The following is a 57,671-nucleotide window of genomic DNA, read 5'->3' as shown; positions in this document are numbered from 1 at the left end:
TCGTTGTAGGAGATGTCCTCGAAGCCGATTTCCGCCTGGGCGGAACGCAGCGCCTCCTTCACGTGCTTTCCATCGACCATGGGAAGCGTGAAGGAAATGTCGGTGCGGCCGGAGCCGGAAGTCGAGAAGTTCTGGACGATCATATCGATGTTGGCGTGGGCGCCGGCAATGACACGGAAGATCTGGGCGGCCTTGCCCGGGATGTCGGGCACGCCGACAATCGTGACCTTGGCTTCGGAGCGGTCGTGGGCGACACCGGAAATGATGGGCTGTTCCAAGGGTTCTCCCTCTTGAATCTTGATCTGGTCATCGGGGCTGGGCAGGACCCAGGTTCCCTCATTGGTGCTGAATGAGGATCGCACATGAAGCGGAACCCCAAAACGACGCGCATATTCAACGCAACGCAGGTGTAGGATCTTGGCGCCGGAAGCCGCCATCTCCAGCATTTCCTCGCTGGAAATGGTATCGATCTTGCGGGCCGCCGGAACCACGCGGGGATCGGCGGTGTAGATGCCATCGACATCGGTGTAGATCTCGCAGACATCGGCGCCCAGGGCGGCGGCCAGCGCCACTGCGGTGGTGTCCGAACCGCCGCGACCCATGGTCGTGATGTCGTTGGATTCCTTGCTCATCCCCTGGAAGCCGGCGACGATGGCAACGTAGCCGCGGTCGATGGCGCGGCGCACGCGCTGCGGGGAAACCTCAATGATGCGGGCCTTGCCGTGGATGGCATCGGTCAACATTCCGGCCTGTGAGCCGGTGAATGAAGCGGCTTTGGCGCCCAGCCCGTCGATGGCCATGGCCAGCAGGGCCATGGAGATGCGTTCGCCGGCAGACAGAAGCATGTCCATCTCGCGGGCGGGAGCATCTTCGGTCAACTGTCCAGCAAGGTCGAGCAACTCGTCGGTGGTGTCGCCCATGGCGGAAACCACTACGACGACGTCGTGGCCGGCGGACTTGGTGTCAATAATCCGACGGGCAACACGTTTGATGCCTTCGGCATCTGAAACGGAAGATCCGCCGAATTTCTGGACAATCAGGCTCATGCGTCAGCACACTCCATGGGACGGGAACAGGTGGGACTTCGATGGGCGCAGCAGCTATTGGCGCCGAACCCATATTAGCCATTGTGATGCACAGGAAGCCCAATGCGTGACCGTTCTAGGTCATAAAGAACGGTTTGGCTGGTCTATTTGCTCGGTTGGGTGTCGTCGAGGTCACCTTGGATGGGCGCGGGGCCAGCACTGACACTGGGAGAATACTATTTGGTAACACGTTGGATAAAAGCGTGACACGGGTGAGTCGGCTACGTAGCGTGAAGACATTGGGTGGGGACTTCGAAACTACTTACGGTGGGGGAACTCATGAATACCGTCATATCGGACCCGGGCGGGACGCCGGGGCAGCAAAAAGAATCTGACACGGGGATCATCGCGCAGGGCCTTGCCCGCTCCTTTGGAACCGTGCAGGCCGTGCAGAGCATCGACTTCCGTGCCGCGCCGGGAGAGGTTACCGCGCTGATCGGACCCAACGGTTCGGGCAAGACCACCTTGTTGCTGATGCTGGCATCGCTTTTGCGGCCGGATGCCGGAACCATCAGGATCCAGGGCCTCGACCCGGCGGGTGACCCCCGGGCGGTGCGCGCCCTTTTGGGCTGGATGCCCGACACTCTGAGTGTTTGGGAGAGCCTGTCCAGCAGGGAGATCCTCACCACCGTCGCAGCGCTCTACGGCATCGGCAAAACGCAGGCAAGGATGCGGGCCGCCGAATTGTTGGAAGTGGTGAACCTCGGGCAACTGGCGGACACCCCGGCCCGAGTTCTCTCACGCGGACAGGCCCAGCGGCTCTCGCTGGCACGGGCGCTGATCAATGATCCGGCGGTGCTGCTACTTGACGAGCCCGCTGGTGGGCTGGACCCCGGTGCACGCGTTCAGCTACGCACGCTCCTGCGTCAGCTCGCCGACAGCGGAAAGACAGTGGTGATTAGCTCCCACGTCCTGGTGGAACTCGATGAAATGGCCGATGCAGCGGTGTTCCTGTCCAAGGGGAGGACCGTGCGCAGCCAGAGGCTCGCCGAGGTTTCGCCCCAGGGACGCGGATACACCATTTCGAGTCTCGACCTCGATGCCCTGCGACGCGGGCTGGAGGCAAACAGCCTCGACGCCTCATATGAACCGAACATGGAAAACACCGGCGGACTAGCCAAAGTAAAGCTCCCCGGGGAAATGCAGGCCGCAGCACTGCTGGGTTTGCTGGTCGGCGCCGGCGTCCCCATTACAGCCTTCGCACCGTCGTCGGGTCTTCTCGAGGAGACCTACCTGAGCCTTGAGGATGAAATGCCATGAGTACCTTCACCCCCACGCCCACGGCAGCCCCCGCACCTGTCTTGGGATATTTTGCCGGCATCGGCACCGTTTTCGGACTGGAAATCCGGCAGCGCCTCCGTAATCGTGGCTGGTACATCATGCTGGGCATTTGGTTTGTGGTGGTTGCCGCGGTCGTGGGCCTCGCCGCGTTGAGCGCCGCGGAGGGCGAATTCGGACCCGGGCAGGTGATGTTCGAGCTGGTGATCGCGTTTGTGTTGTTCTTTGGGATGCTCATCGCTCCGGCACTGAGTGCCAACTCGGTCACCGGGGACCGGGCCAACGGGACCCTGGCGGTCCTGCAGAACACACTGCTCACTCCGGGGCAGCTGCTTTGGGGTAAGTGGCTGGCCTCATGGGCGGCGTCACTGGGTTTCCTGGTCGTGACGATCCCGCTGATCGCGTGGGCCATGACGTATGGCGACGTTTACCTGCCGGCGGTCCCGGTGATGCTGGGTATGTTGGCACTGCAATTGGCCGTGGTCTGCGCACTCGGTGTCGGGGTTTCGGCACTGGCCAACCGCACCCTGTTCGCCGTCATGGTCACCTACCTGCTGGTGGCAATGCTGGGCATCGGCACCCTGATCGCCTACGGGCTGAGCATGCAGCTGGTGAGGACCGAAGTCCAGGTGTCCAACCAGGTTTGGCCCGAGGAGTACGTGTCCGAGAATTCGTATGTCGAGTGGGACGAGAACAATTACACCTGCGAGGCGCGGACCTACCCGCAGGAAACCTTCGCCACGGATCGAATCACCTGGCTTCTGGCGGCGAACCCCTTCGTCGTGGTGGCCGACGCCGTGCCGCGGGCGCCGGTGGCGGAAGATCCAGCGATGATCTCGGGGATCGGTCCCATGGGCGGGATCAGTACGGGCGTGCGCTATTCGCAGGCGGGTCCCGCCTACCAAGTGGCCTGCCTGAACGGGGTCAAGAACACCGAGCTGCCGCCGGCCCCCGACCCCCTGTGGCCGCTGGGACTCGGAATCCAGGCGTTGCTGGCCGGCGGTATCCTGGCCGCCGGCCGCAACCGGCTGAAGACCCCCGCCGGCAAGCTCGCCTCCGGCACCCGGATCGCCTAACCGAGGCGGCCCGGGGCCAGGCAGGCGGCCCGGCCCCGGGCCACCGCCTATGCTGGAGGAAAACCAGCAAGTTCAAAGAAGCACTCGAAGATTGGAAGCCCCTTGTCAGTCGATGAAGCGCCCGGCCTGGAAGCGGACGACGACGATACCGTGCCCGGCGGTGTCCAATCGGTGGACCGGGCTCTGGCGATTCTGGAAATCCTCGGGCGAGACGGAAGTTCCGGAGTTGGCGAGGTGGCCGAGGAGCTGCAGATCCACAAGTCGACGGCCTCCAGGCTGTTGGCATCTTTGCTGGCCCGCGGCATGGTCCTGCAAAACACCAACCGGGGAAAATACGAGTTGGGTTTCGGCATCCTGAAGCTGGCCAGCACCATTCCCGGCCGGCTTTCGCTGGTGGGCGCGGCCCGCCCGGTCCTCGAGTCGTTGGCCGAGGATTACAAGGAGACGGTCAACCTTGCGGTGTTGCGCGAGCAATACGCGGTGAACGTCGACCAGGCCATGGGCCCCTCGACCCTGGCTACCTACGACTGGCTGGGCAGCCTCACTCCTCTGCATGCGACTTCCAGCGGCAAGGTCCTGCTGGCGGCCCTCGGCGCCGATGAACGCGGCCGGATATTGAAGGCCACCAAGCTTCCCCAGCGCACCGCCAACACCATTCGCACCCGGGCGGCGCTCGAGAAAGATCTGTTGCAGGTTGTGAAGAACGGCTATGCCCAGGCCCGCGAGGAATTCGAGATGGGCATCAATTCCATTGCGGTGCCGGTGCGCAACCACCTCGGTGTGGTCGTCGGGGCCCTCAGCGTCTCGGGCCCGACGTTCCGCTTCGACCCCGAGAAGGATCAGGGCCTCATCGATGGACTCAAGAGGGCGGGGCTAGAGGTCAGCGCTTCGCTGGGATACACCTCCGGCTGAATCTCCGGCCCGGTTGCCACCCGTGCGACGTCGCGAGTGCGCCCGGCATGACCGCGTGATCTGACTTCGATGGCATTCGTGCCCGGCGTCCCCCGTGCATGGGCCCCGACGCACCTTCTGTGCTGCCCCGGATCCGGCAGGCGCCCGGATCGTTGCGGCCAACTTCCGGACCTGGCCGGGTCCGCCTGGACCATCCCGCAGGAATCGCAACGCGCTGCAATGGAGGCCAACGGTTTGGATTGCGCTAGGCGCAACAAGCGTCATTTAGCGCAATTCACACGTATTACGCCATTGCGTTAATCCCGGAGCAGGGGGCCCGAAGGCAGTCGTGGGGCCCCATTTGGCGCCCAAGGCAGTGATTCAAGGGGTAGGCCGCGTGAACGAAACCCTTGACTTTACAAAGTGAGATGCGCCACTGTTGTTGCTCAGGACGCAGTCTGTTGATCATTGCGAGACACTCTTCGTCATCTGGACCACCTGACAAACCACCGAACGGGGATGGACGCGCGATGCATGAAGCCTGCACCTTGAGCCATGCGGTCCCTGCCGACGGCCTTCGCCCGGATAGCGCATCCGCGAATGCCCTGTTCCCGTTGTTCGACTCGAAGTCGAGGATGCGGCCGGGAGTGCCCGACATCCGCCCTCGGCGCCGGATCTTTCCCTCGCGCAGCTTCCGCCCCGGATAGCGTCCGGCAAGGGGCACACCGCCTCGGCCCACGGCACCACCTGGCTCCACTGACGATTCGCATCCCCCAGGCAAAGGATTACCCCATGGCAGTGAACACCGACGAAACCCTGTCCGAAGAACCGGAGGGGCCGGATACCTACCTGGCCGAGGACCCTGACGCATTGCACCAGCCACCGGACGACACCGCGATCCTGCAGGAGCTGAAGGACAGCGAGTCGGAGCGGAAATCCACCCGGATGATCGCACGCCTGCCCGAGGGGCTGGACAAGGTCACTTTCGGCGTTGCCGGGGCCTTCGCCTTGGGGTTCGTGGTCTGGGGTCTGGCCAACACCGCTTCGCTCTCGGCGGCCTCCAACGTGGCGCTCTCCTGGGTCACCGAGAACACCGGGTGGTTCTTCGTCTCGCTGGCCTCGTTCTTCGTGGTCTTTGTCCTCTGGCTGGCCCTGGGCCGGTTCGGAAACATCCCGCTGGGGCGCGACGGGGAAAAGCCCGAGTTCCGCACCGTCTCCTGGATCTCCATGATGTTCAGCGCCGGCATGGGCATCGGACTCGTTTTCTACGGGGTGGCCGAACCCCTTTACCACTATGTTTCCCCGCCGCCGGGAACCGTCGACGGGAGCACTCCGGAGGCCATCCAGACGGCGATGGCGACGTCCATCTTCCACTGGAGCATCCACCCCTGGGCGATGTTTGCGGTGGTCGGCATCGCGATGGCCTACTCGACTTTCCGGCTGGGGCGCCGGCAGCTGATCTCCTCCGCCTTCACCTCGTTGTTCGGCCCGCGCGTCGAGGGACCCGCAGGCAAGATCGTGAACATCCTGGCGATCTTCGCCACGCTCTTCGGCACCGCCGCCTCGCTGGGGCTTGGAGCCATGCAAATCGCCAGCGGCATCGAATTCAACGGCTGGGTCGGCCATGTCGCCTCGCCGGTGCTGGTCGGCGTCATCGCGGTGCTGACTGCCTGCTTCGTGATCTCCGCCGTCTCGGGGATCTCCCGCGGAATCCAATGGCTTTCCAACATCAACATGGTCCTGGCCCTGCTGCTGGCGGTGCTTGTCTTCGTGCTGGGTCCGACCTTGCTGATCCTGAACCTGGTTCCCTCGGCCATCGGCGACTTCGTCCGCGACCTGCCCTCCATGGCCTCGCGCACCGAGTCCGCCGGCGATGAAGCGGTGCGCGAGTGGATGTCGGGCTGGACTATCTTCTACTGGGCCTGGTGGGTTTCCTGGGCCCCGTTTGTGGGCATGTTCATCGCCCGGATCAGCCGCGGACGTACCATCCGCCAGTTCGTCACCGGCGTGCTGCTGGTCCCGTCCCTGGTCTCCGTCATCTGGTTTTCGATCTTCGGCGGTGCCGCCTTCGACGTCCAGCTCAAGGCCGAGGCCTCCAACGGTGCGACCGGCTCGATGGTGGACATGGTCGACGGGGAACCCTCCATCGATTTCGAGGGCGCCATGTTCGACCTGATCCACCACCTGGGCGCATCTCCGGGCGTCACCCTGGCCATCGCCATCCTGGCCATGGTCCTGGTCGGCATCTTCTTTGTCACCGGGGCCGACTCCGCCTCGATCGTGATGGGCTCGCTGAGCACCAACGGGCGCCTGGAACCCTCCAAGCGCGTGATCGTGTTCTGGGGAGTCCTCACGGGTGCGGTTGCCGCCATCATGCTGCTGGCCGGCGGGGACGACCCCGGGGAGGCGCTGAACGGACTGAAGAACATCACGATCGTCTCCGCGCTTCCCTTCGCCGTCGTCATGTTCATCCTGTGCATCGCCCTGGTCAAGGACCTGCGCCGCGACCCGCTGGCACTGCGCAAGAAGCTGGCCGACTCGGTGGTCGAGAGGGCCATCCGCAGCGGAGTCGACGAACACGGCGGGGTGCCCTTCGAGCTGGTCACCAGGCACGACTGCACCGACGCCTGTGCCTCCGGGGACCAGTGTCCGGGCCGGGGCGCCGACTCGTGACACTCTTCGACGAGGCACACACCACCACCAACCCACCTCAATCCACCTTTCAGCGAGCCAAGGGAGCAAACACCGTGACCACCATGACCCACGAGCAGCCAGTGACCGTCGACGCCACGCACCCGCGCAGCGTCCGCTTCGTCCTCACCCTCTCCTGCCCCGACAAGCCCGGCATCGTGCGGGCCGTGACGGGATTCCTCGACGATGCCGGCTTTGACATCGCCGAGCACCAGCAATTCGACGACCATGTCGGAGGCAGGCTCTTCCTGCGCACCGCGCTGGCCGGAGGGGACCCGGAGGTCACCGCCGGGGAACTGGAAACGGCATTCGGGGAGCTGGCGGGGCAGTTCGACATGGACTTCGCATTCCACGACGGGCGCGCCCAGCGGGTGCTGGTCATGGTCTCGAAGTTCGGGCACTGCCTCAACGACCTGATCTACCGCTGGCGGACCGGCACGCTCGGTGCCGAACTGGTCGGCGTCGTCTCCAACCACGAGGACCTGCGTCCCATGGCCGAGGCCGCCGGGCTGCCCTTCACCCACATCCCGGTCACCGCCGACACCAAGCCCGCCGCCGAGGCCCGGCTCCAGGAGGTCATCGCCGACCACCGGGCGGACGTGGTGGTGCTCGCCCGCTACATGCAGGTCCTCTCCAACGAGCTGACCGCCGCGCTGCACGGACGGGCCATCAACATCCACCACTCCTTCCTGCCCGGTTTCAAGGGCGCCAAGCCCTACCACCAGGCATACGCCCGCGGCGTGAAGATGGTGGGGGCCACAGCGCACTACGTCACCGAGTCCCTCGACGAGGGCCCGATCATCGAACAGGAGGTGTTCCGGGTCGACCACGTTCCGGACGCAGACGCGCTGGCACGGATCGGGCGCGACGCCGAGGCGCAGGCCCTGGCCCGTGCCATCACCTGGCATTGCCAGCACCGCATCCTGCTCAACAACACCCGCACCGTCGTCTTCCGCTAAACACCCCCCGAAAAGGAGCATTTCCATGAACCAAGCACCCCGCGTCGTCATCATCGGGGCCGGCATCGTCGGCGCGAACCTTGCCGACGAGCTGGCGACCCGCGGCTGGGCAAACACCACCGTCATCGAGCAGGGGCCCCTGCACCTGGCCGGCGGCTCCACCTCGCACGCCCCGGGCCTGGTCTTCCAGACCAACGCCTCGAAGTCGATGACCGAGTTCGCCGGCTACACCGTCGAAAAGCTGCTTTCCCTGCAGAAGGACGGCACCTCCTGCTTCAACCAGGTCGGCGGGCTGGAAATCGCCACGACCCCCGAACGCCTGGAGGAGCTCAAGCGCCGCCACGGATTCGCCACCTCGTGGGGACTCGAGTCGCGATTGGTCGATGCCGCCGAATGCAAGCGGCTCTACCCGTTGCTGGACGAGGATGCCGTGCTGGGCGGCTTCCTGGTTCCCTCCGACGGACTGGCGTCCGCTGCGCGGGCCGTGCAGCTGCTCATCGAGAAGTCGACCGCCGCCGGGGTGCGGTTCCTCGGGGACACGACGGTGACCGGGATCGAGCAGGATGCCAGCAAGGTCACCGGGGTGCGGATCGGGGACGACACGGTCATCGAGGCGGACATAGTGGTCTCCTGCGCCGGGTTCTGGGGCCCCGCCATCGGGGACATGATCGGGATGCGCGTGCCGCTGCTGCCGCTGGCCCACCAATACGTCACCACCGACGCACTGCCGGAGCTGGCCGGGCACAACCCGGCGCCCAACGGCGCCTCCCTGCCGATCCTGCGCCACCAGGACAAGGACCTGTACTACCGCGAGCACGGCGAGCGGATCGGCATCGGCTCCTACGCCCACCGCCCGATGCCCGTGGAGCTCGACACGCTGGCCAAGGTGCCGGCGGATCGGATGAGCGAGCACGAGATGCCCTCGCGCCTTGACTTCACCGAAGGGGACTTCCTGCCCTCCTGGGAGGACTCAAAGGCGCTGCTTCCGGCGTTGGGGGAGCGGTCGATCGAGGACGGCTTCAACGGCATCTTCTCGTTCACCCCCGACGGCGGCCCGCTGGTGGGCGCGGCCCCGCAGCTGGAGGGCTTCTACCTGGCCGAGGCCGTCTGGGTGACCCACTCGGCGGGCATCGCGCGGGCCGTGGCCGAGCTGCTCATCGACGGGCAGTCCTCGATCTCGCTGCACGAGGGCGAGGTGACCCGCTTTGAGGCCGTGCAGACCACGAGGGAATACGTCAGCGAAACCTCCCAGCAGAACTTCGTGGAGATCTACGACATCCGCCACCCGCTGGAACCGCGGACTTCCCCGCGCGACGTGCGATCCTCCCCGTTCCGGGCGCGGCAGGACGAGCTGGGCGCCTTCTACCTGGAATCCGCCGGCTGGGAGCGTCCGCACTTCTTCGAGGCCAACCGGCACCTGCTCCAGTCGCTGCCCGACCAATGGCGTTCCCCGGAGCGCGACGCCTGGTCAAACCAGTTCCACTCCGAGATTTCCGCGGCGGAGGCCCACCGGACCCGCACCGCGGTGGCCATGTACGACATGACCCCGCTCAAGCGCCTGGAAATCACCGGCCCCGGGGCCCTGTCGCTGCTGCAGCGGCTGAGCACCGGAAACATCGCCAAGAAGCCCGGCGCCGTCACGTACTGCCTGCTGCTGAACGCCGACGGCGGGATCCGCTCGGACGTGACGATTGCGCGGCTGGGGGAGGACCGCTTCCAGCTGGGCGTGAACGGCAACATCGACCTCGACTACTTCACCGTGGAGGCGCGCCGGCAGGCGGCACAAGACCCGGCGACGTGGGCGCACGTCGCGGACATCACCGGGTCCACCTGCTGCATCGGGCTGTGGGGGCCGCTGGCCCGCGAGGTCATGGCCAAGGTCAGCGCGGACGACTTCTCCAACGAGTCGCTGAGGTACTTCCGCAGCAAGGAGGTGGTCATCGGCGGGATCCCGGTCACCGCGATGCGCCTGTCCTACGTGGGCGAGCTCGGCTGGGAACTCTACGCCAGCGCCGAGACCGGGCAGCGGCTCTGGGACGTGCTCTTCGCGGCCGGTGAGGAGCACGGGATCATCGCCGCCGGGCGCGGGGCCTTCAACTCCCTGCGCCTGGAGAAGGGCTACCGGCTCTGGGGCACCGACGTGACCCCGGAGCACCACCCGTTCGAATCGGGCCTGGGCTTCTCCATCGCCAAGGACAAGACGGGTTTTGTGGGTGCCGAGGCGGTGGACGTGCTGCGCAACAAGCCCTCGACGCGCGCCCTGCGCTGCCTGACCGTCAACGACGGGAAGTCAATGGTGTTGGGCAAGGAACCGGTGTACCTCGACGGCGCCCCGGCCGGCTACGTGACGTCGGCGGCCTACGGCTACACGGTGCGCACCCCGCTGGCCTACGCCTGGCTGCCGGCCTCCACGGTGGAGGGCGACCAGGTGGAGATCGAGTACTTTGGCCGCAGGATTCCCGCGACGGTGGCCGCCGATCCGCTCTTCGATCCGAAGATGGAGCGCTTGCGCGGCTAGGAGGCCGACACCGGTTCCTGGGCCGGGAGCGCGGTGCGCACCAGGGGTGCGGCGGGGGCCGCCGGCGCGGTGTTGCGGCGGCCCTCGATGGCGCGGGCCAGGGTGACCTCGTCGGCGTACTCGAGGTCCCCGCCCACCGGCAGCCCGGAGGCCAGCCGGCTGATCTTGATGCCCAGCGGGCGCAGCGTGCGCACCAGGTAGGTGGCCGTCGCCTCGCCCTCCAGGTTGGGGTCGGTGGCCAGGATGATCTCGGTGATGCGCTCATCCCCCAGCCGGGCGATCAGTTCGCGGATGTGCAACTGCTCCGGGCCGATCCCGTTGATCGGGTTGATGGCCCCGCCCAGCACGTGGTACCTGCCGGTGAAGGCGCGGGAGCGCTCGATGGCGACGACGTCCTTGGACTCCTCGACCACGCAGATGATGTCATCGTCGCGGCGCTCGTCCCGGCAGATCGAGCAGGTCTCCGACTCGGAGACGTTGAAGCACACGGTGCAGAACTTCACCCGCTCCTTGACCACGGAGATGGACTGGGCCAGGCGCTTCATGTCCTCCGGATCCGCCTCGAGGATGTGGAAGGCAATGCGCTGGGCAGACTTGGGGCCGATGCCCGGAAGCCTTCCCAACTCGTCAATCAGTTCCTGGACTGCGCCTTCGTACACTTGGATTCACACTGCCTAATCTTGCTGTTCGCTGCAACTATGTTTGCGTGCACCAGACACTACACGCCCGCTCCCACGCTAGATACCGGGCCCGGGCCCGGCGGTCAGCGGGGCCGGTTGGGCCGCTCGATCACGTTGCCGGCGGCGTCGCGTTCCTCGATGATGCGGCCATTGAGGATGCGTTCGATGGCGGGGACCCCGATCAGCGAGGAATCCTCGATCGCGATGTCGTCGTCGCTGGGGACGAACTCCGTGTCATCCAATTCTACGGCCCTGGCCGGTTCCGGGGCGCGCGAATTTTCCTCGGGTGCGGCGGGGCGGGGGCGGGCGAAGTCCGGGGCGTCGTCGGGGTTGCCCCACGCCCCGGCCGCCGGGTCCGTGGCGATGGGGGCGGGCACGGGTGACGGACCTTGGCCGGTGATCCCCGCAGCACGGTTCATCAGCCGCTGGTAGCGGCTGAGCTTTCCGCCGTTGGCCCCGGCGACGGGACCGGCGGGTGCGCCGGACACCTCGACGGTTTCGGCCACGGGTGCCGGAACCGGCATCCCCCACGTTGCGGCCGAGGCGCCGGGGCGCGGGGCCACCGGACGATCGGCAGCGCCCAGCGACGGCGCCGGTGCCACATAGCCCTTGGGGGCGGCGGGGGCGGCCGGGCGCGGGACTTCGCCGGACGCGGGGGCGGGTGCCGCCGGGCCTGCGTCGCGGGCAGGCTCCGCCGTGGAGGTGCCGAGGTCGGCCTCCCAGTCGGGCACGGGGACCGAGGAAGCATCCCAGTCGCCGCCGCCGTCGTCCCACGGCTCCGAATCCCAGGTGGGTTCCGGTCCAAAGCCCGGATCCTCGTCCGACGGGGCCGGCACCTGGACCGGCGGTTCCGTCGCAGGTTCCCTGCGTACGATTTCGGCCGGCGGTCGCGCGGATTCCTGCCGAACGGCGGGTCTTGGGGCCGCGGGCTGCGCGGCTGCCTGCGGCGGGGCTTGGTGGACGACGGGCCTTGGGGCGGCGGGCCGCGGTGCAGCCGGTTCCGCCAGGGGTGCCGGTGCCACCGGTTCGGGTCGGGAGGCAGGCGGTGCCGCATCCGTCACGGTCGCCGGAAGCGGTGCGCTGCCGTGTCCGGGTTGGGTGGAAGCGGGCGCACTGGAGGGGGAGGGGGCGGTGTGCTGCAGTGGTGCGGTTTCAGCTGGACCATTGGTCACCGCCGGCTCGGGCCGGCGATCAACTTTTGGGCCAGAACCACCCGCCGGTGCGGAACCTCCCGCTGCGATGGCCAACTCAACGTTGACGCCGAGTACCTTGTTGATGCTCTGCCCCAGGATTGCCACATTTTCCTGCCGCGCCGTGAACGCGGTCAGTGCGCCGCTGTGCGCGAAGCTGACGGTCAACGTGCGGCCGTCAAACCCGGTCACCGAGGCATTTGGCGCGACCATCATCCAGACGAACTTCTTGTTGCTCTTCAGTTCTTCCAGGATGTCGGGCCATGCCCGGCGGAACATTTCCACCGAGCCGGTGCCGCCGGAGTGCGCCGCCGGAGCCTGGCCCTGCTGCGGCTGTGCCGCCGGTGGTTGCTGTTGGCGTGGTGCCTGCTGCTGCGGAGGCATCTGGCCCTGGGTCTGCCCCTGTTGCCGGGCTTGCACCGGTGGCTGCTGGCCTTGCTGGCCGGGGGCTTGCTGCTGCGGTGGCTGGTTCTGCTGCTGCGCGGCGTATTGCTGCGCATGCTGCGGCCGGGCTGCGGCCTGTTGCTGTTGCGCGGCCCGTTGTTCGGCTGCGGCACGTTCCTGCGCCGCGCGTTCCTGGGCGGCGCGCTGTTCGGCTTCAGCCTTTTCCTGCGCCGCGCGTTGGGCAGCTGCCTGCTCGGCGGCAGCACGCTCCTTGGCGGCCTGCTCCTCCTTGACCTTCCTGGCGAAGTCGGCCATGGCCTGGTTCTGCTGGATCGGTGCCGGCTCGGTCGCGGGGGCGGCGGGCTCGACCTCTGCCTCGGCGGCACGATCGGGCAGGATGCTGAACGGCGGAACATTTGCCGGAGGCTGCACCGGGGAGCCCTGGGCAGGGGACACCGGCTCGGTGACGGGGTTGACCGGGGCGTCGGGAACGGGTCCCCAGGTGCCGCCCCAATCGGCGGAGTGCCCGGTGGATTCCTCCACGGAGGGGGTTTCCTCGACGGCTGTCGACGGCGTTGTGGCGGCCGGGACGGATGCCTCGGCAACCTCGGGCTCGGCCAAGGCCGGTTCGGGTGCAGGTTCGGATGCCTGGGCGGCCTCCGGCTCGTGGGCCGTCGAGGCGGCAGGCACTGCTTCGGGTGCGGATGGTGCCTCGGGTGCGCCGCCCTCCTTTTGGGCCCGGGCCGCACGCAGCGCCTCGCGCACTGCCGCCGCACCTTGACCGGCGTTCTCCCCCTCGAATCCGGAGGCGCCCGGCGAACCCCCGTGTGCGTATTCGCCGTCGCCGGACGTCGCCGGCGGAAGATCGTCGCCGGCATAGGCCAGACGACGCTCGACCCGGTCCATGCGCGCATTGAACCCGCGCTCCGTGGCATCGGATGCCGGAAGCAGCAGGCGGGCGCAGAGCAGCTCGAGGTGAAGCCGCGGCGACGTAGCGCCGGTCATCTCGGTCAGTCCGGCATTGGTGACGTCCGCCCAGCGGCTGAGCTCGGCCTGGCCAAGCCCCGCTGCCTGGGCGTGCATGCGCTGGAGCTGGTCCTCGGGCAGGCCGCGAATGATCTGGGAGGCGTTTTCGGGCACCGCACGCACGATGATCAGGTCGCGGAAGCGCTCAAGCAGGTCCTCGACGAATCTTCTCGGGTCGTGCCCGGTCTGCACCACGCGGTCCACCGCCGCGAACACCGTTGCGGCGTCGCCGGCGCCCAAGGCGTCAACCACGTCGTCAAGCAGCGAGGCATGGGTGTAGCCGAGCAGTGAAACCGCCAGCTCGTAGTCCAGGCCGTTGGGCCCTGCTCCTGCAATCAGCTGGTCGAGCACGGACAGCGAATCGCGGACGGACCCGCCGCCGGCCCGGATGACCAGGGAGAGCACGCCGGGTGCCACCTCGACGCCCTCGGCGGTGCACAGGTACTCGAGGTACTTGATCAGCGGCTCGGGCGGCACCAGCCGAAACGGGTAGTGGTGGGTGCGCGAGCGGATCGTGCCGATGACCTTGTCCGGCTCGGTCGTGGCGAAGATGAACTTGATGTGTTCCGGCGGCTCTTCGACGATCTTCAGCAGGGCGTTGAAGCCGGCCGAGGTGACCATGTGGGCCTCGTCGATGATGAAGATCTTGTAGCGGTCGCGCACCGGTGCGAAGGTCGCGCGTTCTCGCAGGTCGCGGGCGTCGTCGACGCCGCCGTGGGAAGCCGCGTCAATCTCGATGACGTCAAGGGAACCCGGGCCGCCGCTGGCCAGTTCGATGCAGCTGGGGCAGGTGCCGCACGGGGTCGGCGTCGGTCCCTGGGCACAGTTCAGGCAGCGGGCAAGGATGCGGGCGGATGTGGTCTTGCCACAGCCGCGCGGACCCGAGAAAAGGTAGGCATGGTTGACCCTGTTCTTTTCCAGGGCCGTCATCAGCGGTGTGGTGACATGTTCCTGCCCGATCACGTCCGCAAAATTGTCTGGACGGTAGCGACGGTAAAGAGCTGTACTCACGATGGCCACCCTATCGTTTTTCCGGTGCCAAGCGCATTCGGATCAGTTGTGAATACCCACGGGTCGGTGGGCAGCGATGTTGGTTCAAAGGCATCCAGTGCGGCGTCCAGCGAGGCGGTGGGCAGTCCCAACGAGGCCAGGATCATGCTGCGCGCCCCATCGGCGTCGATGCCCAGGGCCGCAAGTTGGGCCAGTGTGACCGCGCCGTCCCGCTTGGCCAGGCGTTTGCCGTGCGAGTTCAGGGCAAGCGGGACATGGGCGTAACCCGGGATGCCGTAACCGAGCAGTTGCGCCAGGTACGCCTGCCGCGGGGCAGAGGAGAGCAGATCGTCGCCGCGGACGACCTGGTCGATGCCCTGGAGTCCGTCGTCGACCACCACTGCCAGGTTGTATGCGGGAACCCCGTCGTTGCGCAGCACCACGAAGTCGTCAACTGCCCCGGTGTATGTGCCGTGCAACTGGTCGGCGACGGCGAAGGATCCCACCTCGGTCCGGAGCCGCAACGCCGCGGGGCGCAGTTCGCGCTTCGCGGCGCGTTCGGTCCCGGTGAGATTCCTGCAGGTTCCGGGGTAGGTCCCGGGGGCGGCGTGCGGCGCGCTGGCAGCCTCGGCGATGTCGCGCCGAGTGCAGAAGCATTCATAGAGCATCTCGCGGTCCCGCAATTCGTCAAGCGCGCCGGCGTAGTGTCCGGATCGTTCGCTTTGCCTTACGACGTCGCCGTCCCATGAGAGGCCGATGGCGGCGAGGTCGGCAAGCTGGAGCTCCTCGGAGCCGGCACGTGCGCGGTCAAGGTCCTCCACCCGTATGAGGAACGCCCGCTCGGTGGAGCGGGCAAAGAGCCAAGCCAGGATCGCCGTGCGCAGATTTCCCAGATGCAGGTCCCCCGAGGGGCTTGGGGCGAACCGACCGGCACCCATGGAATACTCCCTTTCGACTCCCGGATCCGAGGTGAATGGGTCAACGATCCCCGGGCAAATAGTAAAGGCCCCTCATGCACCTGCCAGAGCCCATCTACCCTTGCTACCTTCCGGTCCTGGGGGAGTTCAACAGGATGACACCACATGAGGGGCCGACAAGTAGTCTACCCGAGGTAGGGCCTTGGCCCGAAATCCGCGCCCCGTGGTCCGCCCGCCTGGCCGGATCACGTCTCCGGTGAATTGTCCGGGAACCCCGGGACGCCTTCGGAATCGTCCCAGCCCAGCAACCTCTTGGTCTGCGCGTCGATTGAGGTTCCTGGCAGCATCAACTGGACCGGGGGCGGATTGGGCCCCAGCGGGCGTGGGAAAAGCAGCCCATCGGGCAATTCCAGCTGGGTCATCCCGTGGGGAGTGCGCCATTGCAGCGATCCGTTGCCCAGATAGACCGCCTGCCAGCCCAGCACGTGCTTGTAGATCTGGTGCCTCTTGCACAAGAGCTGCGCGTTCTGCACCGACGTCGCACCGCCGGCCGCCCAATCGTCGATGTGGTCGAACTCGGACAGCTCCGGGGCCCGCCGGCAACCGGGAAAGCGGCAATGCTCGTCACGCACCCGCAGAAAATCACGCAATGCCTTCGAGGGCTTGTATCGCCTGCGGCCCAGGTCGAGGATCGAACCCGTCCACGGATCGGTGAGAATGGGCTTCAGGGAGGGCGCCCTGGCGGCAAGGCGCAAGGCAATCCCCAACGGAATCGGGCCGTATCCCTCGAGGTTGGCAACGCCGCGTTCCGGGTTTGTCAGGAGCTCCAGCGCCGGAATCGTCAGCCCAACAAAGAGCGGGGGCTTCCTCTTGATTTGCCCCGGCCAGCCGTCGACCAACGAGTCCCGAAAGACGTCGGCCCGCAGTTGGCCCAAGGGGCGTTCCTGTTCGCCGGAAAGCAGCAGGTTGGCGTGGGCGGAGACGGTGTTGTAGATCGACAGCACGTCCTCGGCTGGCAGGTAGGCCTGCAGCACGGCCATCCCGTCCTCTTCGGGCCACCACATCAGCGAACGCCCCATCTCGGCCCGCGTGCGGCGGTCCGCGGCCGGTTGGGGGTGCAGTCGCTCCCGTGCCCGCTTGATCCGCAAGGCCATCGAGGCATCGGAGGCCGTGGTCGCCGTGGGCAGCGTGCTCGCCTCGATTTGCCGGGCGGTCGCCCGTGGGATGCCGCGAGTTTGTTTGACGAGTGTGGCCGCGGTTCGTGAGGTGATGTTGCCGGCGTACAGGGCGAAGAGGGATTCCTCATGCACGTACCGCAGGCCTTCGGCAATAGCCAGGCGGTTGAACGCCGAGCGCTCGGAGGTTCGGGTGACCAGGGCGGCCTCTGCGACAAATGAGGAGCGGTTCAAGTCCTGGTCCGCCCGGGAGAGTGGAAAGCCGTGCTCCTCGATCTCGCGCTTGTAGTCAAAGAGCGTGGGGTTTTCCTCCGAAAGCGGGGTGGGCATTCCGCGCTGCACCATTTCGCTGGTGTCTGCCAACAGCGTGGATTCCAGCCCGTCGATCATGGCCCTGATCCGGCCGAGCTCACGGAGCTGTCCAAGTCCCTGCGCCGGGGTCCGGGGACACTGGGAGGATGTGAGCTTCGTAACGGCCCTCATGAGGGGATTTCGCTCCAGAAAGCCTTCCACGCAGGCCGTCCAGGCACCGTCCAATCCGGCGTAATAGCGTAACCCCGCCTGCGGCACGCCACCGCCCTCGGGTCCCATATTGCTCTGATGAGCCGCGAACTTTCCCATAATCAAGTACAGCCCGGCGAAGCCATGGGCGGTCCGGGTCAAGTGCCGCCTGTGAATCGGGGGCGTCCCTGGCCCAGGGATGTGCGGATGAGTGCTTCAGTGACACGGAACGGCCAAATCGATCCGCTCCTCACGCATCGATTAGTTGTCACCGAAAATGTCCGCTATGCTGGAACCTGCTCTTTGGAGCAAGCTGGAGGATTCGCCTAGCGGCCTATGGCGCACGCCTGGAACGCGTGTTGGGTTCACGCCCTCGGGGGTTCAAATCCCCCATCCTCCGCGGATACGGAATCGGTCTTGACTTGAGAAATCTCGTCAAGGCCGATTTCGTTTAAGCAACGCCTATAAGCCGGAAAATCGTTAGACTAACGAATATGCCCTGGGCGAGCCACCTGATTCGCCGATTGGACTCAGCTTAAGAGGTGAATGTGGTGACCAAACCCCGTACCGCAGTTGTCGTGGAGGATGACGCCGACATCCGCGGATTGCTCGAGGTCGTCCTGCAGCAATCAGGATTTGATGTGCACTCCACGGACTCCGGGGTTTCGGGTGTGGAAATGGTTGAGTTCCACGATCCCGATCTGGTGACCTTGGACATCGGCTTGCCGGACATTGACGGATTCGAAACCGCCCGCCGGATCCGCACGATCTCGGATGCGCACATCCTCATGTTGACGGCGAGGGCCGATGAGATCGACACTGTTCTGGGTCTGGAATCCGGCGCCGACGAATATGTCACCAAGCCATTTCGCCCCCGCGAACTTCGCGCCAGGGTTGATGCGATCATGCGCAGGCGCACGGCGCTCCCCACGGTTCACCAGGGTACAGTGCCGGTCGAAAACCCATCGGGCGCCGAAACCGGTGCCCCCGACGACACCGACCATGTGCGCACCCTCAATGGGTTGGAGATGAATGTTGCCACGTATTCGGTCCACGTTGGCGGGGAAACGGTAAACCTCACGCCGACCGAGTTCACCCTGCTTGATTTGCTCCTGGGAGCCCGCGGGCACATTCGCACCAAATCCGAATTGGTCAGGCGGCTGCGTGATGAGGACTCGGACGCCGGGACTTTCGTCTCGGCGGCGGACGAGCGGTCCGTGGAGGTGCACGTGGGGAACCTTCGGCGCAAGCTGGGGGATTCCGTCCAGGAACCGCGCTGGATAGAAACAGTGCGCGGCGTGGGGTACCGATCGGTGGCTAGGCGCTAGACGGACTGACGGTAGGCACCCAAGGCATGCTCGGCGAAGCCGGGTTCGGTCAACACCATCAGGATTGAGTTGCCGGCATGCTCAATGCGGCAAATAAGTTCGCCTTGGAGAGTTGTGTCGCCACCCCGGAATGCCGAGTGCAGCTGGACGGTCAGCGCTGCCAGGTCGTGGGCGCCGGCCATGGTCGCCGCCGATTTCAAGGAGAGTGCCGCATCCTCGCCACCTGCCGCGTCATTGGACGCGAGCGCCTTTCTGAGCCGTTCGATACGCGTGGGCCATAGCGAACGAAACTGGGCGATGAATTCGTTGACGGACTCCGGCCCGACTTCCGAGCACAGCTTTCCCAGGGTTTGCGCGCACACTGCGGCGTCAGGGGAAACGGGCTCCAGCTTCATAACATCATCATGACGTGCGAAGCTCACGATCCGGCCCCAAATATGCTCAAGGGAGCCTCAAGGAATGCCGCGGAATCTTGAGGATAGTCTGCGCCAATATTGTTTTCGATTGGATGGAAAATTGATGTCGGCAGGGAATAGTGTTCGTTATCCGGTAAGTGAATCCACCAGTCTCCGCCGACGGGACGAGGGGGAGGCGGCCAGACCGGATGCCAATACAGGGTTCTTCACTCGCTTCATGGGGGCGTGAGTGGACATGACGAACCAGGCAAAGTGTGGGTTTCCGGTGCACCGGGAGCCCACACTTTGCCCTTAACGCAAGCAGTCAGCGTCGCGAGTCCGGATGCATTGTCGGGAAACCGAGGCGCCGGGAGGAAGGCTCCGAGTCGCCGCCAGCGTCCTTGCGCGGCAGGATGACGGTCATTGTTGTTCCCTTTCCCAGGTCGCTTTCGACCGCGATATGCCCGCCGTGGGCCTCGACTAGCTCATGGCTGATCGCCAATCCAAGCCCGACGCCCGGAAGGCCGGAACGTCGGGCCTCCTCCGAGCGGAAGAATCGGGTGAAGAGGCTCTTCACGTCGGTGGGGGACAGGCCGCGCCCGGTGTCGGCCACCCGCACCGAGATTTCCTTGCTGTTGCAGTTCATGTCCACAGTGACGGAATCCCCGGCGCTGGAATACTTGATGGCGTTGGAGACGAGGTTGTCGATCACCTGGCCCAGTCGCAGCGCATCGCCCAGCACCGGTTCGTGGCACATGTTCCCCTCGATCAACTCGATGGCGGCAGATGCTGCACGCGGCCGCATGGATTGGAGCTGGCCGTGGATAACCGAGCCCAGGTCGATGGTGGCGATATTGACCTGGTGCTGGCCGGCCGCCGCGGTGAGCAAATCGTTGACCATGTGCAGCAGGCGCTCGGTGTTTCGGGAAAGGACATCCATTGATTGCCGCTGGTCCTCGGTGAGTCCCGGGTCGTCCTCGAGCAATTCGAGGTAGCCGAGGATGGAGGTCAGCGGAGTGCGCAGTTCATGGCTAACGTTGGCCAGGAATCGGTTTCTGGTCTTTGAGGCTTCGATGAGCGGCGTGATGTTCTTGAACATGGTCACGGCCCCGTCGTATTCACCGTCCTCGTTAAAGAACGAGCGGGCAGAGGTCGAGAGGTACATCGGGTCGTCGAGAGGGCCCAGGGCAAACAACTCGTCGGTGAATTCCTCTTGGCGAATGGAACGGACGACCGGCCGGTACTCGGGGTCCAGTAGTTCCGGTATCGGCTCGTAGGCTCCGGATACGGCACGAACGAGAAGCTGGGACTCATCGGGGTCTGGGATTCCGGGCGGGGTGGCGTGGCGGTGCTGGAAGCGCTGGACATCGTTCATGAACAAGTCGTGGCCGTCGCGGTCCACCACCACAACGCCGACGTTGGCCGCGTTGAGCACCGCATTGAGGAGACGGGTTTGGCGTCGGCTGGTGGCCAGCGTGGCTCGCAGCTGTCGTTCCGCCAGCGCGGAGTTGTGCTCGACAATGACGGTGGTCGTGGCCAGGGCGAGAATGGTCAGCGGGATTAGCAGGGGCTTGGCCATGGCGTCCAGGGAGAACGGGATGCCGCGGTGCCAGAGTTGCAGCCAGATGGCCGCCAGCGGCACCAGGAAAGAGAGCACGAGCGTCAGCCGCGGGACAAAACCCGACCACGCAAACCAAAAGACCGGGAAGGCAATCAGCAGGGACACCCCGTTGAGCCACGGGTAGGCGCCAGTAGCCATCAAGGTGGCCGAAATCAGTCCCAAGGCCGGAATGACCAGATACGTTTGTTCCGGCCCGATGGACTTCCACGGGATGGTCCACGCCAGAACGCTGTTGAGAAGCGTCAGCAGCACCCCGGCAACGAAGAGCCGGTCCCCGAAGATCTCCGTCGGGGAAGTGACGAGTGCCAGCAGGCATGCGGTGGCCACGGCGATGAGCATCGGCGCCTGCGACCACCCGACCTTTCGACGCAAGGGCAACTGGGAAAATGGCACTCCCTTGGTGATGATGCGGGGGAATAACGACGACAACCTACCAATTGCATGGTGCTGGTGGCCCGTTCGTGCGGCGCTCATGGACACCAGCTTAGTGACTGATTGCCTGATCAGCATCGAAATGCCACGGGGCGGGGCAAGGCGGTCCCAGGACCGCCCTACCCCGCCCCGTGGGCGGACGCGCTACTTCACCAGATTTGGGTAGTGCGCCTTGGCGGTTTGCGGGTGGGCGCGCAGCCAGCCCTTCAGGACGTTGGCGCCGTAGGACGCCAACATGGGGTTGTGCGGGTCGTCGGAGACGCCGCGGGCATCGGCCGCGAGTTTCTCCGGCAGCGGCACGGTGCCGATGACCGAATCCAGGCGGGGCGAGTAGAAGAAGGGCACCGAGTAGCGGTCCACGCCGGCCGGGGGAGCGATGACCCGGTGAATGGTGGCCATCAGGTAGCCGTTGGTCGCGACCTCGAGCATTTCACCGATGTTGACCACCAGCGCGCCTTCGATCGGATCCACGGAGATCCACTCGTCCTGGCCGTAGGGCTTGACCTCAAGGCCGCCCACGGCATCCTGCAGCAGGAGGGTGATGAAACCGTAGTCCGCGTGGGCACCGACGCCCTGGGTGCCCGCCTCGGGGACGATGCCGCCGCCGACGTAATGCACGAGCTTGCCCATCCACGCCGGGCTCTGCGCGAACGGCTCATCGAAGTACTCCTCCGGGAGGCCCAGGCCCACGGCCAGGGCCGAGAGCAGCTCGGCCCCCACCTTGTTCATCAGGTTTGCCCAGTCCATGGCCGCAGATTCCAGCCGCGGGAAATCCTCCGGCCACTGGTTCGGCCCCTGCAGGTTCAGGTAGGGCGCGTCGGCGGGGACGTCGGTGAGGACCTCGCGTTCGGGTCCGTAATCAATTTGTTCGCGCGAGTCGGCACGGCCGCGGGTGATTTCGGCCCCCAGCCGGGTGTAGCCGCGAAACTGGGGCGAGGTGCGGTTGTCCAGCTTCAGCTTCTGTTCCACGGGGAGGGCGAAGAAATCGGCCAGGGTCTTGAGCAGGTTCTGTGTCGTGCCCGGGCCGGCGCCAAAGCCGGTGATCTGGAAGAAGCCCACACGGTGGGCCGCGTCACGCAATGCAGTAATGAAGTCTTCATCAAAAGTGCCATCGGCGCGACGTGCGGTAGACATGTCTAGGACCGGAACGGTGGTGAGAACTGTACTCATGGTTCAAGAATGCACCCGGGTGGCCGGTTTGTGACAGCGAAAGTTACTTCACGTTCCGTACTGTGAATCCATGCGTCCTACCCCTTGACGCGGGCCCCAGGGTCACGTACCCGAGGCGCGACGCGCACAAATATCGGCCAATCGCCCCAATAGGTGCTCGAAGTTTCCTAAGCTGGTCAAGTGATCTTCAAATCTGTCGGCGATTCCCGGCCATATCCGGAACACGGTTACGTGACTCCCAAGGACTGGGCCTCCGTCGCGCCCATGCAAGTGCGACTGGACGAGCTGGTGACCACCAAGAGCACCCTGGATCTTGCGGCACTGCTCGCCGAGGACTCGACGTTCTTCGGCGACCTTTTCCCGCACGTTGTGCAATGGAAGGGTACCCGCTACCTGGAAGACGGATTGCACCGCGCCGTCCGCACGGCCCTGCACCAGCGTTCAATCCTGCACGCACGTGTGCTCGTGTTGGAAGACTAGGGGACAGGTTGGCACGCAGCAAGGACCCGAACGATTGGCACGGGCACCACATCATCTCCGAAGACGAGTTGGCGAGCCCCGAGTTCACCACGGAGGACCGGATCAAGCGCCGACGGCGCATCCGCCATGGCGTCATCCTGATCTTCGTGGTCCTGATGCTGGCCGCCGCCCTTGTCCTGGCCTACCTGGTCAACACGCGCACCCTCGTCATCGACGCCCTTGAGCCCAAACCGGTTGCCGAGGCTCCCGTTGCCGTGAACGAGGCATGCCCCACCAGGAAATTCAACTACGTCGACCCGGGCAAGATGACGGTGAACGTCCTGAACGCCACCCAGATCTACGGACTGGCGGGGGCCACCGCGACGAAACTGAAAAAACACGGATTCAAGGTGGGCGACGTGGGCAACGCAAACCTGTCCAACGTGCAGGTGGTCGGGGCGGTGACCTCCGGACCCGATGGCTACGCCCAGGCCATGACGCTGCAGCGGCACATCAAGGGCCTGACCTATGTCTACGATGCAAAGCGCCCGGGGAAGACCGTGGACGTGGTCATCGGCACCAAGTACAAGGACCTGGTCAAGGAGGGCTCCGTCAACAAGAAGCCGGGAAAGCTTGGCTGCACCCCGCCGAAGCCAAAGGCAGGCGCAAAACCGTCGACGGCCCCGGCCAAGCCGGAACCGTCGACGGATGCGAAGGAGAACTAGGCGTCAGTTGCAGCCTTCGGGGCCGCAGACCGCGCCGTCGGCAGACGGCGTTCCGAGCATCTGCAGGTTCTCGCCGCCGATTTCCTTCCAGACCTGGCTCAGCGCCTGCTCAAATACCTCCGAGGGCTGGGCACCGGAAATCCCGTATTTGTTGTCCAGGACGAAAAACGGCACGCCGCTGACGCCCAGCTCGCGGGCGCGGACGCCGTCGGCCCGCACCGAGTCGGCATACTTGTCGCCGGCGAGCACCTCGGCCGTTTCCGCCGGGTCCAGGCCCACGGTATCGGCGATGCCCTGCAGGGCATCGCTGTTGCCGGTGTTGATGCCCTGCTCAAAGTGGGCCGAAAGCAGCGCTTCCTTCATCTCGTTGCCGAGGCCGCGTTCCTTGGCCAGGGCAAGCAGTCGCAGCGCGGTGAATGAGTTGGCAACGTGTAGGGCATCGAAGTCGTACTTTAGGCCCTCGCCGGCGGCCTGGGTCGTGACGTGCTCGAGCATGCCGACCACCTGTTCGCTGGGCATTCCCTTTACCTGGGAAAGGTAATCGATTTCGCTGCCCTCGAAATGCTCGGGCAGCGAGGGATCCAGCTGGAACGCATGCCACTTCACATCGACCTTTTCGCCGAAGGGCAGGGCGGCCAGTGCCGTTTCGAAGCGGCGCTTGCCGATGAAGCACCATGGGCAGGCAATGTCGGAAAAAATATCAACGCTCAAGCGGGTTTCAGTCATATCTTGGGCAACAGCGAGCCCGGGGTGCGTATTCCCCGCGTAATGCGGGAACCGATGTGATCCCTTGCGGCGGGGAACGGCCACGACCGTCCGGAAACGACGGGTTCTGCCGGCCTTGGGGAATGGCGTGGCGGCGGATTGCGGGCAAACGGATTAAATAAATCTACGCGTTAGACCTACCGCTGAGATGATGCCCGCTGGTAGTCTCGCTCGCGTCAGAACCCATCCGAAACCCTTCAATGTCGAAAAGTTGAGGAACACCATGAAACACATATTCCGCGGATTCGCGGCCGCCGCAGCACTTGTGCTGGCGTCACTGACCTTGGCCACCCCGGCCCAGGCATACGAAACCTACTCGATGGACAATTCATGGGCCAAGAGCAGTGGCAAGGTGTGGAAAGACGATAACCGCCACTTCGGCTACAACCTGTATCTAACGGATGACGCCAGGGACGGCCACTGCGTTTACTACCAGGCACAGGCAGTCCGCAACAACGCGCCCGACACCGTGTGGACGCGGTTTACCCAAAACGTCTGTGGCTACGGCAACCGCGACAGGTTCTCCAACGCCTCCTACGGTCTCATCTACAGCTGGCAACCGGGAGCCGACGGCTTCCGGGTGCGCGCGTGCAAGGCAGTGGACGACGCGCCCGATCCCTGCGCAACGGCATCGTATGTGGCCACCCGCGGCCAGTGGACCAAGGGCTAGGGAATTCGTCCACGGGACGACTGCGGACGACAGGCGCAAGGGTGCGTTCTTCCGCCGGTTTATGTCCCGCATTGTGCAGGCTGGCCTTGGTGCCGAAGCCCGATCGCCAGCCGGCCGCACATGGTGTTCCATGCCAATTGCGGCATGGGACGAAACTTGACAGGGACCCCCGAGCCGCGAAGCGGCCGGGGGTCCTGTCATCGGGATGCCCGCGGGATTGGACCGGCTAGCGCGTTTCGGCGGGAACGTAGTCGCGCCCGGTTTCGTCGACCAACTCGGCGCGCACATGGCCCTTGCCGCGGACCCAGACCTTGTAGGCGACAAACAGGAGCGCGATCCAGACAACCCCGACCACCAGGGCGACGCGGGTCGCGGGGATGATGCCCAGCAGCACGATCACAAAGCCCATGAATGCCAGCGCGGCATAGGACGCCGCGGGCCACCAGGGAGAGGGGAACTCGGAGGCCTGGAGGTTCTCGCGCGCAATGGTCCGCTTCATGGAGATGTGCGAGAGCAGGATCATCACCCACACCCACACGGTGGCGAAGGTGGCGATCGAGGCAATGATCAGGAACAACGACTCGGGCAGCAGTGCGTTGAGCACCACTCCGGTCAGCAGGACGATGCCCATGGTCAGCACCGTCATCCAGGGGACACCGTTGCGGGAGATCTTGGCGAACGAGGCGGGGGCGTGGCCCTGCTGGGACAGCCCGAACATCATGCGCCCGGCACCAAAGATGTCGGAGTTGATCGCCGAGATGGCTGCGGTGATGACCACCGCATTGAGGATGTGTGCCGCCGCGGGAATGCCCAGGTTGTCGAAGATCTGCACGAAGGGGCTGCCCTCGGAACCGACCTGGTTCCACGGGTAGATCATCATCAGGATGCCCAGGGTGCAGACGTAGAAGAGCAGGATGCGCACCGGCACGGTGTTGATCGCCTTGGGCACGACTGACTTGGGGTTCTCTGCCTCGCCGGCGGTGATGCCAATGGTCTCGATGCCGCCAAAGGCAAACATCACGATCGAGAAGGAAGCCAACAGGCCCCAGAAACCGTTGGGGAAAAACCCTCCTGCTGCAAGCATGGTGCCGATGCCGGGGTTCGCCTCGGCGGGAAGTCCGAAGCCGAAAAGCACGATCAGCACACCGCCGGCGATCATCGCGATGATCGCCGAGACCTTGATCAGGGAAAGCCAGAACTCGGTCTCGCCAAAGACCTTGACCTTCATCAGGTTCAGCGCGGCGATGAAGAAGACCACGGCCAGGATCCAGATCCAGCGGGGGACGTCCGGGAACCAGAAGCCCATGTAGATGCCGAATGCGGTGACGTCCGCAATCGCCACGATCGCCATCTCGAAGGCGAACGTCCAGCCGGTGATGAACCCGGCGAAGGGGCCGAGGTACTTGGAAGCGTACTGGCCGAATGAACCGGAGACCGGGTGGCGAACCGCCATCTCACCCAGCGCGCGCATCACCATGAAAACGGCCGCGCCGCCGATCATGTAGGCCAGCAGGACCGCCGGTCCCGCGGCCTGGATGGCCGATGCGGAACCGTAGAACAGGCCGGTACCGATGGCCGAACCGAGGGCCATGAACCGGACGTGGCGGACGTTGAGTCCGCGGGCAAGCGCCTGGGCAAATTGGGGCACGAAAACAAACCTTTGGTAGGAAGGGGGTCATTCAATGGTAAGTCGGGGGAATGATTCGGCCATGATCCCGTGGCGCGTATCACCTGCCGCCGGTGCGTGGCCCGCAGCCACTCACCGGCGAACCGGGGATGTCGGCCGCGCGGGCGGTAAGTGCGCCGTTTGGCCTGCTCACTAGACTGGGGACGGAACCGGGTGCCGATTTCCAGGGGCATCCGGCACCGGCAATCGAGACGGTGCCCCGGGCGGAGCGCCGCTTCGCCCGGGCGCGGATGGGGGAGAAGCTACGTGGCACGCTCATTGGGATGGCGGGGAATTGCCTATGCCAGTGGATTGACGGCAGTCGCCGGGTTCGTGGACGGAGTGGCGTTCATCCACTTCGGCGGGTACTTTGTCTCTTTCATGAGCGGCAACTCGACCCGCTCGAGCGCAGGACTGGCGGAGGGAAACCTGCTGCAGTGGGGGTTGGCCATGGGCCTGGTGCTCGGTTTCGTGCTGGGAGTCGTCGCGGCGAGCCTGGCCAGCCAGGTCCCCTCGGTGCACCGGCGCGGGGCGGTGCTCTCGGTGTCCTCGGCGTTCCTGCTGGCCTCGGCCCTCACCACGCTGGGATCGGCCGGCGGGGCATGGACCGCCGTGCTGATGGCCATGTCCATGGGGGCGATCAACGCGACATACACGCGCCGCGGCGAGGTCAGCGTCGGGTTGACCTACATGACCGGCGCCCTGGTGAAGATGGGGCAGCACCTCGCCGCGGCCCTGGCCGGCGGCCCCAAGTGGGCCTGGCTGCCGTACGGCGCGCTCTGGGCGATGATCACGCTCGGCTCCTTGGTCGGCGCCTTCCTCTACCTCCAGGTGGGCCTTCCGGTGCTGTGGCTCGCCGCTGTGGCCCTGGTGGCCTGGACGGTCGTCGCCTTCGTGCGCGACAGCCCGGGCCGGATCTTCGGGATCCCGCGCTAGATTGCCCCTGGACGATTCCCGCGGGCGTGGCGCCCATGCACCTGGAAGTAGAGGACGATGCCGAGCACCGCAAGTACGGCGAGGCTTCCGAACATGCCGGTGTATCCCAGGTGCGGGATGAGCAGGCCCAGCGCCACGGGCCCGAAGCCGATCCCGACATCAAGCATCAGGAAGAACGTTGAGGTTGCCACCCCCAGTTCGGCCGGTGGCACCGAGGACACGGCGATGGCCTGGGCGCAGGGCATCAAGGCGCCGAAGCCGAAACCAGTCAAGGCCGCGGCGGAAGCCACGGTCAGGCTGCTCGGGTCGAATGCAAGCGCAGCCATGCCCAGGGCAAACACCACCAGCAGGGGGTACATGATGGCGTTGTCGCCGCGGCGGTCCTGGATGCGTCCGGCAAAGAGCCGGGATAAAAGCACGGTGACGGCGTAGACCATGAAGAACCAGCTGGCCGCCTCCGTCATGGACTTCGAGATCAGGAACGGGGCCAGGAACGAAATGATGCCCGAATAGGCGATGCCGCAGACCAGGATGACCAAGGAGATGGGAAGTGCCGCCGGGCTGATGATGGAACGGATGAAGCTGCCGCGCCGGGCATGTGCCGTGGAGAGGTGGGTGGGGCGCTGCGGTTCGGGCATGCGGACCAGCAGCGTGAAGAGCAACGCCGAAGCCGAGAAGATGGTGCAGAACACGAAGACGGAGGTGTAGTTGCCGCTGCCGGCAAGCAGTACCGCCAGGAACGGTCCAACAGCGGTGGACAGCGTGGTGGACAACCCGAAGTAGCCGGTTCCCTCGCTGCGCCGCGCTTGGGGAATGAGCGACTGGACGGCGGTGGCAATGGCGGTGTTGGCCATGCCGAAAGCCATGCCATGGACCAGGCGCACGATGAGCAGAAGCAACAACGTGCTGCTGAGGAGGTAGAAGACTGAAGACAGGGCAAAGAGGCCGAGGGCGAGGACGGCAAGCCGTTTTCGTCCCATGACCTGCAGCATTTTTCCGGCAAAGAGCCGGGCAACGACCGAACCGATGACGAAGGCGCTCGAGGCCAGCCCCGCGGCGCTGTCGGAGGCCTGGAACCTGTCCACCGCATACAGCGCCATGGAGGTCATCAACAGGTAGAAGACCATGGAAATAAAGAGGTTGGCGACGGCGGCGAGCAGGAAATCCCGTGTGAAGAGTTTCGTTGGCGGATCGTGTGGCTGGCTCACCTGGCTCCTTTTGGGGGTTCTACTGCGTCCGGCCCCGAGGCGGACCCATCTCCCATTATCGTTCGTCGAACGAGCCGAATTCGGCATTTGGCGACGTCGGCAGCGGTGCCATTGCCGACAACAGGGGGAGGGATGAACCACTTTTGGATGGCCGCGACATTAAATAACGATCGTCCCCGCCTGAGACAGCTCTGCCGGTGGGGACGATCGAAGTCTGTGAGGTTGATTCTTGGTGGCGGGATCCAAGGGGTGGTCGCGTCATTGCGCTGGCCCCTCGACCCCGTCACCGAAGATCAATTATTCGGTGGCCTTCTCCGTTGACTTGGGGAAGGTCGAAATCCATGTGGTTGATTCCTGGTGGCGGGATCCAAGGGGTGGTCGCGTCATTGCGCTGGCCCCTCGACCCCGCCACCGAAGATCAGTTACGCTGCGGCCTTTTCCAGTGACTTGGCCTCGCGCAGGTAGCGGTTGTACGCCTGGACGGTGAGGAAGGTCGGGAAATCCTCACGCAGGGCGCATGCCTCGAAGATCTCGCGGGCATCCTCGAAGCGGTCACCCTCGAAGCGGGAGAGCTTCTCGAATTCCTCCTCGGTCATCGACTCGACCCAGGAGCGGGAAACCAGTTCACCGGTGTCGGTAATGGCTGCCTGTTGGATCCACTGCCAGATTTGCGAACGCGAGATCTCGGCGGTCGCGGCATCCTCCATGAGGTTGTGTATGGCCACGGCGCCGTTGCCGCGCAGCCAGGCTTCCATGTAGCGGATGCCTACCTCGATGTTGTTGCGGATGCCGTCCTCGGTGATCTTGCCCTCGGTGCCGGCGATGTTCAGCAGCTCCTTGTCGTCGGGGATGACGTCCTCGCGGGTCCGCTCACGCTGGTTGGGGTTGCGGCCCAGGACCGAGTCGAAGACCTCGCGGGCCACCGGAACCAGGTCCGGGTGTGCCACCCACGAGCCGTCGAAGCCGTCGTTGGCCTCACGGGTCTTGTCGGCGCGGACCTTCTCGAAGGCCACCGCGTTGATTGCCTCGTCCTTGCGGTTGGGGATGAAGGCAGCCATGCCGCCGATGGCCATGGCGCCGCGTCGGTGGCAGGCACGGACCAGCTGCTCGGTGTAGGAGCGCATGAACGGGGCCGTCATGGTCACCATGCCGCGATCCGGGAGCACGAAGCGCGGGCCGCGGGAGCGGAAGTTCTTGATGATGGAGAAGATGTAGTCCCAGCGGCCGGCGTTCAGCCCGGAGGCGTGATCGCGCAGCTCGTAGAGGATCTCCTCCATTTCGAAGGCAGCGGTAATGGTCTCGATGAGCACCGTGGCGCGGATGGTGCCCTGCGGGATGCCCACCAGGTCCTGCGCCAGGACGAAGACGTCGTTCCAGAGGCGCGCCTCCAGGTGGTTTTCGATCTTCGGCAGGTAGAAGTACGGTCCGCGGCCCTGGGAGATCAGGCGCTGGGCGTTGTGGAAGAAGTGCAGTCCGAAGTCGACCAACGCACCGGAGACCGGCTTGCCGGCAACCAGGAGGTTCTTCTCCGGCAGGTGCCAACCGCGCGGGCGGACCACGATGGTGGGCAGGTCGGTGAGCTTCTCACCGGACAGCTTGTATTCCTTGCCCTCGGGAGAGGTGAAATCGATGGCGCGGTCCAGCACCGCGCGCAGGTTCAGCTGACCGTTGATGACGTTGGACCAGGTGGGCGTGGAGGAGTCCTCGAGGTCGGCCAGCCAGACCTTGGCGCCGGAGTTCAGGGCGTTGATGGCCATCTTGCGGTCGGTGGGGCCGGTGATTTCCACGCGGCGGTCCTCCAGCCCGGGGGCGATGGGTGCAACCTTCCAGGACGCGTCGTCGCGGATGGACTTGGTCTCCGGGCGGAACTTCGGGTCCGAGCCGTTGGCGATCCGCGCGCGGTTGAGCTGGCGGGTCTGCATGAGTTCCGCACGGCGTCCGTCGAAGGCCTTGTGGAGCTGCGCCAAGAAGTCCAGCGCCTGGGGCGTGAGGATCTCTTCCTGCCGGCGGACTGGGGCAGCGACCAAAGTAATACCGTTCAGGGTGATTGGATCGTTCATGGCTGTGACTCCTTCTTGAATCAAAAGTGTGTGGGTGGGAAGTGTGCCTTGATGCCGGTGGGCCAAGGCGGGGTGTGGCCCGGTGGGGCCGACCGTGGTTGGTCGGCCCCACCGGTGCCGAGGGCGGGAAACCGCCCGGGGATATCTAGTGGAACTGTCCGGCTTCGGTGGATCCGGCCAGGGCCAGGGTCGAGGCGTTCGGGTTCAGCACGGTGGCGATGTCGTCGAAGTAGCCGGTGCCGACTTCGCGCTGGTGCTTGGTGGCCGTGTAGCCGCGTGCCTCGGAGGCGAATTCCGCTTCCTGGAGTTCGACGTAGGCGCTCATGCCGTCACGGGCATAGCCGTGGGCGAGGTTGAACATCGAGTGGTTCAGGGCGTGGAAGCCGGCGAGGGTGATGAACTGGAAGGTGAAGCCCATGGCGCCGAGTTCGCGCTGGAACTTGGCGATCGTTGCATCGTCCAGGTGCTTCTTCCAGTTGAAGGAAGGTGAGCAGTTGTAGGAAAGCATCTGGTCCGGGAAGTCGGCCTTGACCGCCTCGGCGAACTTACGGGCCAGTTCCAGGTCCGGGGTCCCGGTCTCCATCCAGATGAGGTCGGAGTACGGTGCGTAGGCCTTGGCCCGGGCGATGCACGGTTCGATGCCGTTGGTGACCTTGTAGAAGCCTTCGGCAGTGCGCTCGCCGGTGATGAACGGCTTGTCGCGGTCATCGACGTCCGAGGTGATCAGGGTGGCTGCCTCGGCGTCGGTGCGGGCGATGACGACCGACGGGGTGCCGGCGACGTCGGCTGCCAGGCGGGCGGCGTTCAGGGTGCGAACGTGCTGCTGGGTCGGAATGAGGACCTTGCCGCCGAGGTGGCCGCACTTCTTTTCCGAAGCGAGCTGGTCTTCCCAGTGGACGCCGGAGGCGCCGGAGGAAATCATCGACTTCATCAATTCGTAGGCGTTCAGCGGGCCGCCGAAACCGGCTTCCGCGTCGGCCACGATCGGGACGAGCCAATCCTCGACGGACTTGATGCCCTCTGCGTGCTCGATCTGGTCGGCGCGAAGCAGTGCGTTGTTGATGCGGCGCACCACCTGCGGAACCGAGTTGGCCGGGTAGAGGGACTGGTCCGGGTAGGTCTGGCCGGAGAGGTTGGCGTCTGCGGCGACCTGCCAGCCGGAAAGGTAGATGGCGCGGAGGCCGGCCTTGACCTGCTGCACTGCCTGGTTGCCGGTCAGGGCGCCCAATGCGTTGGTGTATCCGCCGGACGGCGCTTCCTCGGTGAGCTGCTTCCAGAGCTTCTGCGAGCCGCGCTTGGCCAGAGTGTGCTCTTCCTGCACGGAGCCCTGGAGCTTGACGACGTCGGCTGCCGAGTAATCACGAGTGGTGCCGGACCATCGCGGGTTGCTTGCCCAATCCTCTTCGATTGCTGCGATGCGGTTCTCGGTTGAGTTTTGCTCGGTCATTGCCTTCTCCTTGCTGGATTGCCGGTTGCCGGGCCTGGATCGTCTTCGTGATCCCGGTAGGTTGTTCCGGCGTTCTTTCTGCGTAGGAACTACATTTCCGCACTTTTCCAGAGCCAGCTAGAGGGTATTGATGGAAAGATTTGCGTTTCTTCGCGAAATCTAAATTTGTGGCATCGCGCACACCAATCGAGGCCGTTAAACGAAAAATGCCACCGGCGCGGGTGGAAGACGCCGAAGAAGCCGGCGATATTCGAGGGACGGCAAGAACCTGCCATTTGTTGATGGGCAAACAGGCAGGCGGGCGCCATGCCATTCGTGCATGTTCTGAGGGAAGCAATGCCCCCGGGGCCGCTAGGGCCCGTCCATGCCGGGGTGCGGCCGGTGAAGCGGTCTCAGTCGTTGCCTGTGGCGGCCCGCCGCGTTTTGGCGGCCACCTGCCGCGGCGTACCGGTGCCGTCGATGATATGCCAGCCCCTGGCCAACGCAATCTCCAGATAAGCCTCGCGCGCCGACCGCAAATAGGAAAGGGTTTCGCTGTCCTCCCCGCGCGCAAGGATCCTGGCGTGGGCGACCTCGGCGGGGACATCAATCAGGATGACCGCATCCGGTTCCGGCAGTCGGGAGAGCAGCCACGGCAGCAGGACCCCCTGGGGCAGTCCGCGGACCGAGCGCAGCACCAGCTGGCACGCCACGTGGCGATCCATGACGGTGGTGCCGGCAAATCCCGAGGCCCGGGCGTGGGAGGCCAGGACGTTGGCCAGGCGCACAACCGACTCCAGGCGATCTGCCCACGCCGGCGTCAGTGCGGTTCCGAAGCGTCCGGCCACGCGTGACATCCAGCGGCGTCCGGCCGGGTTGCGTAGTAGTTGCGCCTGCGTCCCGGATGCCTGTAGTTCGGCCGCGAGCGTTGTCCCGACCGTGGTCTTGCCCGCCCCGTCGATACCCAGCAACACCACGGTCCGGGGGCGCGACCGTTCGTTCGCGTGGGCATCGGCATGACGCGGATTCGGTAGCGTGTCGGTTGTCGTGGTCGTTGCGGGGGACATGGCTGGCAATGGGCTCCAGGGGTCGGTTGGCCGGGTTCTCTACCCGGTTCAACGGCCGGGCCGGACGAATCGATGCCAACCCCGCACTGTGCGTTGCCTGTGAATGGACGCCGTTTCCGCGACGGAGGGGTCCCACCGGCACGCCACCCGGAGCGCCCCGGTGGGACCCCGCACCGCTCTCATTTGCCTCTCACAGCTACATCATCCTGCTCTCACAAGGCATTTCTAATGTTGGGAGCATGATCCGCCGCATTCTTCTCCTGCTCGTCGTCCTGGCCGTTCCGGCCGGACTGGCGACCGCCAGCCAAGCGCTGGCCAACACCGCCAACCCTCCGCTGCCACATCAGCATCCCATCGTCGTCGAGCTGGCATCCCCGCCGACCTCGACCGCTCCGGCCCAGTCCAGGGGGCACGAGCATGGCGATGACTGAGAACCTGGAGCGGCAGGGTTCGGCCGTGTCGGCGCGCTGGAGGATCGTTGGCTGGATCGTGCTGACCACCGCCCTGGCACTGCTCGCGGTCACCGTGACCATGCGCTCGGTCATGTCGGGACAGGTTGCCGAGGCCGCCAACGTGGGAGTCGTGCAGGAAATCGAGGAATTTCGCACCTTCGCCGCCGAGGGACTGGACCCGCGCACCGCGCGGCCCTTCACCTCGATGGAAGCGCTGATGGAGCGCTATCTTGCCCGGCAGCAGCCGCTGGCCGGCGAGGCGATCGTCGGGGTGGCCGGCGGCAGGGTGCTGGCCGCGCAGGGCCTGGCCGATGGCTCCGGCGACATCCTGGCCGGCGACGCCGCCCTGGTGGACCGGATCCTGCGCGATGCGCGGACCGCCGGGGTCTACGAAAGTGCCCACGGGACGGTGCGCTGGGGCAAGGCCGAGGCCGTTGCCGCCGGCGAACCGGCCACCATCGCGCCGGAACGCCGGGCGCACCTTCTTGTCGCCCAGTTCACCGGGGCAGCGCAGGAAGAGGCAAACCGGCAGGCAGTGCTGCTCTTCGGCGTCGCGGTGGGCGGGCTGGCGCTGACCGCCGGGATCGCCTGGCTGGTCGCCCGGCAGATCATGCGGCCAATCCGCACCGTGCGTGAAACCGCCGAGTCAATCACCGCCCACGACCTCTCCGCGCGCATCCCGGTTCAGGGCAGGGACGACCTGGCCCGTCTGGCCGAGACGCTCAACGCCATGCTCGACCGCATCGAGGGCTCGCACCTGGCGCAGCGCCACTTCATCGCCGAGGCCCGCGAACACCTCAACGAACCCCAGCGCCTGCTTGCCGCGGCACTGCGGGACCTGGTCGACGGGGATATGCCGGGGGCCGATCGCGCCCGCATCGCCTGCGGCGCCCAGCAGCTGATCGCCCGGATGGGACAAACGCTCGCAGACCTCGACGTGCTGGCCCAAAGCGGGAATCCGGGCTTCGTGAAGCCAGCCCGCGTCCCGGTCTCAGAGGTGACCGCTGACGTTGCCGCCGAGGCGTCCACGCCCGGCGCCCACCCCGGGAGGCACTTCCGGATCGAGGAGACGGGCCGGGCCGAGGCGTGGCTGGATGCCGCCCGCATCGCCGATGCGGTGCGCCAGCTCGTTGACAACGCCGTGGCGCACACTTCCCCGGGGGACACCATCGGCATCGGATCCTCGGTCGCCGACGGGGCCGCCAGCTTCTGGGTCGCCAATCCGGGCCCGCCGCTGGACCCCGAGCGGGCCCGCGCGCTGCTTGAAAGCTACCGCAGCACCGAGGGCACGGACCCCGGCATGGGCCTTGGCCTGGCCGTGGTCAAGGCCGTTGCCGAGGCCCACCGGGGCATCGCCTGGGTCGAATCCGGGGACGGGGCCCAGACCCGCTTCGGGCTCACCGTGCCCCTCGACGCCCTGGTGCCCGCCCGCGGCGCCGACGACGCGTTCGCCGACCGGATCGCCACCACGCTGGGGGAGGAATCATGAAATCCACCGACACCGCCGAGACCCGGGCCGGCACCGCCGCCCCGGCCCGGTTCCGCCATGCAACGGCAGCCCCGGCCTCACCGGAGTCGGCCCCCGCGGCCCGCCCCCGGCCCATGCGCTGGAACCGCCACCGGATCGCTGGCCTGCTCGCCGCCGCGCTGCTGGCCGTCTTCCTGATATGGTGCGCCGTCAGCGCCTTCGGCCCGGCCGCCGGGGCCGGAAACGCGCTGCCGGCCCAGGGCGCGCTGACGCTGGCGGTCTTCGCCGTCGCGATCTGGCTGTGGATCTTTTCCCCGGTCGGCGACACCTACGTCGCGCTCGGTGCCGCACTGGTGCTGGTGCTGATGGGAGTGCTGCCCGAGGACGTGCTTTTCGCCTCGCTCGGCGAGGACACCATCTGGCTGCTGCTGGCGGCGTTCGTGATTGCCGCGGGGATCACCGCCACCGGTCTGGCCACGCGGGCGGCCGCCTACATCGTTGCCGGTGCCCGCAGCCCCCGCCAGCTGGTCCACCTCACGACCGGGGTGCTGGTCGCCACCGCGTTCGCGGTGCCCTCCACCTCCGGCCGGGCGGCCCTGGCCATCCCGGTGTTCATCGCCCTGGCCCGCGCCCTGCACGAGCGCCGCCGGGTGGTGCTGGCCCTCTCCCTGGTGTTCCCCTCGGTCATCCTGCTCTCCGCGGTCGCCTCCTACCTGGGCGCCGGGGCACACCTGATCACCAGCCAGATCCTCACCGCCTCCGGGTATGAGGGCTTCTCCTTCGCCGGGTGGCTGCTCTACGGGCTGCCGCTGGCCTTCGTCTCCTCGCACCTGTGTGCCGAGCTGGTGCTCCGGCTCTTCACCCGGCCCGCGGACCGGCGGCTGCCACTGGCCGTGGGCATCGGGCAGCTGCAGGAACACTCGCCGGTTCCGCTGTCCGGGCCGCTGACGGTCGCCCAGTCCCGTGCGGCCCTGCTGGTCTGCGGCGTCGTGGTCCTCTGGTGCACCGAGCCGCTGCACCACCTGCACCCCGCCATCGTAGCCTTGCTCGGCTCGCTGCTGGTGGCCAGCCCGGGCTTCGGCTCCGTGCCCCTGGCCAAGGCGCTGAAGGCAGTGCCCTGGTCGATGCTCATCTTCATGGCCGCCACGCTGACCCTGGGCACCGCGCTGGTCGGCACCGGGGCGGCGGCCTGGCTGGCGCGCAGCGTGCTGGGCCCGGTCGACTCGCTGGGCGCCGCAGCACCGTGGTTGTTCACCGTGCTGGTGGTGTCCATGTCCGCAGCTGCGCACCTGGTCATCCAGTCGCGCTCGGCCCGCTCCGCGGTGCTGATCCCGCTGGTCGTCTCCCTGGCCCCGGGCCTGGGGGTCAACGCGGTCGCGATCGCCTTCGCCTCCACCGCCGCGGCCGGCTTCTGCCACACGCTGACCAGCAGTGCGAAGCCCGTCAACCTGTTCTCCGACATCGAGGGAGTAACGACCTACGAACCCGCGGACCTGCTGCGGCTCAGCGCAGTGCTGGGCCCGGTCATGGTCGCCCTGGTGCTGGTCTTCGCCCTCTGGATCTGGCCGGCCATGGGCCTGCCGCTCTTCCTCTAGCCACACACCCACCCCCAATACCTTCCCCAATAGTTAAGGAACCACCATGTCCAACGCCCTGCCCCGCCGCATCCTCGTTGCCCCCTCCGGATTCAAGGAATCCCTCGACGCCGCCGCCGTCGCCCAGGCCATCGGCGCCGGCGTCCGCCGCGCCCTGCCCGGCGCGGTGGTCAAGGCCGTCCCGATCGCCGACGGAGGGGAAGGCACCGCCGAGACCCTCGCCTGCGCCACCGGCGGCAGGCTGGTCCCGGCCCGGGTCACCGGCCCCGTCGGGGAACCGGTCGACTCCCACTACGCGATGCTTGGGGGCGAGGCCGCCGGCACGGCCGTGGTCGAGATGGCCGCGGCCGCCGGGCTGCGCCTGGTCCCGCGCGACCAGCGCGACCCCGGGGTGACCACCAGCCGCGGCGTCGGCGAACTCATCGCCGCGGCGATCGATGCCGGCGCGCAGAAGGTGCTCGTCGGCTGCGGCGACTCCGGAACCTCCGACGGCGGCATGGGCGCGCTGCAGGGACTCGGCGTGCGGATCCTTGACGCCGCCGGGCGCGAGGTCCCGGCCGGCGGCAACCACCTGTCGCGCATCGACCGGCTGGATTTGGCCGGACTGCACCCGGCCATTGCCGCGGGCACCGTGGAAATCACCCTGGCCCTAAACCAGCACAACGTGCTCACCGGAAAGCGCGGGGTGGCCCGCGTCTTCGGCCCGCAGAAGGGCGCCACCCCCGAGCAGGTCGAGGCCATGTCCGCCGGATTCGAGCACTGGGCGGCGGTGCTCCGCCGCGATGCCCTGGACTCCGCCCGGGACACCGACTTCGCGAACGCCCCGGGAACCGGCGCCTCCGGCGGGCTCGGCGCCGGGCTTGCCGCCCTCGGGGCGGTGCTGATGCCGCGCTTCGAGGCGATCCTGGACTCCGGCCTGGCCGGCATCGACCTGGACGGGCTGCTGCGCGGCGCGGACCTGGTGATCACCGCCGAAGGGGCCATCGACTTCCAGACGCCCCGGGGCAAGGTCCCCGCCGAGGTCGCGCGCCGCGCGGCGCTGCACGGGGTGCCCGTGATGGCGCTGGCCGGGACGCTGGGCAAGGGCTGCCGCGACGTCCACGACATCGGGATCGACGCGATCGCCTCCATCGTCCCGATCCCGATGACCCTGCAGGAGGCCGTGGACGACGGGGAGCGCCTGCTCATCGAGGCGGCCGAGCGCTTCATGCGCACCATCATCCTGGGTGCATCCATGGCGGCGGCCCGGCTGAGCCCGCGCGACGCCTGGTAGCGGAAGCCCCCAGCAGGTACGCCCACCTCGCGCCGGCGGAGCGGTGCCCTGTGCATTGCTCTACAAGACGTAGGGCGTGCGGCCCTCTTCAGTGTCATCCGCGGGGTTGAAAAGTGACTCGAGCTCGGAAATGAGCTGGTTTGCGCGTTCCGGTTGAGTGCCCGCGCCGGCCTGTGAACGCAACTGGTCGAAGAGCAGGGGGAGCTGAAGTACGCGTTGTTCCGCGTCCCAAGACTCCCGCCATTCCGCATTGTCCTCGAACCGGTTGCCCTCCGCGAAGATTAGGTACTCGACGTCGTCGACGCGTAGCTCTTGACCCGGTTCGCCACCGAGTCCGGCAGACCATTCATTGAGACTCTCCAGAAACATGCGGTAGCTCGGGGCATGCCAGAAATCGACGATCAGCGGGCGATTCGGTACATGGGTCCGGAACCACCGGTACACGACGGCATCCATTACCGGTGCTGGCCGGTGTTTTGTGTCTTGCGCGGTAAGAAAATAGATGTATTTCGTCCCGAACGCGGGTCCAAGCCATTTCAAATAGGAGCGGGACTGTCGCCGACGGTCGGCGATCAGTTCGAAGGCAGCGAGACCGCCAGCTTGCTTCGCTTCCTGAGCTACCTCAAGGAGCTCTGATTTTGCCTCGGCGCGCTCTAGGACTCGTCGAGTCCGAAACGGTCCGTATCCGACGGGACCATATCCCCAGAGCATCGAGAGCAAGAAGACCTGCACCGCTGTGTCCTCGTCGACGACATCCGGGGCCGCCGCGATGGCCTGAGTTCGGTCCATGCGGTCTGTTCCTAAGGACGCCAGGAATGACGCATATTCAGGGAGATGCCGGGACCAAGATTCGGTGTTCCAGCGTGATTGGGCCTGCGTTGGTCGGCCAGCGAGATCCCAGCGGTGAAAGGTCTGGATCAGGACTTCGGGGACTGTCATGTACTTAGCCAAGCACACGGAGGTGAACAGGGTTTGGGCCTCGTCTCTTGGAGGTATCTTGCGCTCGGTTCCGAGGATGGCGCGATCATTGCGCCCCGTTGACCGAGGCGGCTCCACCTATGACTTACCAAACCACGTCGATGAGAAAGACCCTACGATACGTAGGTAACCGAAGCGAACGACGCGGTGTCCCGGCTGCCCGCCTGAGGGGACGGAGCCGACATTCCCCGGAGACGGTCCTTTTGTGTCCGCCCACGTGGAACTCTTCTTCTTGAGGATCGCCGTCTCGTGAAACGTGCACGAAACACGTGCTGGACGACCGTTACAGGGCGGAAACGCGAACGAAAATGGCCCGGCATTCCGGGTTGTTAGCGTGGCACACATGACACAGACAACCAGGCCGCAAGCAGCGCCCGATTCCGCCGGTGCGGCGGTCGCAACCATCAAGGAATCCGTCAAGGACCGCGCCGTCGGCCTCGCCCATGAAGATGACGAATCCCCGTTGGCGTACCCGGCCCACGTCAGAATGACATTTTTCGACCCTGCGCTGTAATGAAAGTTTCTGCGGTTTGCACCACGGGAGAACTTTCACGTAGATTGTGACAGCAGTCACAACAAAATCGCCGTTGACGCGTGGCGGGAGAGTCCCGTTCACACCATGGACGGGCGCCGTAGGAGCAATTCCTCCCCAGGAAACTCTCAGGCACCCGTACCGCCACGAAGAGGCGAATCTGGAAAGAAGCACGGTTACGTTCGTGCTCACCGAAGGAGCAAGTCCCGACCCCTTGCGGGCCGGGATGGAAACTCTCAGGTACGTCAACAGATTGGGGAGGATCCAAGAACAGTGCGGCCTGTGCCGCGCTCGATTCGGGAGTTCCTCCATGACGCCAACCACCCACGCCACTGCCCGGTCGCCCTTCGGCGCGCCCGCCGGCCTGTCCCGTGAATCCGCGCAGCGGAATCACCGGCTTGCCGTGCGCCGCGCCGAATGGCCCTCCTGCAAGTGCGCCGGCTTGGGAATGGTTGCCTCGGAGAACACCGTGAAGGCCCCACTCCAGGGCCTCGCCACCGTCGGCGACATCCGTTAGGGAGTCGTCAATGGCACGCCACCGAAGCACCGGCACCAATCTGGAAGGCAACAGCATGAGCAAGAACAGTTCCGCGCCCCACCTCGAACGTGGGCTCTCCAACCGCCACATCCAACTGATCGCGATCGGCGGGGCCATCGGCACCGGCCTGTTCATGGGCTCCGGAAAGACCATTGCGGTGGCCGGGCCGTCTGTCATCTTCGTGTACATGATCATCGGCTTCATGCTTTTCTTCGTGATGCGCGCGATGGGCGAATTGCTGCTGAGCAACACCAACTAAAAGAACTTCTCCGACTTCGCCGGGGACATCCTGGGCCCGTGGGCCGCACTTCACCGGCTGGACCTACTGGTTCTGCTGGGTGGTCACCGGCATCGCCGACGTCGTGGCGATCTCCCACTATGTGGCGTTCTGGTGGAAGGACCTGCCGCTGTGGATCCCCGCCGTGGCCTGCATCCTGCTGCTCGTGGCGCTCAACTTGCCGAGCGTTAAGAACTTCGGCGAAACCGAGTTCTGGTTCGCCCTGGTCAAGATCGTCGCCATCGGCGCACTGATCGTCGTCGGATTCGAAAACAACGGCGCCACCGCCTCCTTCGCGAACCTCTGGAGCGACGGCGGGATGTTCCCGACCGGCTTCATGGGCTTCGTCGCCGGCTTCCAGATCGCCGTGTTCGCATTCGTCGGCATCGAGCTGGTGGGCACCACCGCCGCCGAGACCAAGGACCCGGAGAAGACCCTGCCCAAGGCGATCAACTCCATCCCGGTCCGCATCCTCTTCTTCTACGTCGGTGCCCTGGTCATCCTCATGGCGGTGCAGCCGTGGAAGCTGTTCAGCGCCGCGGAATCCCCCTTCGTGGGCATGTTCGCCATGGCCGGCCTGGCCGGTGCGGCAGGCGTGATCAACTTCGTGGTGCTCACCTCCGCGACCTCCAGCGCGAATTCAGGGATCTACTCGACCTCCCGCATGATGCACGGGCTGGCCGAGGAAGGCGACGCCCCCAAGGGTTTCGCGAAGCTCTCCCGCACCAAGGTCCCACGCAACGCGCTGCTGTTCTCCTGCATGTTCCTGCTCGCCGGCGTGGCGCTGCTTTACGCAGAGGGCGGCGTGGCCGAGGCGTTCACCCTGGTCACGACCATCTCGGCCCTGTGCTTCATGTTCGTCTGGTCGATCATCCTGATCAGCTACCTGGTCTACCGCAAGCGCCGCCCGCAACTGCACGCGGCCAGCAAGTTCAAGATGCCCGGCGGAACGTTCATGCCCTACGTGGTGCTGGCCTTCTTCGGCTTCATCCTCTGGGCATTGACCACGCAGGCCGACACCTTCTCCGCGTTGCTCTTCACCCCGATCTGGTTTGTGGGACTGGGGATCGGCTACGCGATCCTGCGCAGCAAGCCGAAGCACGCCGAGCTGCGTGCCATGCACGGAGCCAAGGTCGCCCAGGAGCGCATGCTCGCCGCGTCGTTCAACGCCGGCCCGACCGTCGAGGCGGAGCTGAAGGAGCCTGCCGGGCGATGACGCCGGGCGCCACCGGGCGCCAGCTTAGCCGGAAAGGCCTCGGGGCCGCCCCCAAAAGGGTGGCCCCGAGGCCTTTCCGGCTGTTGTTGGCTTAGAGGACGTGGGAGGCGACGAGCTGCGAGAGGGCGCGCACGTCCACCTTTCCCTTGAACTCCAGGCGGACCTTGCCCAGGCCGCTGAACCACAAATCCAGCTCGGCGTCGAGATCGAAGGTTCCGGCGGTTTCCACGGAGAACGACTGGACCTTGGAATACGGCAGCGACGTGTAGTCGCGCTTCTTGCCCGTGAGGCCCTGGATGTTCACCGCGACGAGCCGCTTGTTGGTGAAAACCACGTAGTCGCGCACGCCCTTGAAGGCGGCCAGCAGCTCCTCGCCCTGGACAAAGAGGGGAGTCACCTCCCCCGCGACGTCCTCGGGGTTGCAGGGGCTGAGCTTGAACACGGAGGCGTTGTTGAAATCGATCATGACCCGACCCTACCCAGCCGCGGGGACAGTGAGGGCGTTGCGGCGGGGCTACGCGCGGGCGAGCAGGTCCTCGCCCAGGCCGGCGCGCCGGTAGAAGACCTCGCGGCCCGCACGGATGGTGTCGGTGAGACCGGAGGCGGCCATCACTTTCAGGTGCCCGTTGACGGTTCCCGCGGCCAGGTCCAGGACGCAGGCCAGCTGGGTGGTGGTCATGGGCAGGTCGAGCTGGGCCAGGATCTGTGCCCGAGTGTGCCCGAGCAGCTGTGCCACCGGGGAGTCCTTGACCTCGCGGGTGTTTTCCCAGAGCCGGCCGACGCCGCGCGGGGCGTAGGTCAGCGTGGGGACAAACGGATCGACGTCCAGCACCAGGGTGCGCGGCCAGACGAATGCGCTGGGAACCAGGATCAGCCCGTTGCCCGGGGAGGCGTGGTGGCTGCCGTCGCAGTTGGCGGTGACCTCGATGCCGTCGGGCGTCAGGCGCACATTGGGGTGCAAGGTGTTGAAGACCTGGTGGATGCCGTGCTCGGCCAACAGGGCCAGCCTGTAATCAAGGTCCGCCAGCAGCATGGCGCGCAGTCGCGGCCAAAACGGCTCAACGGCGGTTTCCCAGTACCAGCGCAGGGCCGCAACGATGCGCGCGATTTCGGATACCGGATCGTCACGGATTGCCCGCACCGTTTTCATGCGGTTTTCTTCCAACCCGGTGGCGAACAGGTAGTCGAGGTCGCGGACCCACAACTCCGGAGGAACGGCGCCAACCGCGGCGAGGCCAGCCTCGAAGGTGTCCTGCCGCAGGGGAGTGGGGGTCAGGGAATCGGCGATGTAGCCGGTGGGGCGGATCAACGTTGTCAGCAACCGCAGATGGTCCTGTTTCTGCGGATCGCGCGAGGCAAGAATGCGTCTGGTGGCATCGCTGATCCAGGGTCGGTGCATCCGGGTGCCCAGCTGGAGGGCACGCACGCTGGTGACCGTTTCCCACAGGGGCGAGATGGTGAATCGCACCCGGGTCAGGTCCTCGGCCGACAGGCTGATCTGCATGTCAATCAGTCTAGGCTCGCGGACGTCCCGGGGTAAGGATTCGGAAATACCCGAATGGTGGCCGATCGGCGCCGGCGGTTTCAGGATGGACGCATGAGCATCTCAACCGATACATTCACTGCCCGACCACTCTTCGACAATCCTGCCAAGGGCAGGCACCTGGCCCGCAGGAGGACGGCGCGATCCGCTGCACATGCCGCCCCGCGGCACCGCATGGCCGCCACTCTCTGGCGCACCTCGCCGCTGCAGGAGGAACAGCTGCGCGCGAACCGCGAGCGCGCCTGGATCCAGCTATCCCAGGTCGTCGCCGGGCGGTTCTGAGCCGAACCGCGCTCGTCCCCCCCCGGCGGGAATCTCGCGGCGATCAACTATCCGGCCGCGCGGGAAACGCTGCTCCGGCTGCCGCCATCGGCCTCCGAGCTACTCGGCGTCCGGAGTCCACATCCTCCGTGATTCGAGATACCAGAAGTAGGCAAACAACGCGATCTCATACCATTCGACCAGAAAGGCCGCCTGCCTGATCCCGACGGCCGAGAGCACCGGCCACGCGACGACACCGAGAACCATGAGGACCAGCAGCCCGCCATAGTGGCGCCCGCGCCCGCCACTGGTGTCGGTGCTTCCCAGCCGGTCGCTGCCCAGGTGACTGGCGATCGCGATGGCCATGCTGCCGATCAGCAGCAGTGTTGCAGCAAGGTGGACGCCCACGAACTCCTTGCCCTCCCACGTCCGCCACGCCAGCAGCGCCAGGAATCCCGCCAGCAGGACCGAGCTCGCCATTGTCAGGGCCCGCGTCCACCCGCTTTGCAGCAGAATCGCCGGTGCCCAGGTCATGGTCTTCCAGTCGAGCCACATGAAGACCGCCGCAACGACAACCACCGCAATGACGGCGACCTGAATGGAGCGAACCAGCGCCTCGCGATCGGCGGGCGCGAGCCCGGCGAGGGTTTCGTCCAGCCGGGTGGGCACGAGGGCCACGAACACCGCGTAAAAGCCGGCGAGGTTGAGCGCGTAATTCTCCAGCGGCGGGCCCTTGTAGACGACCAGCAAGACTCCGATGGTCACCAGCATCGCGACGAAGAGGTCCCTGGCGGGCCCGAGGTAGTAGGAGCTGATCGAGTCCTCGACCCGCCCGGTCGTCAGCCCGTAGACAAGGATGGCAACCACAAGGAGCAACGGGACGACCAGCAGCATGAGCCGCAGGTAACGCAGTGTTTCCTGGCCCTGCGAAAGCCCCTGGATGGTATTCATGTTTGCAGCCATGCCTGATTGTGCATCGGGTGGAGCCGTTTGGCCAGTCGGCGCGCGGAGGCGGAAGATGCCTCCCGTGAAGGCCTTACGGACTTGGAAAGAGGAAGGTGCGCGTGCGGAAAACCTGTTCCGCACGCGCACCTTCGCCGGCACGGGGCCGGGGGGCCAGGGGGTCAGCGCCAGCCGAGCTCCGGTGCCACGTGCGTCAGGATCGCGTCGATGACGTGGGCGTTGTACTCGACGCCAAGCTGGTTCGGGACCGTGAGCAGCAGGGTGTCCGCCGCTGCAATGGCCTCGTCCTCGGCCAACTTCGCAACGAGCTCGTCGGGTTCCCCGGCGTAGGACTTGCCGAAGACCGCGCGGGTCTTGGCATCGATGTTGCCCACCTGGTCCGAGCTGTGGCGGTCGCGGCCGAAGTACTGCCAGTCGCGCTCTTCCGTCAGCGCGAAAATGCTGCGGCTGACCGAGACCCGAGGCTCACGGGTGTGCCCCGCCTCCTTCCAGGTCTGGCGGTAGAGCTCGATCTGCTCGGCCTGCTGCACGTGGAACGGCTTGCCGCTCTCGTCGTCCTTGAGCGTGGAGCTTTGCAGGTTCATGCCCAGCTTCGCCGCCCACACGGCAGTGGCATTCGAGCCGGAGCCCCACCAAATGCGCTCGCGCAGGCCGGCCGAGTACGGCTCCACGCGGAGCAGGCCCGGAGGGTTCGGAAACATCGGACGGGGGTTCGGTTCCGCGAAGCCCTCGCCCGTGAGCACCTCGAGCAGGCGTTCGGTGTGCCGCCGGCCCATGTCCGCATCGGACTCGCCCTCGGCGGGGGAGAAGCCGAAGTGGCGCCATCCGTCGATGACCTGCTCGGGTGAACCCCTGCTGATGCCCAGCTGCAGCCGCCCGCCCGAGATCAGGTCGGCCGCGCCGGCATCCTCCGCCATGTAGAGCGGGTTCTCATAGCGCATGTCGATGACGCCGGTGCCGATCTCGATGCGGCTGGTCCGCGCCCCGATCGCGGCAAGCAGCGGGAACGGGGAGGCATGCTGTTGGGCGAAGTGGTGGACGCGGAAGTAGGCGCCGTCGGCGCCGAGCTCCTCGGCGGCAACCGCAAGGTCGATCGCCTGCAGCAGTGCGTCCGACGCGCTGCGGGTGCCCGACTGCTGGTGGTCGGTCCAATGGCCAAAGGACAGGAATCCGATGTTCTTCACACGGGTGGCCAACGCGGCGGGCGCGGTTTGTATTCCTCATGGAGGTCCGGGAATGGGGGACTGACAGGCAACGCTGGGTGCAGGCCGAGGTGGTGTGGAGCCTCTTGGCGTCGGGTGCCGGGGGTCAGCGCCGGTCCGCGAGCCGCACGGCCAACAACGACCCGACAGTGAAGGCGAGGGTCGCCGCGAGCACCAGGAACAGCGGCGCGGTCCAGGACCCGGTGCTGCTGTTGAGCCAGCCGGCCAGCGGCGGTGCGCAGGTCGCGGCGAGGTAGCCGCCGGCCTGGATCCGGGCGGAGGCGGAGGCAGTGTCGGCATTGTTGTGGGCGACGCGGGGGATGATCGAGAAGATTGCGGTGAACCCGCCGCCCTGCGCAATGCCGCCGATGACGGCCCAGAGCACGAAGGCCTCGGGGGCAGCCAGGAGACCGATCGGCAGGGTGACCCAGCACAGGGCGACGACGGCGGTGGCTATCCAAAGTCTTGTCCTCGCGGCCAGCAGCGGCACCCCAAACGCCCCGATGACGGCGGCGATCTGGAACAGCGAGGCAGTTGCGCCGGAGGAGGTCGGGGCCAACCCCCGGGTGTCGGAGAGCAGCAGGGGCAGCCAGGCGGTGGTGGCGTAGTAGGCGGCAGACTGGCCGCAGAAGGCCAGCACCAGCAGGGCGACGACGCGCCGGAAGTGCGCCCGGTCCGTGGAAGTGCGTACCGTGGCCGCGGTCGCCCCGGGGCCGATGCGGGAGCTTCCGGCCGTGGATTCGCGGGGTGCCTCGGGTGCGGGCCCGGGGGCGGCCACCTGGCGCGCCCGGCGTTGGCGCAACAGCCAGTAGGCCAGCCCGGCGGCCGTCACCAGCCCCCAGGCCGCGATTGCCCAGCGCCAGCCAAGCAGTGCTGCCAGCGGCGCGGTGCCCAGCAGCGTGGCCATGGATCCGATGTTCATGGTGGCCGAGTAGGCGCCGGTGACGGCGGAGATTCTTTTGAAGGGCACGTCCCGGCGGATCAGGACGGGGACGGCGATGTTCCCCAGGGTCATGGCGGCGCCGATCAGCACGGTTCCTGCCAGCACCACCGAGGCCGGGCCGAGAGAGCGCAGAACGGTTCCGGCAAGCACTCCGGCCAGGCACAGGATGATGGTGGTCTCCGGGCCGAAGCGGCGGATGCTCCGCGTGGCCAGCGGGGTCGCGAGCGCGAACAGCAGCACCGGCAGCCCGGTCAGCAGGCCGGCCCCGACGGCCGTCAGCCCGGTGTCGGAGGTGATGTCCGTGATCACCGCGGTGGGCGCGATGATTGGCGCGCGCAGGCTCAACGCCACGACCACGATGCCGGCGATGACCCACGGCAGTGCCGCGGGCAGTGCTGGGTGGCGATGCGTGGCGGGCTCCTTTTGGTTTGCGGGACGCTGTGGCCAATGCGCGCCAAGGTCCCGCAGCCAGCCTATCGGAGCCTTCGACGGCCGTACCGGTCCGTGGTTAAGGCCACGGGATTCGCCGTAACAAACATCAGACGTCTAATGTTTAATCATGAGTTCAGAGACCACCCGGCACCCGCCCCTTCCACCGCAGGCCATCGAAGATGCCGCCGGCGCATTGGCAGGGGTCGAGTCAGCCGCAGGCGCGCCGGCGGCAGGACCCGTGCCCGCGACGCGAAAGCGCTGGGTCATCGGGGCGTTGACGGTGGCCGCGGTGGTCCTGGTCGGCCTGAACCTGCGCGCGGCGATTGCCTCCGCGGCGCCGCTCTTCCACGACCTCGAACAACTGCTGGGCTACGGAACCGTCGTGGCCTCGCTGCTGCCCACGATCCCGGTGCTCTGCTTTGCATTCGCCGGGGCCGGCACCGCCTGGCTGGTCAAGCACACCGGACTCGAACGGGCGATCGGGCTGGCCCTGCTGCTGCTTACCCTGGGCCTGGCCGTGCGTGCCTTCGAGTCCACCTGGCTGCTACTGGCCGGCACCGTGCTCGGCATGTCCGGGCTGGCCATCTGCAACGTGGCCATGCCCTCCTTCATCCGGGAGCACCACGCAAGCAGGTCCGCGGCCATGACCGCCACCTACACCGTCACCATGTCGGTGGGCGCAACCACCGCCGCTGCCCTGAGCGTGCCGGTCGCCGCGCGCTTGGGCTCGCCGACGCTCGGGCTTGCGGCCTGGGCGATCCCCGCGGCACTCGCGTTGCTGGTCTTCCTGCCGCTGGCCATCCGGGGGAGCCGCACCGTCGGACCCGCGGGACCACACGTCTCCCCGTGGCCCATGCTGGCCACCCGCAGGGGCCTGCTGTTCACCTCGACCTTCGCCGTGCAGTCGATGCTGGTGTACACGCTGTTGAGCTGGCTGCCGCACATCCTCATCTCGCGCGGATCGGACGCCGCCACCGCGGGCTTCATGCTGGGCCTGGTCCAGGCGGTCAGCATCCCCACCGTGTTGCTCATGCTGTGGATGGCCTCGAAGCCGCGGCTGTTGCGTGCCGCATTCATCCTGACCTGCGGGTGCGCCGTCGCCGGGTTCACCTCCCTGCTGCTGCTCCCGGTCGCGTTCTCGGTGATCCCGGCGATCCTCACCGGCATGGGGCTCGGCATCTTCCCGCTGTTGATGCTGATGATCAGCCGCAGCGGCGAGAGCGCAGCCGAAACCACTGCACTGTCGACCCTTGCCCAATCGGTCGGTTACCTGGTGGCCGCCGCCGGACCGTTCGGGCTCGGACTGTTGCAGGGTGTACTGGGTTCCTGGACGGTTCCGCTGGCGATCCTCGTCGGAATCACCTTGGTGCAGTTCGTCCTGGGGTACCGGCTGGGCGGAATCGGGCGGAAGCCGAACGTCCCCGTGGAGGTGCGGGCATGAACGTCCCAGGGGTGAGGCCGCCGTTGGCCGACGAGGTTGTTGCCCGGCTGCGCGAGGCCGTCGCGTCGGGCCGCTGGGGCGTGGGGGAGAAAATCCCGTCCGAACCCGAGCTCATTGCCGAATTCGGGGTCTCCCGCGGAACCTTGCGCGAGGCGATCAAGGCGTTGGCCCATGCCGGATTGTTCGAGGTGCTGCGCGGGGACGGGACCTATGTGAGGGCCACCAGCGAGATCAGCGGCACCGCACAGCGGGTCTTTCGCGAACACGCGGACGAGGACGTGCTCCAGGTGCGCTTCGCCCTGGACACCCAAGCCGCCAGGCTCGCCGCGGGCTCGGCCGACACCGCAGTGGTCGCCGAACTCCGCTCGCTTCTGGCGCGACGGCGCGAGTCGTGGGAATCCGGGGACTACGCAGCCTGGTCGGCCGCGGACTGGGAATTCCACTTGCGCGTGGCGGAGGCCTCGGGGAACACGCTGCTTCACGAGCTTTACGAAAGCTTCGGCGACGTCTTCCATGGGACGAAGATGGTCCAGCGGCTCGAGGCCGGGTTTGATGGTTGCCTTGCCACCGGCCACGAGGAGCTGCTCGAGGCGATCGAGGCGGGGGACGGCGAGGCCGCGGTGCGCACCGTCATCGCGAACCTCGACTATTGCATGGGATGGATGCCCGGGAGGTAGCCGCAAAACGCCGGCGGTGCGCCGCGGCCGCAAAGCCGTGACGCACCGTCGGTGTGTGTGAACGGGTGAACCCGGGAGCTACTCGGTGACCTCGAAGTCCAGGGTTTCGGTGAATTCGCGGCCGTGCACGTCGGTCGCGGTGACCTCGGCGGTGTGCTCGCCGACGACGAGGCCGGCGGGCAGCGCCAGGCGCCACAGGTGCATTGACCTGTCGGCCAAGCCGCCACCATGGACGAACTGCTCCGCGATGGCAACGGGATCGGAGTACTCGGAGCCGACCAGCGGGGTCTCGCCACGCAGCTGCTGGGTCCGCGAAGCAACCAGCGGCGCGCCGCCGTCGATTTCGACCTCGACCGTGGAACCGGTCGAACCCATCCAGAAGTTGGTCGTCAGCCAGGTCTGGCCCGCCAGATCGGCCTGGGAAACCGCCAACGGCTTTTCCAGCTCCGGAGCCGACCCACGCGGCACGGAGATGTTCTCTGCGTACCAGGCCCGGTACTTCGGGGTGTTCAGGCCAACTGACATCTGCTCGGAGCCGTCGCCGCCGCGGATGGTGAGCCGTTCCGTGACCTCCGTGTTCTTGATGTCGAGGGTCAGCACGCCGGGCGGGGTGCCGTCACGCTGAACGGATGTCGGGTAACCCTTTTCGAGGACCCGGCCGCCGTACCAATGGCCCGACACGGCGGGCACGGTCAGGTGCGTGAATGGCAGGCCGGCCTCGCCGACTTCGTCGCGCCATCCGGCCATCAAGTCGCCCTTGCGCAGGTTTTCCGCCATGTGCGTGTGCCCGCCCAGCGAGACGACTTCGCGGCCCTCAAGGATCTCGTAGATCTCCTGCAGCTGCTTCGTCGTGTGGGAGTTGCTGTAGTAGAACTCGAGCAGCGGGCTATGGCCGGCCAGCACGATCACCTTGTTCTTGGGAATTTTCGCGATGTCGGAGCGCAACCATTCGAGCTGGCGCTCGCCGAGCCCGTAGGTGTAGTCGCCCTTCTTTGCGGGCACCTTCGTCGGGTATTCGATGTTGCTCAGGGCCACCACATGCGCCTTGCCGGCGTCGTAGGAGTAGTACTCCGGACCGAACTGGGCTCGGTACGAGTCGAATTCGTGCTCGCCGTCGAGCGCATCGAAGTCCAGGTCATGGTTGCCGGGCAGGAACCGTGCCGGGCCGTTGAGCATGAAAGTCAGTTCGCGGGTCTGGGTGAAGACCGAAAGATCGTCGCCGACCACGTCCCCGATGAAGAGCGCCCCGCAGCCCGCGTAGTCCTGGCGTTCGGCGAGGTCCGCGAATACGCCGTTGCGGGCGAATTCGACCTCCTTCTGGTTGTACGTCTGGATATCGGCGCCGATGGCGCAGTGCTGCTCGGGGGACTGGGTGAGATTGCTTTGGGCCAGCGGGAAATTCACCGCCTCCGGCAGGGCACCGGTGGGTGCGATCCCGCCGAACTTCAGCTTCGGGGAGCCTGCGGGCAGGTGGTTGTAGAAGAACTGGGCGACATTGTGCTCATCGACCGGAACCTGGTAACCGCGGGGCTGGGTGACGAAGACCGTCATGTTGTCAAAGGCCGGGAGCTCGTAGCGGCCGTTCGGATCGGTCGTGGCGATATCGCGCCCGTTGGATACGGCCACGCCATTGAGGCCCCGTTCGTTGCCGTCAAGAACGGAGTTCTTGTTCGCGTCGTCGAAAACGACGCCGCTGAGGGCATCCTGGTTGTTGGCGCCGTTGGATTCAACGACGTCAACGGAGCCGCGGTAGGCATTTGCGTCCCAGTCGCCCTGGGCCGGCGCTGCGCCGGCGGAAGAGGACAGCAGGGTGCCAGCAACGAGCACGGCAGTGGTTCCTGCAAAGATGCCGAGCGGCCGAGCGCGGAGTTTTTTCGGCGGTTGGGTGGACGAGGGCATGACTTACCTCCGGTTTGGGGAAAACCGGCCGGCTGGTTGGCCGACCGCCACCAACCTTCCAAACTCCGGTGAATGGAAGGCCGCCATCGCGGACCGGCAGGAGGTCAGGCTCGTGAAGACTCGCCAAACGGCGGAACAACAAGACCAGGCAAGAAATTCACCTGCGGTACCGGCGTCATTGTCCTCCCGTAAACGACCATGGGCAGGCAACGGGGGCCGCAGCCGGCCGGAAGGCCATGACGACGGTACCCGGGCAGGATCTGGCGCCGTGCGCCTCCGAAGCCTGCCATTGCGTGGGAGCGCGTTCGTCCTGGTGGCTTTTCCGCGCGGACCGCCCGACGATGGCAGCGAGCGCGGCCGGCGGCTATCCGGGCCTCACCGGGGTTGGTGTTCTTCACCGTCAGCGCTCGCCGTTTGCTGTTCGGATTCCCGTTCGGGGCCGGCCGTTGCCTCCGGACCGTTTTTCTGGACGTCCAGAAATTAGGTCCGCGGCCGCCGAATAGACTGAGGTCATGCCGATTTTGAACAAGGACATGACGCTCTGTATCTCGTTGGCGGCGCGACCCAGCAACAACGGGACACTTTTCCACAACCACCTGTACGGGCAATTGGGCCTGAACTGGATCTACAAGGCATTCGCCCCCACCGACCTGGCCCAGGCCGTCGCCGGGATCCGTGGTCTGGGCATCCGGGGCGCCGCCGTTTCCATGCCTTACAAGGAAGCCGTGATTCCGCTCGTCGACCATTTGGCGCCCTCCGCCGCGGCCATCGATTCGGTGAACACCATCGTCAATGAAAACGGCGTCCTCACGGCCCACAACACCGATTTTTCGGCGGTGGTCGAGCTGCTGAGGGTCCACCAGCTTCCCGCGACCCTGCGGACCATGGTCAGGGGCTCCGGCGGAATGGCCAAGGCGGTGGTGGCGGCGCTGCGGCACGTCGGCTTCCAAAACGTGGTGGTGGTGGCCCGCAACGAGGCGGCGGGACGGAAACTGGCCGAGACTTACGGGTTCACCTGGGCGTCGGAGACCTTCGACGGTGCGGAGCTTTTGGTCAACGTCACCCCCATTGGGATGGCCGGCGGCCCCGAGGCGGACCAGATGCCGTTCCCGCCGGAACAGGTGGCTGCCGCGCAGGCGGTGTTCGACGTCGTGTCCGTCCCGGCGGAAACGCCGCTGATTCGCGCGGCGCGCACCGCCGGGAAGCCGGTCGTGACAGGCACCGATGTTGCGGCACTGCAGGCCCTGGAGCAATTCGTGCTCTACACCGGCATAAGGCCGACCGCGGAGCAGGCTCGCGCGGCACGGGAGTTCATGCTGGCACAGACACAACGCCCCTGACCTCGACCGTGTGCCACCGGGCACGGCCGCGGGGCAGCCGAACAAACGACGGCGGTGCGCCGCGGCCCGAAAGCCGCGACGCACCGCCAGTGCGCTGGATTGTGTGAAGCGGGATGCTACTCGGTGACCTCGAAGGTCAGGGTCTGCGTGAATTCGCGGCCGTGCACGTCGGTCGCGGTGACCTCCGCGGTGTGCTCGCCGACGGCGAGGCCGGAGGGCAGTTCCAGGCGCCACAGGTGCATGGAGCGGTCAGCGACGCTGCCGCCGTTGACCAGCTGCTCGGCCACTGCCACCGGGTCGGAGTACTCGGCGCCGACCAGCGGGGCTTCGCCTTCCATCGCCTGGGTGCGGGTCGCTTCGGTGGATGCCGCGCCGTCGATGCTCACCTTGACGGTGGAGCCGGTGGAACCCATCCAGAAGTTGGTGGTCAGCCACGTGTTGTTGGCCAGGTCGGCCTTCGGCACGGACAGCGGGTTCTCGAACTCGGGGGCCTTGCCCTTGTTGGAAAGGTTCGCGGCGTACCAGTCGCGGTAGGCAGGGGTGTTCAGCCCCAGGGCCATCTGCACGGAGTCCTCTTCGCCGCGGACGGTGAAGCGCTCGACGACATCGGTGTTCTTGATGTCAAGGGTCAGCACGCCCGGGCGTCCGCCGTCGCGCTGCAGGGCGAGCGGGTAGCCGCTCTCGCCGTCGCGTCCGGAGTACCAGTCGCCGGAGATGGCGCCGGCGGTGATGTGGGTGAAGGGCAGGCCGTCGATGCCGAAGATGTCGTTCCAGCCCTCGAGCTTGTCGCCCTCGCGCATGTTCTCGATGCTGTGGGTGTGTCCGCCCAATGCCACGACCTCGCGGCCCTTCAGCAGTTCGTAGATCTCGGCGACCTGCTTGACCTGGTGCTTGGCGCTTCCCTGGTCGGCGAAGTCAAGCAGCGGGATGTGCGCGGCCAGCACGATGACCTTGTTCATCGGCACCTGGGCGATGTCGTTGCGCAGCCACTGGAGCTGCTGCTTGTCCAGGGAACCGGTGTAGTCGCCCTTCGCGGCGGGCTGCTTGGTCGGGTACTCGACGGTGTTAAGCGCAACCACGTGGGCCTTGCCGGCGTCGTAGGAGTAGTACTCCGGGCCGAGGTTGGCCTTGAAGGTGTCGAACGCGTGCTCGCTGGTGGCCGAGTCGAAGTCCAGGTCGTGGTTGCCGGGCAGGAAGCGCGCCGGGCCGTTCAGGACGCTGGCCAGCTCGCGGGTCTGCGGGTAGAAGGAAAGGTCGTCGCCGACCACGTCTCCAATGAACAGGGCGCCGCAGCCCTCGTAGTCGGTGCGCTGGGCCAGGTCGGCGAAGGCGCCGTTGCGGGCGTATTCGACCTCGTCCTGGTTGTAGGTCTGGATGTCGCCGCCGATCAGGCAGTGCTGCTCGGGGGACTGGGTCAGTTTGCTCTTGGCCAGCGGGAAGTTCACTGCCTCGGGCAGGGCGCCGGTCGGGGCGATGCCGCCGAACTTCAGCTCCGGGGAACCTGCGGGCAGGTGGTGGTAGGAGAACTGGGCGACGTTGTTTTCGTCGACCGGCACCTGGTAGCCGCGTGGCTGGGTGACGAACACGCTCATGTTGTCGAAGGCAGGCAGCTCGTAACGGCCCTTCGAATCGGTCTTGGTGACGTCGCGCCCGTTTGACACGGTCACGCCGTTGACGCCGCGCTCGTTGGCGTCCTGCCTGGAGTTCTTGTTTGTGTCATCGAAGACGATTCCGTCGATGGCCTGCCCGGCGGTGTCGCCTGCCGACTTCACGACATCGACGGCGCCGCGGTAGGCGGCCGCGTCCCAATCGCCGGCCGCCGGTGCGGCGCTGGCGGCGGGAGCGACCAGGGCTGCCGCGGCCAGAAGAGCCAGGGTTCCGGCGGTGAGCCCGATGGGGCGCAATGAATGCTTCTTGGGTGGTTTGGTGAACGACTGCACGACGTACCTCCGGGTATGGGGGGAATACCTGCCGACCTTTTCGTGGGCACCTCCAACATTCCAAGCCCGGGTGAATGGGACACCGGGATTGGGGTCCGGGCAGGGGGCCTGTCGGCAAAGACTCGCCCACAGGTTGGTGAACGAGGTCGCGGGCAATGTTTCCCCGGTGTTCCGGCGTCGGTTCCGAAACGGCAACGACCACGGGCCGGTGGGGACCGCCGGGTAACGTGGCACGGGCGGAACACCCGAAAGCGTCGTGGCGGCTATCCCCGGGTTGCGGGATCCGCGTGGCCGCGGCTCCATCCGGCATGGGCGGTCGTCGCGGCGATTGTCAGCACCGCGCTGGCCAGCAGGCCGAATCCGAAGATGACGGCAAAGGAACCGGTCTCGGCGAGCGCGGCGGTGGCGAAATTTCCCAGCGATCCGCCCAGGAACAGCGATGCGGCGAACATCGATACCGTTGTCGCGCGGGCCCGTGGTGACACGTCGGTTGCCCAGCCCTGCATGGACGAATGCATGACGGCGTTGGCCACCCCGATCAGGGTCGCAGTGGCGGTGACCGCCGCCGGGACGGGCCACAGCATGGAGATCCCGCAGGCCAGCGCCAGTACCGAGCCCCCGGCACAGATCAGCCGGGTCCGGGAGAAATGGTGCACCAGGGCCTTCATCGCGCGGGCACCGACTATCACCCCGACGGCATAGCCGGTGGCCAACAGCCCGGCCAAACCGATCCCCACGCCGGCGTGCTGGAGCGCCGGCACGATGTAGGTCAGGGTGCCGAGCAGCACCATGCCTTCCAGCATGGCAATGGCATAGAGGCCAACCGCCGCGCGAGTGAAGGCCAGCCGCAGCCGGAATCGACCGCGCACCGCCGGCGGTACTCGCACCCTTGCCAACGCAACGAGAATTGCCGCGGCCCCGAGCGCGGGAAGCCCGAAGACCAGACGCCAATCGACAAAGGTCGCAACGGCTCCGGCGCCCAAAGTGGCCAGGGTTGCCCCCAGCGAGGAATAGATTTGCAGGTCAGAGAGCCCCCGTGCGCGGTCGGTCCCCTTCCGGGTGTCGCCCAGCAGCGTGAGCAGGGTCGGGTAGAGGGCACCGAACATGAAGCCCGTGAATGCCCGGACCACGAGCAGCGGCCCGTATGCAACGAATAGGGCGCTCGTGACGGCGCCGAGCGCGGCACCGGCCAAGGCGAGCCGCAGCACCGTCAGCCGGCCGAACCGGTCGCTGAGCAAGCCCCACAACGGCTGCCCGAGCGCGTAGAACAGCGAATAGGCGGCAACCAACTGGACTGCCTGGGCAAGGGTTAGTTCGGTGAACGTGGCCAGGGCGACGAGCATCGGCGGGGTGGCGAAGCGGTCAAAAAATGCCAGGAAGCCAACGGATCGAAGCACCGGGTCGGGTATCGTCCCGGCCGCGCCGGTGGATTCCTTGGCCACGTAGGCGCTCGCCCCCTCACACTCGTTCCCTTGCTACATGTAACCAGACCGGGAGGGCTCGGGAGACTTTCGTGACAAGGCCGTGGGAACATCAAGCGCAGGAACCACGGAAGTGGTTTCCTGCGCCTGGGTTGACCGATGTGTCAGGGATTCATCGGATCGGATTCCTGGCGGCGCGCCGAGCGACCGAGGACGCGGCCCAGGAAACGGCGAAGCCCGCCGCGGGACCCCAAATGTCCCTCAAGCTCCCAGGGGTCGGCGGCCGCGTCGGACAACCGGCCGTCCTCGCCGTAAAGCAGGTGCCTGGTGCCGGGACCGGGGATCTGGGCACCCGCGAGATTTGGAAGGCCGGGGCTTGACGCCGAACCGTGCAGGGCGGCAGGACCCATCCGTGAGGTCCTGCCCTGGGCGCCTTCCGGGCGGGGGAACATCTTTTTCATCGTCATCACCGGGTCCTTTGTCCGTACCTCAATTCTAGTTTTCTTCTGCGGTCCGTGGCATGAAATCCGGCAAGATGTTTTGGCTGTGGACCTGCCCTTCCCAGGGGCCCGACATCCGGTGCACCTGCCCGGCCCCGTTCCAAGTTCGTGTCGAAAGATAAAGGTTTCTTGCCGTCGATGACGCGTTGCCCTGGCGAATATCCCCTGGGGTCCGGACCCGCGCCGCGGGAAATCCGGAATGTGACCTTGGGCGTCGGTACTTGGTCCTCATGTGACAGCCGGGTTCCGCCCGATCATGTCGGCTGTTTGACTCAACGGGTACCCATCCAGAGCGGCCGAGAGACCTGGCTTGTTGACGCCGCAGCAAGTCCACGGAGCAATCCGTGGATAGTGCTTCGGCCAGGAACGATGGAGGCTTCGCGATTCCGACGGCCCTGCATGTCCGACGGGAAGCGGCTTCGCGCAGTCCTTGCCCGCCGAAATAGGTGAGGGGTCGCTTTCCGCGGCCGACCCGATCCATTTCCATCCATTCGTCGACACCACCAGGAGCCAACACATGACCACGACGTCCCTGACCCGCAGCCGGCTCGAGCAGCTCTCGGCCCGCTTCGCCCCGCTCTTCGCCGACATCGCCGCCGGTGCCTCGGAACGCGATCGCACCCAGTCGCTACCCCGCGAACAGGTGGCGGCGCTGGCCGCCGCCGGGTTCGGGGCGGTCCGCGTGCCCGAGTCCCACGGCGGGGCAGGTGCCACGCTTCCGGAGCTCTTCGAACTGCTCACCGAACTGGCTGCAGCCGACCCCAACATCACCCAGGCGCTGCGTGCGCACTTCGCCTTTGTGGAGGACCGGCTGGTCGCCGCACCCGGCGAGAATCGCGACATTTGGTTGGCGCGCTTTGCCGCCGGCGAGCTGGTCGGCAACTCCTGGACGGAGGTCGGGACCGTCACCGTGGGGGAGGTGAACACCAAGGTCACTCCGGACGGCAACGGCGGGTTCGTGGTCAACGGGGCCAAGTACTACTCGACCGGGTCGATCTACGCCGACTGGATCGACACCTACGCGCAGCGTGCCGACACCGGCACCCGGGTCATTGCAGCCGTCAACGCCCACCAGCCCGGCGTGCGGCTCGAGGACGACTGGGACGGCTTCGGCCAGCGCACCACCGGCACCGGAACCTCCACATTCACCAACGCTGTGGTTGCCCCCGAGAACCTCATCGAATTCGACACCCGGTTCAAGTACCAGACCGCCTTCTACCAGGAGGTGCTGCTGGCGGTGCTGGCGGGAACTGCGCGCGCCGTTGAACGCGAGTTCGCCGCCGAGCTGGCCGCACGCAAGCGCACCTTCAGCCACGCGGCGGCCGAGGTGGCGGGCCAGGACCCGCAGCTGCTGCAAATCGTCGGCGAGGTGTCCGCCGCGGCATTCGTCGCTGCCGGTGCGGTGGAGCGTGTGGCCGCCTCCCTGCAGCGCGCCCACGATACCGCCGTCGGGATCCACACCGGCGACGTCACCGGGCAAGAGGACGAGGC

General features: G+C 66.3%; 46 protein-coding genes, 1 tRNA gene, 1 other RNA gene, 1 pseudogene and 1 riboswitch (2 of these 50 cut by a window edge). Of the genes and pseudogenes, 24 read left to right on the top strand and 25 right to left on the bottom strand.

All coding sequences use genetic code 11. The annotated features are described in order from the left end of the window. Nucleotides 1-1,046, bottom strand: partial view of an aspartate kinase gene (locus KRR55_RS09385; protein WP_217388826.1) — the 5' portion only. 241 nt of this gene lie to the left of the window's left edge; the window shows 1,046 of its 1,287 coding nt (coding positions 1-1,046); the start codon lies at nt 1,044-1,046; its stop codon lies off the left edge, out of view. 318 nt (nt 1,047-1,364) lie between these two features. On the opposite strand from KRR55_RS09385, the gene KRR55_RS09380 reads away from it, so the two are divergent. From KRR55_RS09380 to KRR55_RS09355, 6 genes are all read left to right on the top strand, one after another. Further along, nucleotides 1,365-2,345, top strand: coding sequence for an ABC transporter ATP-binding protein (locus tag KRR55_RS09380; protein WP_217388825.1), 981 nt, complete (start codon nt 1,365-1,367; stop codon nt 2,343-2,345). Beyond that, a complete protein-coding gene (locus KRR55_RS09375; RefSeq protein ID WP_217388824.1) occupies nt 2,342-3,439 on the top strand; it encodes an ABC transporter permease in 1,098 nt (365 codons plus the stop codon). The genes KRR55_RS09380 and KRR55_RS09375 overlap by 4 nt, the downstream gene beginning before the upstream one ends. 102 nt (nt 3,440-3,541) lie before the next feature. After that, entirely contained in the window at nt 3,542-4,351 is an 810-nt protein-coding gene (locus KRR55_RS09370) for an IclR family transcriptional regulator (protein WP_217388823.1), read from the top strand. A gap of 771 nt (nt 4,352-5,122) precedes the next feature. Beyond that, a complete protein-coding gene (locus KRR55_RS09365) occupies nt 5,123-7,003 on the top strand; it encodes a BCCT family transporter (protein ID WP_217388822.1) in 1,881 nt (626 codons plus the stop codon). Between the two features lie 83 nt (nt 7,004-7,086). After that, nucleotides 7,087-7,980 carry a formyltetrahydrofolate deformylase gene (purU, locus tag KRR55_RS09360; RefSeq protein WP_217388992.1) on the top strand — a complete coding sequence of 298 codons (894 nt, stop codon included), beginning with the start codon at nt 7,087-7,089 and terminating at the stop codon, nt 7,978-7,980. Nucleotides 7,981-8,005: 25 nt separating this feature from the next. Continuing rightward, nucleotides 8,006-10,498, top strand: a complete 2,493-nt coding sequence (locus KRR55_RS09355) for a GcvT family protein (protein WP_217388821.1) — start codon at nt 8,006-8,008, stop codon at nt 10,496-10,498. On the opposite strand, the gene recR is transcribed toward KRR55_RS09355, so the two are convergent. The 5 genes from recR to KRR55_RS09330 all read right to left on the bottom strand — a co-directional run bounded on the left by recR (nt 10,495) and on the right by KRR55_RS09330 (nt 17,343). Continuing rightward, entirely contained in the window at nt 10,495-11,157 is a 663-nt protein-coding gene (gene recR / locus KRR55_RS09350; RefSeq protein ID WP_217388820.1) for a recombination mediator RecR, read from the bottom strand. The genes KRR55_RS09355 and recR overlap by 4 nt on opposite strands. 104 nt (nt 11,158-11,261) lie before the next feature. Further along, nucleotides 11,262-14,741, bottom strand: a complete 3,480-nt coding sequence (locus tag KRR55_RS09345) for a DNA polymerase III subunit gamma and tau (protein WP_418888833.1) — start codon at nt 14,739-14,741, stop codon at nt 11,262-11,264. 44 nt (nt 14,742-14,785) lie between these two features. Then, nucleotides 14,786-15,706 (bottom strand): tRNA glutamyl-Q(34) synthetase GluQRS, encoded by a 921-nt coding sequence (gene gluQRS, locus KRR55_RS09340; RefSeq protein ID WP_217388818.1) that lies wholly within the window; start codon nt 15,704-15,706, stop codon nt 14,786-14,788. A gap of 60 nt (nt 15,707-15,766) precedes the next feature. Continuing rightward, nucleotides 15,767-15,863: signal recognition particle sRNA small type (gene ffs / locus KRR55_RS09335), an RNA gene on the bottom strand. 67 nt (nt 15,864-15,930) lie between these two features. Then, nucleotides 15,931-17,343, bottom strand: a complete 1,413-nt coding sequence (locus KRR55_RS09330) for an HNH endonuclease signature motif containing protein (protein WP_217388817.1) — start codon at nt 17,341-17,343, stop codon at nt 15,931-15,933. Between the two features lie 333 nt (nt 17,344-17,676). Between KRR55_RS09330 and KRR55_RS09325 the strand changes: the two genes are divergently transcribed. Both KRR55_RS09325 and KRR55_RS09320 read left to right on the top strand, forming a co-directional pair. Next, nucleotides 17,677-17,761: transfer RNA gene (locus KRR55_RS09325), tRNA-Ser, on the top strand. A gap of 151 nt (nt 17,762-17,912) precedes the next feature. Then, complete coding sequence (locus KRR55_RS09320; RefSeq protein WP_217388816.1) at nt 17,913-18,689, top strand: response regulator transcription factor; 777 nt, start codon at nt 17,913-17,915, stop codon at nt 18,687-18,689. On the opposite strand, the gene KRR55_RS09315 is transcribed toward KRR55_RS09320, so the two are convergent. The 3 genes from KRR55_RS09315 to KRR55_RS09305 form a co-directional block, all read right to left on the bottom strand. Continuing rightward, the gene (locus KRR55_RS09315; RefSeq protein ID WP_217388815.1) at nt 18,686-19,084 is read right to left on the bottom strand and encodes an Hpt domain-containing protein; all 399 of its coding nucleotides are present in this window, start codon (nt 19,082-19,084) and stop codon (nt 18,686-18,688) included. The genes KRR55_RS09320 and KRR55_RS09315 overlap by 4 nt on opposite strands. 325 nt (nt 19,085-19,409) lie before the next feature. Further along, nucleotides 19,410-21,083, bottom strand: a complete 1,674-nt coding sequence (locus KRR55_RS09310; protein ID WP_217388814.1) for a sensor histidine kinase — start codon at nt 21,081-21,083, stop codon at nt 19,410-19,412. Nucleotides 21,084-21,281: 198 nt separating this feature from the next. Further along, nucleotides 21,282-22,307, bottom strand: coding sequence for an isopenicillin N synthase family dioxygenase (locus tag KRR55_RS09305; protein WP_217388813.1), 1,026 nt, complete (start codon nt 22,305-22,307; stop codon nt 21,282-21,284). Between the two features lie 180 nt (nt 22,308-22,487). Between KRR55_RS09305 and KRR55_RS09300 the strand changes: the two genes are divergently transcribed. Continuing rightward, a complete protein-coding gene (locus tag KRR55_RS09300; protein WP_217388812.1) occupies nt 22,488-22,787 on the top strand; it encodes a type II toxin-antitoxin system VapB family antitoxin in 300 nt (99 codons plus the stop codon). Nucleotides 22,788-22,795: 8 nt separating this feature from the next. Next, nucleotides 22,796-23,491, top strand: coding sequence for a LytR C-terminal domain-containing protein (locus KRR55_RS09295; protein WP_217388811.1), 696 nt, complete (start codon nt 22,796-22,798; stop codon nt 23,489-23,491). Nucleotides 23,492-23,494: 3 nt separating this feature from the next. Here the strand turns inward: KRR55_RS09295 and KRR55_RS09290 are convergent, their stop codons facing one another. Continuing rightward, nucleotides 23,495-24,202: a DsbA family oxidoreductase gene (locus KRR55_RS09290; protein ID WP_217388810.1), complete on the bottom strand. Its 708-nt coding sequence runs from the start codon at nt 24,200-24,202 to the stop codon at nt 23,495-23,497. Nucleotides 24,203-24,479: 277 nt separating this feature from the next. On the opposite strand from KRR55_RS09290, the gene KRR55_RS09285 reads away from it, so the two are divergent. Then, nucleotides 24,480-24,926, top strand: a complete 447-nt coding sequence (locus KRR55_RS09285; RefSeq protein ID WP_217388809.1) for a hypothetical protein — start codon at nt 24,480-24,482, stop codon at nt 24,924-24,926. A gap of 226 nt (nt 24,927-25,152) precedes the next feature. On the opposite strand, the gene KRR55_RS09280 is transcribed toward KRR55_RS09285, so the two are convergent. After that, nucleotides 25,153-26,517, bottom strand: coding sequence for an amino acid permease (locus KRR55_RS09280; protein ID WP_254456060.1), 1,365 nt, complete (start codon nt 26,515-26,517; stop codon nt 25,153-25,155). Nucleotides 26,518-26,859: 342 nt separating this feature from the next. Here KRR55_RS09280 and KRR55_RS09275 point away from each other — a divergent pair, with 342 nt between their 5' ends. Continuing rightward, nucleotides 26,860-27,528 (top strand): YoaK family protein, encoded by a 669-nt coding sequence (locus KRR55_RS09275; protein ID WP_217388807.1) that lies wholly within the window; start codon nt 26,860-26,862, stop codon nt 27,526-27,528. On the opposite strand, the gene KRR55_RS09270 is transcribed toward KRR55_RS09275, so the two are convergent. From KRR55_RS09270 to KRR55_RS09255, 4 genes are all read right to left on the bottom strand, one after another. Next, nucleotides 27,525-28,736: an MFS transporter gene (locus tag KRR55_RS09270; protein WP_217388806.1), complete on the bottom strand. Its 1,212-nt coding sequence runs from the start codon at nt 28,734-28,736 to the stop codon at nt 27,525-27,527. The two genes, KRR55_RS09275 and KRR55_RS09270, sit on opposite strands and share 4 nt — an antisense overlap. Before the next feature lie 422 nt (nt 28,737-29,158). Beyond that, nucleotides 29,159-30,796, bottom strand: a complete 1,638-nt coding sequence (gene aceB / locus KRR55_RS09265) for a malate synthase A (protein WP_217388805.1) — start codon at nt 30,794-30,796, stop codon at nt 29,159-29,161. Between the two features lie 145 nt (nt 30,797-30,941). Further along, on the bottom strand, nt 30,942-32,243 hold the full coding sequence (gene aceA / locus KRR55_RS09260) for an isocitrate lyase (RefSeq protein ID WP_217388804.1): 1,302 nt from the start codon (nt 32,241-32,243) through the stop codon (nt 30,942-30,944). 392 nt (nt 32,244-32,635) lie between these two features. Next, nucleotides 32,636-33,289, bottom strand: a complete 654-nt coding sequence (locus KRR55_RS09255; protein WP_217388803.1) for a dTMP kinase — start codon at nt 33,287-33,289, stop codon at nt 32,636-32,638. Nucleotides 33,290-33,528: 239 nt separating this feature from the next. On the opposite strand from KRR55_RS09255, the gene KRR55_RS09250 reads away from it, so the two are divergent. Genes KRR55_RS09250 through KRR55_RS09235 form a run of 4 tightly spaced genes read left to right on the top strand, consistent with a single transcriptional unit; the run spans nt 33,529 to nt 38,077 of the window. Next, nucleotides 33,529-33,720, top strand: coding sequence for a hypothetical protein (locus KRR55_RS09250; RefSeq protein ID WP_217388802.1), 192 nt, complete (start codon nt 33,529-33,531; stop codon nt 33,718-33,720). Then, a complete protein-coding gene (locus KRR55_RS09245) occupies nt 33,713-35,230 on the top strand; it encodes a sensor histidine kinase (RefSeq protein ID WP_217388801.1) in 1,518 nt (505 codons plus the stop codon). Before KRR55_RS09250 ends, KRR55_RS09245 begins: the two co-directional genes overlap by 8 nt. Beyond that, on the top strand, nt 35,227-36,804 hold the full coding sequence (locus KRR55_RS09240; RefSeq protein ID WP_254456041.1) for an SLC13 family permease: 1,578 nt from the start codon (nt 35,227-35,229) through the stop codon (nt 36,802-36,804). The genes KRR55_RS09245 and KRR55_RS09240 overlap by 4 nt, the downstream gene beginning before the upstream one ends. A gap of 46 nt (nt 36,805-36,850) precedes the next feature. Then, nucleotides 36,851-38,077 (top strand): glycerate kinase family protein, encoded by a 1,227-nt coding sequence (locus tag KRR55_RS09235; protein ID WP_217388800.1) that lies wholly within the window; start codon nt 36,851-36,853, stop codon nt 38,075-38,077. Nucleotides 38,078-38,137: 60 nt separating this feature from the next. Here the strand turns inward: KRR55_RS09235 and KRR55_RS09230 are convergent, their stop codons facing one another. Further along, nucleotides 38,138-39,016 carry an 8-oxoguanine DNA glycosylase OGG fold protein gene (locus tag KRR55_RS09230; RefSeq protein WP_336245080.1) on the bottom strand — a complete coding sequence of 293 codons (879 nt, stop codon included), beginning with the start codon at nt 39,014-39,016 and terminating at the stop codon, nt 38,138-38,140. Between the two features lie 382 nt (nt 39,017-39,398). On the opposite strand from KRR55_RS09230, the gene KRR55_RS09225 reads away from it, so the two are divergent. The 3 genes and pseudogenes from KRR55_RS09225 (at nt 39,399) to KRR55_RS09215 (ending at nt 41,618) form a co-directional block, all read left to right on the top strand. Beyond that, the gene (locus tag KRR55_RS09225) at nt 39,399-39,569 is read left to right on the top strand and encodes a hypothetical protein (RefSeq protein WP_217388798.1); all 171 of its coding nucleotides are present in this window, start codon (nt 39,399-39,401) and stop codon (nt 39,567-39,569) included. 74 nt (nt 39,570-39,643) lie between these two features. Further along, nucleotides 39,644-39,741, top strand: a riboswitch (glycine riboswitch). Nucleotides 39,742-39,897: 156 nt separating this feature from the next. Next, nucleotides 39,898-40,104 (top strand): hypothetical protein, encoded by a 207-nt coding sequence (locus KRR55_RS09220; RefSeq protein WP_217388797.1) that lies wholly within the window; start codon nt 39,898-39,900, stop codon nt 40,102-40,104. A gap of 55 nt (nt 40,105-40,159) precedes the next feature. Beyond that, nucleotides 40,160-41,618, top strand: a pseudogene (locus KRR55_RS09215) (amino acid permease). A 91-nt stretch (nt 41,619-41,709) separates the two neighbouring features. Here KRR55_RS09215 and KRR55_RS09210 read toward each other — a convergent pair. Both KRR55_RS09210 and KRR55_RS09205 read right to left on the bottom strand, forming a co-directional pair. Further along, nucleotides 41,710-42,084, bottom strand: coding sequence for a PH domain-containing protein (locus KRR55_RS09210; protein WP_217388796.1), 375 nt, complete (start codon nt 42,082-42,084; stop codon nt 41,710-41,712). Nucleotides 42,085-42,132: 48 nt separating this feature from the next. Next, entirely contained in the window at nt 42,133-43,122 is a 990-nt protein-coding gene (locus KRR55_RS09205) for an ArsR/SmtB family transcription factor (RefSeq protein WP_217388795.1), read from the bottom strand. A 93-nt stretch (nt 43,123-43,215) separates the two neighbouring features. Here KRR55_RS09205 and KRR55_RS09200 point away from each other — a divergent pair, with 93 nt between their 5' ends. Beyond that, nucleotides 43,216-43,443, top strand: a complete 228-nt coding sequence (locus KRR55_RS09200) for a hypothetical protein (protein ID WP_217388794.1) — start codon at nt 43,216-43,218, stop codon at nt 43,441-43,443. Nucleotides 43,444-43,542: 99 nt separating this feature from the next. On the opposite strand, the gene KRR55_RS09195 is transcribed toward KRR55_RS09200, so the two are convergent. The 3 genes from KRR55_RS09195 to KRR55_RS09185 all read right to left on the bottom strand — a co-directional run bounded on the left by KRR55_RS09195 (nt 43,543) and on the right by KRR55_RS09185 (nt 46,881). Beyond that, nucleotides 43,543-44,373 carry a hypothetical protein gene (locus KRR55_RS09195; protein ID WP_217388793.1) on the bottom strand — a complete coding sequence of 277 codons (831 nt, stop codon included), beginning with the start codon at nt 44,371-44,373 and terminating at the stop codon, nt 43,543-43,545. Between the two features lie 173 nt (nt 44,374-44,546). Beyond that, on the bottom strand, nt 44,547-45,569 hold the full coding sequence (locus KRR55_RS09190; protein ID WP_217388792.1) for an LLM class flavin-dependent oxidoreductase: 1,023 nt from the start codon (nt 45,567-45,569) through the stop codon (nt 44,547-44,549). Nucleotides 45,570-45,693: 124 nt separating this feature from the next. Beyond that, complete coding sequence (locus KRR55_RS09185; protein ID WP_336245079.1) at nt 45,694-46,881, bottom strand: MFS transporter; 1,188 nt, start codon at nt 46,879-46,881, stop codon at nt 45,694-45,696. A gap of 208 nt (nt 46,882-47,089) precedes the next feature. Between KRR55_RS09185 and KRR55_RS09180 the strand changes: the two genes are divergently transcribed. Together KRR55_RS09180 and KRR55_RS09175 are read left to right on the top strand one after the other, a co-directional pair. After that, complete coding sequence (locus tag KRR55_RS09180) at nt 47,090-48,403, top strand: MFS transporter (protein WP_217388791.1); 1,314 nt, start codon at nt 47,090-47,092, stop codon at nt 48,401-48,403. Then, the gene (locus tag KRR55_RS09175; RefSeq protein WP_217388790.1) at nt 48,400-49,080 is read left to right on the top strand and encodes a FadR/GntR family transcriptional regulator; all 681 of its coding nucleotides are present in this window, start codon (nt 48,400-48,402) and stop codon (nt 49,078-49,080) included. The genes KRR55_RS09180 and KRR55_RS09175 overlap by 4 nt, the downstream gene beginning before the upstream one ends. Before the next feature lie 78 nt (nt 49,081-49,158). Here the strand turns inward: KRR55_RS09175 and KRR55_RS09170 are convergent, their stop codons facing one another. Then, nucleotides 49,159-50,907, bottom strand: coding sequence for a calcineurin-like phosphoesterase family protein (locus KRR55_RS09170; protein ID WP_336245078.1), 1,749 nt, complete (start codon nt 50,905-50,907; stop codon nt 49,159-49,161). Between the two features lie 584 nt (nt 50,908-51,491). Here KRR55_RS09170 and KRR55_RS09165 point away from each other — a divergent pair. Continuing rightward, nucleotides 51,492-52,319, top strand: coding sequence for a shikimate 5-dehydrogenase (locus tag KRR55_RS09165; protein ID WP_217388788.1), 828 nt, complete (start codon nt 51,492-51,494; stop codon nt 52,317-52,319). A 116-nt stretch (nt 52,320-52,435) separates the two neighbouring features. On the opposite strand, the gene KRR55_RS09160 is transcribed toward KRR55_RS09165, so the two are convergent. The 3 genes from KRR55_RS09160 to KRR55_RS09150 form a co-directional block, all read right to left on the bottom strand. Further along, nucleotides 52,436-54,259: a calcineurin-like phosphoesterase family protein gene (locus KRR55_RS09160; RefSeq protein WP_336245077.1), complete on the bottom strand. Its 1,824-nt coding sequence runs from the start codon at nt 54,257-54,259 to the stop codon at nt 52,436-52,438. A 263-nt stretch (nt 54,260-54,522) separates the two neighbouring features. Then, nucleotides 54,523-55,701 carry an MFS transporter gene (locus tag KRR55_RS09155; RefSeq protein ID WP_336245076.1) on the bottom strand — a complete coding sequence of 393 codons (1,179 nt, stop codon included), beginning with the start codon at nt 55,699-55,701 and terminating at the stop codon, nt 54,523-54,525. A 143-nt stretch (nt 55,702-55,844) separates the two neighbouring features. Beyond that, nucleotides 55,845-56,147, bottom strand: a complete 303-nt coding sequence (locus KRR55_RS09150; protein ID WP_217388786.1) for a hypothetical protein — start codon at nt 56,145-56,147, stop codon at nt 55,845-55,847. 550 nt (nt 56,148-56,697) lie between these two features. On the opposite strand from KRR55_RS09150, the gene KRR55_RS09145 reads away from it, so the two are divergent. After that, a protein-coding gene (locus tag KRR55_RS09145) for an acyl-CoA dehydrogenase family protein (RefSeq protein ID WP_217388785.1) crosses the window boundary here: on the top strand, nt 56,698-57,671 show its 5' portion. The gene runs 265 nt beyond the window's last position; only the first 974 of its 1,239 coding nucleotides appear in the window; its start codon is at nt 56,698-56,700; its stop codon lies off the right edge, out of view.

The sequence above is a fragment of the Paeniglutamicibacter quisquiliarum genome, assembly GCF_019084045.1.
GTDB lineage: Bacteria > Actinomycetota > Actinomycetes > Actinomycetales > Micrococcaceae > Paeniglutamicibacter > Paeniglutamicibacter quisquiliarum.
This window is presented reverse-complemented; position numbering and strand designations above follow the sequence as displayed.

Coding starts and splice junctions, on each gene's coding strand:
- KRR55_RS09380 (WP_217388825.1), top strand. CDS start 1,365: ATGAATACCGTCATATCGGACCCGGGCGGGACGCCGGGGCAGCAAAAA.
- KRR55_RS09375 (WP_217388824.1), top strand. CDS start 2,342: ATGAGTACCTTCACCCCCACGCCCACGGCAGCCCCCGCACCTGTCTTG.
- KRR55_RS09365 (WP_217388822.1), top strand. CDS start 5,123: ATGGCAGTGAACACCGACGAAACCCTGTCCGAAGAACCGGAGGGGCCG.
- purU (WP_217388992.1), top strand. CDS start 7,087: ATGACCCACGAGCAGCCAGTGACCGTCGACGCCACGCACCCGCGCAGC.
- KRR55_RS09355 (WP_217388821.1), top strand. CDS start 8,006: ATGAACCAAGCACCCCGCGTCGTCATCATCGGGGCCGGCATCGTCGGC.
- gluQRS (WP_217388818.1), bottom strand. CDS start 15,706: ATGGGTGCCGGTCGGTTCGCCCCAAGCCCCTCGGGGGACCTGCATCTG.
- KRR55_RS09330 (WP_217388817.1), bottom strand. CDS start 17,343: ATGAGGGCCGTTACGAAGCTCACATCCTCCCAGTGTCCCCGGACCCCG.
- KRR55_RS09315 (WP_217388815.1), bottom strand. CDS start 19,084: ATGAAGCTGGAGCCCGTTTCCCCTGACGCCGCAGTGTGCGCGCAAACC.
- KRR55_RS09305 (WP_217388813.1), bottom strand. CDS start 22,307: ATGAGTACAGTTCTCACCACCGTTCCGGTCCTAGACATGTCTACCGCA.
- KRR55_RS09285 (WP_217388809.1), top strand. CDS start 24,480: ATGAAACACATATTCCGCGGATTCGCGGCCGCCGCAGCACTTGTGCTG.
- KRR55_RS09280 (WP_254456060.1), bottom strand. CDS start 26,517: ATGGCCCTCGGTTCGGCCATCGGTACCGGCCTGTTCTACGGTTCCGCA.
- aceB (WP_217388805.1), bottom strand. CDS start 30,796: ATGAACGATCCAATCACCCTGAACGGTATTACTTTGGTCGCTGCCCCA.
- aceA (WP_217388804.1), bottom strand. CDS start 32,243: ATGACCGAGCAAAACTCAACCGAGAACCGCATCGCAGCAATCGAAGAG.
- KRR55_RS09255 (WP_217388803.1), bottom strand. CDS start 33,289: ATGTCCCCCGCAACGACCACGACAACCGACACGCTACCGAATCCGCGT.
- KRR55_RS09250 (WP_217388802.1), top strand. CDS start 33,529: ATGATCCGCCGCATTCTTCTCCTGCTCGTCGTCCTGGCCGTTCCGGCC.
- KRR55_RS09245 (WP_217388801.1), top strand. CDS start 33,713: ATGACTGAGAACCTGGAGCGGCAGGGTTCGGCCGTGTCGGCGCGCTGG.
- KRR55_RS09240 (WP_254456041.1), top strand. CDS start 35,227: ATGAAATCCACCGACACCGCCGAGACCCGGGCCGGCACCGCCGCCCCG.
- KRR55_RS09235 (WP_217388800.1), top strand. CDS start 36,851: ATGTCCAACGCCCTGCCCCGCCGCATCCTCGTTGCCCCCTCCGGATTC.
- KRR55_RS09230 (WP_336245080.1), bottom strand. CDS start 39,016: ATGACAGTCCCCGAAGTCCTGATCCAGACCTTTCACCGCTGGGATCTC.
- KRR55_RS09225 (WP_217388798.1), top strand. CDS start 39,399: ATGACACAGACAACCAGGCCGCAAGCAGCGCCCGATTCCGCCGGTGCG.
- KRR55_RS09220 (WP_217388797.1), top strand. CDS start 39,898: ATGACGCCAACCACCCACGCCACTGCCCGGTCGCCCTTCGGCGCGCCC.
- KRR55_RS09210 (WP_217388796.1), bottom strand. CDS start 42,084: ATGATCGATTTCAACAACGCCTCCGTGTTCAAGCTCAGCCCCTGCAAC.
- KRR55_RS09205 (WP_217388795.1), bottom strand. CDS start 43,122: ATGCAGATCAGCCTGTCGGCCGAGGACCTGACCCGGGTGCGATTCACC.
- KRR55_RS09200 (WP_217388794.1), top strand. CDS start 43,216: ATGAGCATCTCAACCGATACATTCACTGCCCGACCACTCTTCGACAAT.
- KRR55_RS09195 (WP_217388793.1), bottom strand. CDS start 44,373: ATGAATACCATCCAGGGGCTTTCGCAGGGCCAGGAAACACTGCGTTAC.
- KRR55_RS09180 (WP_217388791.1), top strand. CDS start 47,090: ATGAGTTCAGAGACCACCCGGCACCCGCCCCTTCCACCGCAGGCCATC.
- KRR55_RS09175 (WP_217388790.1), top strand. CDS start 48,400: ATGAACGTCCCAGGGGTGAGGCCGCCGTTGGCCGACGAGGTTGTTGCC.
- KRR55_RS09165 (WP_217388788.1), top strand. CDS start 51,492: ATGCCGATTTTGAACAAGGACATGACGCTCTGTATCTCGTTGGCGGCG.
- KRR55_RS09150 (WP_217388786.1), bottom strand. CDS start 56,147: ATGACGATGAAAAAGATGTTCCCCCGCCCGGAAGGCGCCCAGGGCAGG.